This is a genomic window from Trinickia symbiotica, from assembly GCF_003028655.1.
Taxonomy (GTDB): Bacteria; Pseudomonadota; Gammaproteobacteria; order Burkholderiales; family Burkholderiaceae; genus Trinickia; species Trinickia symbiotica_A.
This window is the reverse complement of record NZ_PYUC01000018.1, coordinates 1-57,671: the sequence shown is the minus strand read 5'-3', so window position 1 is coordinate 57,671 and position 57,671 is coordinate 1. Positions and strand designations below refer to the sequence as shown.

Sequence of the window (57,671 nt, the reverse complement as noted above, 5' to 3'; positions counted from 1 at the left end):
GCGCTGCGCGAAACGCTGGATGCGCTCGGCGCCAGCGCGGCGTGGGCCGCGCTCGAGAGCGAGCCGCTCGTCGATTGGCCTCGCGCCGTTACGCTGCGCCTTAAGATTTTGAGGGCGCTGTTCGACCGCTTCAGGGCTCACGATTGCAACCAACGCAGCCCCCTGGCAGCGCAATTCGATGCCTTTTGCGCGCAGGGCGGCCGAGCGCTCGAAGACCACGCGCGTTTCGAGGCGCTCGACGCGCGCCAGCGAGCCGAGCACGGACAAACGCATTGGCGCCGATGGCCGGCTGAATTGACCGACCCGCGACGAGCCGAAGTCGACGCGTTTGCGCGTGAACACAGACAGGAAATCGACTTCCATCTGTTCATGCAATGGCTTGCGGCGGCAGGCCTCTCGGAGGCTCAGCGGGCCGCGCGCGATGCCGGCATGGCGATCGGGCTCGTCGCCGATCTCGCGGTCGGTTGCGACGGAGCCGGCAGCCACGCCTGGTCGTACCGCGACGACATGCTGGAGGGCGTCTCCGTCGGCGCCCCGCCCGACCTCTTCAATCAAGCCGGACAAGCGTGGGGTTTGACGACGTTCTCGCCACGCGCGATGCGCAACCAGGGCTTCACGGCATTTATCGATATGCTCCGTGCCACGTTCGCGCATGCGGGCGGATTGCGCATCGATCACGTACTCGGTCTGCGGCGTCTGTGGCTCGTTCCCGAAGGCGCGTCCCCGGCCGATGGGGCTTACCTCAGCTACCCCATCGACGATTTGCTGCGACTTATCGCGCTCGAATCGTGGAGGCATCGAGCGATCGTGATCGGCGAAGACCTCGGCACCGTGCCGGCGGGCCTGCGCGATCGCCTCGCGGAGCATGGTCTGCTCGGGATGCGCGTTCTTTGGTTCGAGCGCAACGAGGAGGACGGCGGATTCCGCGCGCCCGAGCAATGGGGAGCGAGTTCGGTTGCAATGACGACGACGCACGATCTGCCGACCGTTGCCGGCTGGTGGGAAGGACACGACATCGAGTGGCGCAGCCGCATAGGCCAGACCGCGGCGCGCCCTGACGGCAAAGACCCCGTCGCCGTAGCGCAAGCCGAGCGTGCGACGGACCGCGAGGCGCTCTGGCATGCGTTGCAGCAGGCCGGCATTGCCGCGCGCGATGTCGGCGCGCCGCCGCTCGAAGAGCCGCCCGTGGACGAAGCGCTCGCGTTCGTCGCGTCCACGCCGACGCCGCTCGCCCTGTACCCGCTCGAAGATCTGCTCGGACTCGCCGAGCAGCCGAATCTGCCCGGCTCGATCGACGAGCATCCGAACTGGCGCCGCCGCGTGGGCGCCCCTGTCGACGCACTGTTCGCCGACGCCGCGTTCGCCGATCGCCTGCTCGCGATTGCGCGCGTCCGGGCGAGCGCGGCGGGCGGCCCCGCGGCGCCCGAGCCGCCCCGCGCATCATGACGCTGCCGCGCTCCACGCTCAGGTTGCAGCTGCATCGCGGCTTCACGTTCGACGATGCTGCCGCGCATGTCGACTACTTCTCGGCGCTCGGCGTGAGCCATCTCTATCTGTCGCCGATCACGACTGCCGTGCCCGGCTCGATGCACGGCTACGACACGATCGACTACGGCAGCGTGAACCCCGAACTCGGCGGCGAGCTCGCATTGAAGCGGCTCGCCGCTGAATTGCGCGCGCGGCAGATGGGCATCGTCGCCGACATCGTGCCGAATCACATGGGCATCGCGGGCAGCCATAACGCGTGGTGGCTCGACATCCTCGAATGGGGCAGGCACAGCGCGCATGCGCGTTACTTCGACATCGACTGGCATTCGCCCGACCCCGCGTTGCGCGGCAAAGTGCTCGCGCCTTGTCTCGGTGCGCAGTACGGCGAGGAGTTGATGGCCGGTCGCATCACGCTGTCGTTCGACACCGAGCGGACGCGCATCGTCGCGCGCTACGCCGAGCACCTGTTTCCGATCTGTCCCGTCGATTACGCGACAATCTTGCGGACCGCTATCGATGGAAAGGCGCTCAGGGATGACGCTAAACGCGCCGAGCCCGGCAAGGCTCGGCCGACGCCGGAGCAAGACCGCGAACGCGAAGCGCTGAAGGTGTTGGCCGCGCATTTCGACGGACTCACGGCGCAGCCCGACGAACGGCCGCGCGCGCAAGACGCGCTGGAAGCGTTGCGCGCGTTCGTCGACGCGCACGGCCGCGCCGCCATCGACAACGCGCTCGCCGCCTATTCGCCCGATACGCCCGCCTCGCGCGAGCGCCTCCATCGGCTGCTCGAGAGGCAGTACTTTCGCCTGGCCTGGTGGCGCACCGCCGGCGACGAGGTGAATTGGCGGCGCTTTTTCGACATCTCGACGCTCGCGGCCGTGCGGGCCGAACGCACCGAAGTGTTCGAGGCCACGCACGCGCTGATGCTGCGGCTTTTCGCGGAAGGCGTGATCGACGGCGTGCGCATCGACCATATCGATGGCCTGCTCGATCCGCGCGAGTACTGTCAACGCCTGCGCGAGCGGCTCGCCGAACGTGAAACGCAGCGTCCGCCCCAGCTAGACGGCACACGCGCCTATGTCGTCGTCGAAAAGATTCTTGCGCGCGGCGAGGCGTTGCCCGCCGATTGGCCGGTCGATGGCACGACGGGTTACGACTTCATGAACGACGTCGGCGCCCTGCTGCACGATCCCGAGGGCGAGGCCGCGCTGACGGCCACATGGAACGAGTTGGCCGCGAGCGAAACGACCTTCGCCGAGGAAGTACTCGCCGCGCGCCGGCAGGTGCTCGCCGAAAACCTCCCGGCCGAGCTCGACAGAGCGACCCGCGCCCTGCACCGGCTGGCGCGCGAGCAACCGGCCACGCGCGACTTCACGTTCCTTGCGATTCGTCGCGCGCTGACCGAGCTGGCCGTTCATTTCCCGGTGTATCGGTTCTACCCGGTCAACGGTCTCCGTATGGAGGCCGATGAGCGCTACTTCCGCAAGTCTTGCGAAGACGCACGCGCGGAATTGCCGGCGGCCTATCACGGCGTACTGGCTCAACTCGACGAATGGCTCGGCGGCCCCGGGCCGCAAGCGCAAGCGCAGGCACCGGCAGGCACAGGCACGAGTGCCGAAGCGGCGAGCGGAGCGGATGCCGCGAGAACGTCGACCCCGAATCGCGAACGGCGCACCGCATGCGCGCTCTTTGCGCAGCTGACTGCGCCGCTTGCCGCGAAGGCCGTCGAGGACACCGCGTTCTATCGATATGGCCGGCTGCTTTCGCGCAACGAAGTCGGGGCCGATCCGGGCGACTTCTCGCTTTCAGTTGACGCCTTTCATGAAACCAATCTCGAGCGCCAGCGACGCTTTCCGCACGCGCTCGTCGCAACGGCCACGCACGATCACAAGCGCGGCGAAGACGTTCGTGCGCGGCTCGCGGTGTTGAGCGAAATCGCAAACGAATGGAGCGCCACCCTGCGTGCCTGGTCGACATTGAATGCGCCGCATCGTCGCGAAGCGCCAGCGGCACTGGCACGGGCGGCCGCGGAGCCGCCGACGGGCGACGTAGCCTACCGCCTCTCGCACGGATGGGCTCCCGGGGCCGCGGCCGAGGCGATGCTCTATCAAACGCTCGTCGGTTGCTGGCCGTACGATCTCGATCCATCCGACGCCGCGGGCGTCGAAGCGTTCGCCGAGCGCGTCGCACAGTGGCAGTTGAAAGCGCTGCGAGAAGCGAAGCTGCGGACGAGTTGGTATGCGCCCGACTTGGAATATGAAGCGGCATCGCGCGACTTTCTCTTCGACATACTCGCGCCCCAACGGCGCGACGGCTTCCTGCGCGAGCTCTCGCTTTTCGTTGCTCGCGTGAGCCGCGCGGGCGCCGTCAATAGTCTGTTGCAAACGATGCTGCGCATCGCGTCGCCCGGGGTGCCCGATCTTTTTCAAGGCACCGAGCTTTGGGACTTCAGCCTCGTCGATCCCGACAATCGCCGGCCTGTCGATTTCGCGCTGCGTCGAGCGATGCTCGTCGATACGCCGCCGAGCGAACAGCTTTCGAACTGGCGCGACGGGCGCGTGAAGCTTGGCGTCGTCCATCGCGCGTTGACGCTGCGTGCCGTATCGCCGGCGCTTTTTCTCGAGGGGTCCTACATTCCGCTTGCCGTGCAGGGAACGCATGCACGCCACGTAGTCGCGTTTGCGCGCCGGCACGGGGATGCGTACGCCATCGCCATCGCCACGCGGTTTGCCTCCAGGCTCCTCGCGCCTGAAAGCGACGTCCCGCTCGTCGATCCAGCGGTGTGGCAGGACACACGCGTCGAGCTGCCGCAGGCGCTCGCCTCGCGTGCCCTGTTCGATTGGTTAAGCCCCGGCGCGCCAAAAGTCGATGACGACGGACAACTTTTCGTGCAAGACGTATTGACCGCGTTGCCCGTCGCGCTACTCGTCGAGGAGGGTGTGCCGGGGCGGTGAAGTTGTGAGCTGTCCGCTTCGGCCCGCCCTCGAACATCAAACGGCCATGAGCGGTACGCGTAGAGAAAGCGTCGACGGTTGCCCGTCGAGCGTCTCGCCTTGCTCGAACATCCCGCCATGTGCCGACGCTACGCGCTGCGGCAGCGCAAGAACCCAGGCGATGCGTCCTGCTTCGCGCGCAAGCATCGCCTGCTTACGGGAGAAAGCGTCGAACGCGTGCGGCAGCTCGGCATCGCTCAACGCGGCGAAACTCGTCGTATAGGCGACGTCCACACGCCACGAACCGGACTCGACACTGCTCGCGAGCGCCACCGAGCCGCCAGGCGCGCTGGCTTCGACGGCAAATGCCAGCATCACCCATATCGCCTGCGAAAGCCGCTCGCGGTCGCCATCGCACTGCTCGGAATCGAGCTGCGAATCGAGCTTGATGGTGACCCCGCGCGCATCGGCCAGCGCGCGCCGGACATCGTCGAGCGAGCGGTCGAGAGCCTGCCTCATGGCGAACGGCGCACGCGTGAGCGGCAGCGCTTTCGTCTCGGCGCGCGTGCTGTCGACGGCTTCCTCCAGCAGCTTCACTTGTTGATCGACGCCCGACCGGATGCCTGCGAGCGCGCGTTGCGCCGCGGCGTCGTTCGGGTCTAGCTTGCGTTCGAGCACATACGCCCAGCTATGGATGGCGTTAAGAGGACTCCGCAGATCATGGGATACGATCGACAGCACGTGGTCGCGCATAAAAAGCGCCGTCTCGGCGCGCATACGCGCAAAGCGTTCGTCGGATGTGGCAGCGGCAACGGCACTGAAAGACGTCGACACGATCGGCCCCTCGTATGAAGCGCTCGACGGCCCATTGATCGCCGCGCCGCGGGGGCACGGCATTTGCTCCTCCCTCGCGGCGATGGGCAGGACCGGGTAGCACGTTGATGAGAGTGACATTATAGGCACCGATGCCAACGGTGAGCGCCTACAATGGCGCTTTTAACCGTGATTCGAGGAGTTCTCCCATGTCGATCGTGACAACCGCTTCCGGCCTCAAATATGAAGACCTGACCGAGGGCGCCGGCGCCGAAGCCACCGCCGGCCGCACCGTCAGCGTCCACTACACGGGCTGGCTCACCGACGGGCAGAAGTTCGATTCGAGCAAGGACCGCAACGATCCTTTCGCGTTCGTGCTCGGCGGTGGCATGGTCATCAAGGGCTGGGACGAAGGCGTGCAGGGCATGAAAGTGGGCGGCGTGCGGCGGCTCACCATCCCGCCTCAGCTCGGGTACGGTGCGCGCGGCGCGGGCGGCGTCATTCCGCCGAATGCGACGCTCGTGTTCGAAGTCGAATTGCTCGAAGCGTGATTGGGCACGCGGGGCCGGAATGCGAGCCGCGCGAGAGGGCGTAACGTGAAGGACTGAGAGACGCATGAGCGAGCAGGCGATCCGTGCGCCCAGCGTGACGCTGCGCTGCTTCGAGGAAGCGAGCGCGGCTGACGAGCACGATTTCCATCAAGTCGTGCTCGGGCTCGACGGCGCGATGGAGATGGCCGTGGACGGTGTTGCGCAGCGCATCGACAAGCGCTATGGGTGGCTGATACCGGCGGGTTCGCGACACGAATACGCGGGAATCGGCGAGAACCGACAAGTCGTGCTCAATTTGTCGCCCGCCTCACTCGCGATACCCGAGCGGCTCTTTGCTCGCCCGCTCGTGGTCACCCTCGATGACGCGTTCGCCCGACTCGTCGTGGACGTCGCAACGGGGGGCGCGCCGACGGCCAAACCCGCATCGTCGTTGGGGGCGTCGCACACCCGACGATTCGCGTGGGATACCGCAACGCGTCTCGCTGCCGCACTCGCCACGGCAATCGGCATCGAACCACCCGCGGTCGGGCTCGATTTTCCTCGTATCGATAAGTGGCTGCGCACGAATTTGTCCGAGCCGTTGCGGGTGCCCGATCTTGCCGCGCATTGCGGATTCGGCACGCGGCGCTTCCATCAGTTGTTCGAAGAAGCGTTTGGCACGACACCGCATCGCTATTTGCAGCGCCTGCGGCTCGACACGGCCCTCGCGTTGCTGCGCGATCCTCGCAACACGCTGACTGATGTCGCGCTGGCCGTCGGCTTTGGCGATCAGAGCGCGTTCACGCATGCGTTCACTCGGCGATTCGGGCTTGCACCCGGGCAGTGGCGGGCGATGCGCGCTCATTGAGCGCGCATGCGTCGCTGTGCGCTCCTTTCTTGAGACCGAGGCTAATCGGGGCCGGTTGACACAGCGTCGTCAGCGGTCCAAATCAGCGGTTCAATCCTCGAGCGAGGTCCGCACAGATATCGTCCGCATTCTCGAGCCCCACCGCCACGCGCAGCAGCGCTTCGGTAATGCCAGCCTGCGCGCGCGCTTCGGGAGTGATGCGGCTGTGCGTCGTCGTTGCCGGATGCGTAATCGTCGTACGCGTATCGCCGACATTGGCCGTGATCGAGCAGAGCTTCGTGTTGTCGATCACACGCCAAGCATTTTCGCGTTGTTGCTCGGGTGTCTCGCCGACCACCTCGAACGCCAGCACCGAACCGCCCGAGCGTTGCTGCCGCTTTGCCAACTCATACTGCGGATGCGATTCGAGCCCGGGATAAAAAACGCGCTTCACCGTGGGATGTGCCTCGAGCCACCGGGCGACGGTCAACGAGGAGGCGGAATGGCGCTCCGCACGCAGTGCAAGCGTCTCCATCCCTTTGAGCAGGATCCAGGCGTTGAACGCGGACATCGTCGGCCCAGCGGTGCGGACGAACGGGAAGACTTTCTCCATGATGAACTGGCGCGTACCGACGAGCGCGCCACCGAGCACCCGGCCCTGCCCATCGATGAGCTTCGTGGCCGAATGCATGACGACGTCGGCGCCGAGCTTCAACGGTTGCTGAACCGCGGGACTGCAAAACGTGTTATCGACCACGTAAATCGCGCCCGCCGCTTTCGCGATCTTGCCGACGGCTTCGATATCGCAAAGCTCCGTCATCGGATTCGAAGGCGTTTCGACGAAGAACATCTTCGTTTCAGGCCGTACGGCGGCTTTCCATGCATCGAGGTCGACGGGGTCGACGTACGTCGTTGTAATCCCGAAGCGCGAGAAAATTTGCGAGAACATGCCGAGCGTCGAGCCGAAAAGCGCGCGCGAACTGACGATATGGTCACCCGCCTGCATCGCGGCCATGACGACGGAGAGAATCGCGCTCATGCCCGAGGCCGTCGCGATGCAAGCCTCGCCGCCTTCGAGCGCGGCGAGGCGCTCCTGGAACATCGTGACCGTCGGGTTCGTGAAGCGGGAATACGTGTAGTAGTCCTCGGAATGCTTGAAGCGCTCGGCGGCTTCGGCGGCGCTTGTAAAGCAAAAACTCGAGGTTAGAAATAGCGCTTCCGAGTGCTCGTTGAAGTCTGTCCGCACCGTGCCGGCGCGCACGGCGAGGGTGTCGAAGTTGAAAGAGTCGTCCATGTTCTCGATGCCTGCGAGGTCCGTGTGGTTCGGAGAGCGAAGTGTCTTGCCGTCCGACAGGAAACCCGAAATCGCTCAACACGCCGATTTTGACACAGACCGCGCTTGGATCGTGCCGCTAAAGGTACGCCCGCTCCCGTACCCACTTCGTCACGATCCATTTTTCGCCGGCAATGACGGGGGCGCCCCCGTGCAACGTCGTCGGATCGACCTGCCGCGAACCGTTCGCATACCGGAAATAGACGGCGCAGCCGCGGCGCGGCGCCACCGATAGTCCGACTTCGGGAAAGATCGTTTCCCCGCCGGCTTCGACGTCATTCAGATAAACGATGAGCGTGGCGACACGCTGCCCGCCGTGAGCAAGGTGGACGTTGCTGCCTGCTTGCCCCGGCGGGAAATAATCGAAATGAGGACGATATTCGTCGCCGATGCCGTATCGGAGAACCTGAAGGCCTTCGCCGTTCTCGACGGGCCAATTCATCAAGCTGGCGAACCGCTGTTCGATTCGCGAGATAAAGGCGTCCTCCCCACGCTGAAAGTAGATTCCCTTGCTCGACCGATTGGGGATGACGTCGAAGGTGCCGGTCGTAGGGTTGACCGTTGTCGAAGGTCGCAGGCGATCGCGCGAGCGCACAATCAATTCTTCGCATTCGTCATCAGCGAGCAAATCTGCGAACGTGATCAGCTGCGGTCGCTTGCAACGCAACAGCACTTTGACGTCGCGATCGCTCGCGCGGATAACGTTGCCGCTTGCAACGGGCGATGGGTCGTATTGATACTCGGCCGAAACCGGCTCCGCGATCAATGAGTCGGTATGATCGTCGCGACCGTGGACGTCCACGAGCCGATGCACCGCCGCATTCGCCGCATCGGGATCGAAGCCCGCCTGCATCATGGCCTCGATCATCGATTCCGGCGTGCAGCCGCGATTCTTGTTGAGCGTCAGCCAATTTTGCCAAGTCTCGTCCAAAACGGCCATCTTTCCTCCTTTGCCAATCGCCATGCTCACAGCGCCATCTGCGTTGTGTTGTGCAGCCAGTATGGCAAATGCCGTATCGATTCGCGTTTCGCTTATCGGCTAGCTTCGAGCTCGAATGATGCCAGAAAACGACGCCCGCTTGCCTATCAGTTCTGATAGGCAATTAGCGTCGTCGGCTCCGATAGAGTCATCAATGCGAACTAACGCCCAATGGACGAAATAGATGCTGCACGGGACAGTAGATGATGAGTGGCGGCGTTGGATTGCCGAGAACTTGACGCTCGGCGGCTCGGAAGAGTCGATCGTCAGCGAGATGGTTTCGAATGGCGTCGCTTCCGACGACGCACGACGCGAAGTCAGGGCGGCGTTAACACATCCCTATGTGCAAGGGAGCACGCGTTTGCGCGAGCGCTTGAAAAAGCGCGACTGGATTCTCGGCGTGTACCGTAGGCTATCGGTGATGTGCGGGGAGACCGCCGATATAGAGCGGCGGGACGGGCTCGATCGGGAGGAGTTTTTCGAGCGCTTTTACTATGCGAATCGTCCCGTGATCATTGCCGGCATGTTGGACGAATGGCCTGCGCTCACGCGATGGAGCTGCACAATTTTCCGCGAGCGTTGGGGCGAGCGGGAGGTGGAAGTGCAATTCGGTCGGGAAAGCGATCCCGACTTCGAGATCAACAAAGGCCTATTGACGAAGAAGATGCGCTTCGGCGATTACGTCGATCTCGTCGAGCGGTCGTCGCCCACCAACGATTTCTATATGACGGCGAGCAATCATTCGCTTAACCGCCGAGCGCTCGCCGAGCTTTGGGATGACCTCAAGCCGCTGCCGCCCTACCTGGATCCAAGGTCGCCCGACGATGGCTTTCTTTGGTTCGGCCCTGCGGGAACGATCACGCCGTTCCATCATGACTTGACGAACAATTTGCTAGCGCAGGTTGTAGGCCGCAAGCGCATTCTGCTCGTGCCGCTTCACGATACGCCTTTCATGTATAACCATCTGCACTGCTTTTCAGCGGTTGACGGCAAACGGCCGAACCTCGAGGTGACGCCGGCGTTCGCCGATGCTCGATTGATGCAATGCACGCTCGAGCCGGGTGAGCTGCTGTTTCTGCCCATCGGCTGGTGGCACTATGTCGCGGCGATCGATGTTTCGATAACCATGGCCTTTACAAACTTTGCCGCACCCAACGATTTCTTTGTCGACTACAGAACGTTCGGAGGTGTTTGAATCCGTCGTCGGCCTTCGCACGGAGTACGCGTTTCGCGTGTTGGCTCTATCGGTTCGCTAAACAATCAGCATACTGTCGCCGAACATATCGAACTCATAGCCGCCCGCGACAATCATCTCGGCATAGCTTTTCATCACCAGGTCGTAGCCCGCGAAGGCCGCCGTCAGCACCAAATGCGTCGAACGAGGCCGATGGAGGTTGGTCAGCAGCGCATCGACAATTTTGAATTCGAAGCCGGGGTAAACGTATAGATCGGTCCAGCCGGTCTGCGGCCGAACGGCGGCGTCTCGCGCCATGCTGAGCCCTAGCGTCTCCAACGTTCTGAGCACCGTAGTGCCGACCGCGACGATGCGCCGTTTTTCGGTCAACGCTCGATCGAGCTGTGCCGCGGCTACTGGCTCCACAGTGAAAAACTCGGGTCTTACTTTATGATCCTCGACCTCCTGCTCGGCGATCCGGCGCACCGAAAGAAGCTCCGTTGCGCCGACGTGCAGCGTGATGTGCGCGATCTCGACGCCCTTCCCGGTCAAGCGATCCAGCAGTGCTTCAGAAAAGTGAAGGCCAGCCGACGGAATTTGCAGCGAGCCTGGGGATTTCGCATAGACTGAACGATACGCTTCCGGCGACGAGCGCCAGCTTGATGAAGCAGTATTCGCGCGTTGCGCCGCAGGTCCTGCCGGATCGGTAGAGCCGCCATAGCGCTGCCCGTGCTGCTCCAACGTAAGCGCCAATCGGTCCGCAGGTTCGAACGCAACGCTCCATAGTCCACGCGGCAATGGGCTAAGCACCCTGCAGCGAAGCTGGTCGTCTTCCGCAGCAATCAACGAGAGCCCCGGTACGGGAATGTCAACGGGCCTGAATGCCGCGATACTCGTGCGCCCGGGCTCATGACCACATATGATCACCCACGCGGTGCCTTCGCCGTGCCGAAATAGAAGCATGTTCGGCACTACGTAGCTGTCGTTTAGGACGAGCAGGTCGCCGGCGCGAAGATAGTCGCAAATGGATGAGAAGTTTACATGCGCGATTGCATTCGAAGTCCTGTCGAGCACGATCATCCGTCCGCTGTCACGATGCCTTCCGCGCAACTCGTTGGGTGCGTGCGGTATCAGACCAGGCTCGAGCTTGAAATCGAAGTCCTTCGCTTTCACAGGGACAGGGCAATGATGGAAGTAATCGTCTTATAGTCAGTATGGCTTCGTGTACTCATGGAAGGTGCTTGGATTGCTGGGCGTATGCCTGCGCTTTACCCGTGTCCTCCCCCTCAGGGGGATAAGTGACAATGACGCGGCATGATTCCTGAATGCCCTTCCCATCGGGGTCGAGGTCGTACGGGTGATAGAAGACCTTGAACCCGACTGTTCCGTCTTGGCCGGTAAGCCCGACGTGCAGCAACAGCTGCAGCGGCTTCAGCGCCACTCCCTGCAGTGGCCAATCACAGTAAATGCCGCACGGCATGTTCGCGACGGGACTGCCGTCCGCAGCCTTCAAAGTGGCGGTTAGCGTGTAGCTATAGTCTTCGTCAAACGATGGGTCCGAAGGCGATAAAGATAGGCAGTAGGTTGGCGTTGGCGTTGGCGTTGGCGTTGGCGTCGGCGTCGGCGTTGGCGTTGGCGTTGGCGTTGGCGTCGGCGTCGGCGTCGGCGTTGTTGACGGCCCAAAATGAAAAGTCTGCGAGGGTGCTGAAACAGATTCGTTGCCGTAAAGCCAAGCCGCCAAGGTCACGCTGCCGCTCTGCGTGCTAGCGAACGGCACGTCGCAGAGGCCGAATACGTCTGTCTTGGCCGTCGTCTGGTGTGGAACGGGGGAATCCACGAAAAACGCGCCATCATTGCCCGACAATTGGAAAACAATGTTGACGCCGTATGAGAGCTCTTCCGGAACCGTCGCCACTGCGGCTCGCAGCCGCGCTAGGTCGGCCGTATCTGCAGTCCCATCGGCAGGCTGATTGTCGCCTCGCACCATGATGGTCAACCGCATCTGCATCTGATCAGCGCTGCTCATACACCCTCCGAACGTCTGCGCTGCGTGATAGCGCGCAAATGGGAGCGAGCCATTGCGGCCCAGGCGCGGACATCATTGCATGAACAGGTAAGCGCCACCCCCTACGAATTATCAGGTTCGAAATGCACCGCGAAGGCCGGAGACATCACTCACAAACTGACGCAACGGGCTTTCACCACAGACAATTTTTGAGATAAATCCCGTTGGCGATGCCGCTCAGAAGCGGAACAATCGTCATCGAGGCCTTGCTACGCCGGCCGCCAACTTTGCAATCGCCAACCCTGGCCCGTGTTTGCTCAAAGCCAATCCCTGATACGACATACCGGCTGGGTAACCCTCTTCGAGACCGGTGCAATGAGTTACTCACTTCGATATCCGCCTAGCGTCATGCCAGCGCGACAAAGCTATCGATGCCGCAATTGCTCATGGCATGGATCAAAGTCCCACTATTTGGCGCAACATTACCTTGGCGTGCGTGCTCCTCCATTTCGCACGCAATCGGTTTGAATGACGGGCCGCCACTATAAGAATTGCTAGGTTAGCTCTGGCAAAGAACGGATATCGTTGCATTCAGATATGCGACAAACAGTAGCGGCCAGAAATCAGAGCGGGTGAATAGCGTCCCCCAGGGAACGCCGATTAGTAACGATCGACAAGAGTTCTCGATTGCACCCGCTTTTTTGCCAGGCAGATCCGTACATTGATCGCTGGTGTTTGACATTCTCGCTCCTTGCTACTAAAGGTCGCATCCCCTCGTTATGGAACCTGGGACGCTACGCCCGACTGGTCGCCGCTTGCAGACGGGCAAATCGAATTTGCTAATGATTCGCGATTAAGGAGTTGGCTCTCGAGAATGATGTTGCCTACGGACATTAACTAATGAACGGTTGGATCACCACGGTCTTTAAGCGCCACGGCGCGCGAGGCCGCCAAACCCCGAGCCGGCATTTTGCCGCATGGATGATGGTGCTCACGATGCTGACATTGAACTCGCTTGCGCCTCGCAACGCGAGCGCTCAAGCTCGGGCGCTCGATGTAAGCGCGCACTCCGCGGCTTTCGGCCAACTCTCGGCCAACAGCAATACGTCATGCGCGCCGCTTCCTCTTTCGCTCACTTGTGGGCCTATGCAGACCGCCATCAAAGTGGCCCAATCGTCGGCCGGCTGCCGCGCCGCGGATACCAGCGCTACCGGCACGTCATGCGCACGGCCAAAGTATTCGGCCTCCGAATCCGCTGATACGCGAGTTCATCTCAACCTTCCCGACCTTGGCAAAGATAGTGCGGCCAGCAGTCCAACACAGGACAAGGAAAAGAAAAACGCCATCGTCGCTCCTCTTTTGCAGCAGCTCACGCAGGTGGGTCAAATGGCAGGCTCGGGCCAAAACCTGGGTGACGTCGCGGCGGGCCTCATCACCAGCCGCGCGAACCAATACGCGTTTGGCGGCCTTCAGCAATGGCTGTCGCAATTCGGTACAGCCAGCGTATCGATGAACGTCGACAACCACGGCCGCTTCAACGAAGGTTCGACCAACCTGCTGCTGCCGCTTTACGACAATAAGGGAAGCGCGCTTCTCTTCACGCAGCTGGGCTATCAGCGTTGGGATGGCCGCAATACGATCAACTTGGGGCTTGGGGCTCGGCACTTCACCAAGAAGTCGATGTACGGCATCAACGCGTTTTTTGATGACGATGTGACTGGCCATAACCAGCGTCTTGGTGCGGGTATCGAATACGGTACCGGCTATCTTCGCCTCTCGGCCAATGGCTACCTTGGGCTGACCGGGTGGCACCAGTCAATCGACTACGCCGATTACGACGAGCGCCCGGCAAACGGCTTCGATCTGACATCGCAGATGTATCTGCCTTCGCTGCCGCAATTGGGCGTCAAGCTCAAATACGAACAGTATTTCGGAAACGCGGTCGATCTCCTCGGCACCGGAGATCGCGAAAAGAATCCATCCGCCGTTACGGCTGGGCTCGACTACACGCCCGTGCCGGCCATCACTGTCGGTGCAGCTTACCGCAGGAGCACGGGTGGCCTGAGCGACATGCTGTTCAACGTTCAGCTCAATTACCGCATGGGCGTACCGTTGCACGAGCAGTTCGACCCGCACTCCGTCGCATCGATGCGCACGCTCGCCGGCAGCCGCTACGATCTCGTCCAACGCAACAACCGGATCGTGCTCGACTATCGCAAACGCATCGTCATTCGCCTCACACTCGGGCCAGCCCTTAGCGGCTACCCAGGCGCGGTTGTGCCAATTCCCGTCAATGTAACGTCCACGTATGGATTGCAGTCCATCCAGTGGACCGCACCCGAGCTCATTGCCAATGGCGGCGCGATTACCGGGCAGAACGGCGCCTACACGCTAACGTTCCCTGCCTATCAAAACAGCGGCACGAACACCTACAACGTTAGTGCGGTGGCAACGGATCGACAGGGAAACATGTCGGCGCCGGCACAGATTCAGGTGATCGTGCAATCACCCACGCAAGCGAGCGCTAATACAACCAGTGTGGAGCTCTCGCCCGACCGGATCTATGCCGACGGACACAGCACATCACAGCTGACGATCACCGTACTCGACGCCAGCGGTAACGGCATTTCCGGACTGGCGCAGGACATCGACTTGCATTCCTCGTTCGTCGCATCACTGGGACCACCGTCTAGCGCCTCGAACCATGCGCAGACGGATCAGCAGCCGATGCCACCCACGATCGGCAGTCTTAGCGCAGAGGGCAACGGCGTTTATGTGGCGACAATCACCGCGGGGACGGCGCTGGGAGCACTCACGTTCAACCCTGTTCTCAAGAATGAGAACATCAAGCTCAAGAGTGCAACACTGCAACTCGTCGCGCCCAATACGTCGGTGAACGCCGAGATTACCGGCGCGATTATCGTCACCCCGCAAGCCATTCAACCAGCCGACGGACAATCCGCCTATACCTATACGGCTCACGTCATCGACGCCAACAGCGGCCAACCGCTGCCGAACTTCCCGCTCGTCGGATTGCGTTGGCAAGTCACCCCTATGCCGTCGTCGCTTCTAGATCCGGGCTGGCTCAGCCTCACACCCGGCAGCAGCACGACGGACAACAACGGAAACATCACGGCGACGCTCTCTAGCAAGATTGCCAGTACACAGTTCACTGTGAGTGCGCAACTTGGATCAGCGACGCCGGACAATGCTCCGCCAGTCACCTTCTCGATCGTCGCACACGTCGCGTCGGTAATGATTTTGAATCCCGCGTCGGGCATCACTGAGATGACGACGCTCAACAATGCGCTGAACGTGCCGGTATCGATCCACGCTCCGCTACCGATCAATGCGCCGGCACAAAGCGGGTTTGAGTTCATTGCCCGTATCGTCGACGCACGGGGCTTACCGGTACCGAACCAATCTCTCAGCTCGCTGAACTTCCAATGGATTCCCAGCCGCATGCGTGACGGGGTAAATGACCTCTATGTCGAGCAGGCGAGCACCGACGGTTCCGGCCAGGCCATTGCCTACTTCGGCTCCGTTAAGCAGACTGGAACGACGGGTGTGTTCACACTGTCGGCCCAACTAGGCGGCCAACCCGCGGTCTCGCCCGCGCTGCCACGCCTCGTCGCCTTTTCCGACATTCCCGCTCAATCGCAAATAGTCGAGTACGTAAGCGCGTCAGGCAACGTGACGCCAACAAGGGTCCCCCAGTCGCAGGCGAACATCTTTGTCAAAGACGTGACCTATCTACGTCTCGACTCGACGATGTTCAACACTCAGGCCGGTGATACCTTCGTGAGCGGCTCCAGCTCAGCGCCAAACGTCGTCAGCGTTGATTCGTCGGGACTGATGAACGCGCTCAAGCCAGGTTCCACAATGGTGACGGAGCTCTTCGCTCATAACGGATTTCGCTTTGCGCGCTCCGTAGCGTTGACGGTCAACACGGTTCTCTTGGTGCCGCAGTTGCGCGGCGCACCTGTTGCCATCACATCGCCCGCCGCGGGGGAGAACCTCAACACGTGTGAAACATGGGGACCAGTATATGGCGTATCCGGTATCGCGAGCGTCACGGCTAACGACGCCAATACGCTGATAGCCTTATTACCGCAGTCAGTCCTCGCAGGCATGAAGTTTTGGGGAAATTCCACCCCAACGAACAACCGTTTCTTCGTAACCGACACAAGCGCGCAATTTGGTTACTCGTCCCTCAGTATTCCGGGAGCCGGCGGCCTCCAGCGGAATGACATGAGGGACGGCACTTTGGTGTGCGAGTCCAGATGAGTTACTGACCTTTTGATTGCCTGGACGCAATGACGCACGGGTAATCGTGTAGCCGGAGCCGACATCACGACTCCAAATCGACGCGACGTACAAAAGGAGAAATTCATGGCAATCCAAGGTGTTTCGATCGTTCCGAAGTATAGCTATTCCATGTCCGGCTCGAACCTCGTGCTGACGCCCGACACCTCGTACGTGACGTACAAGGTCACCGTTACCGTGAACGATGCGAGTGAGCGGAATACAAGCGGCCACCTGGATATCAGTGGCATCGCCGCCGGACTAACCTGTGTCGAAGGCAATAAGATAAAGTTGATCGCGAACGACATGGCGCCTTGGGCGGACGTGCGTTTCAAGGTCGCCGCCGCCTCGGCTACAAAAATTGACTTCAAGGTAACGCCAACACTCGACGACGGGCAGACGTTTGCGGCGACGCAGCCTCCTCGCGCTCCGATCAACATCACGTGGCTGGGCGCAGGCGTTTTATACCCGACGTTGGCGACAGCCTCCCAACCTGACGACATCCCAGCGCTTGATACAAACGACCCAACGGCGAATGCTAAAGTCACAGTCAAAGTAACCGACTCGTCACAGGCTCCTATCGCAAACCTTTCCCTGCTGATCGGGCCGTCTGGCCAGCAAGACATCACCAGGTACCAGTACCTGGACGTCAACACGAGCGCCCCCCTGACGTTCGGTTCGAACACTATCCCGAGCACCGGCTCTCCTGCTCTCTTGGTCACAACCGATGCGAGCGGGCAGGCAGGCTTCACGATGTCAATTCCGCCCGGGGACGATTCATTGGCAGCGCTAGCGCAATTCATTTCCTGGGGCGTACAACTGCAAGGCGGCGAAGATGCGACCTACTTTCCGTCAACCGACGCTATCTTTATTGGGCCGCTTACGTCGGAAGATGCTCCCACCGTACCGATGCCGTTCATCTACGATGCGCAAGGGAGCCTCCAGTTCGATCCGAAGGGCAACAACGAATGTACATTGCAAATGACGGCTGAGTGGGACAATCCTAGCAATTCCGACAATATTCTAGTCATCGTAGGTGATGACGATAGTCCCCCCCGTCCTCGTCAACTGCTGACGGTGGGTCAGTGTAATTACGGGGGCGACCAGCCTGGGCCCAACTCCACTCTCATGTATTTGCTCGATGTAAATCGACTAATTGAAGGATACTGCCCGCTTCGCTTCCTGGTTTTTAAAACTGGCTTGTCCGATGTCGCGTACTCTCACGCCAACCTCTACACGATCACGAAGCTTCCTCCGGTGAAGCCCCTTGGCAATGTCAATCGCGTTTTGCCGATTCCTCGACTTTTTTGCAAGGCAGTGGGCAACAACGCACAGCCGGTCCTGGGCGACGAACTGAAACAAGGCGCAAAAATTAACTGGAACGATATCAACCGCGGCGGCATCTACGTCTACATACCCTACGCGGCAACCAACGGAAGCACCGGCATGAACGGTGCAGCGAACGTGAAGATCTATCGAAACGGCATATACCAAGGCGGAGCTGACGTGGTTAGCTTACCGAAGCTGTACCCTCCCGTGCAAGTGGGCGACAATGTGGTGTCCCCCGATGGAACAGCGTACGGCCTAGGCCACGGCTTATTGATGCTCATCCCGATCGATGACTTGCGCAACTGGAATGCTCCAACGGATGGAATGCCGCGTCCATTCGAAGTCGAGTACTGGGATGACAGCAAGAGTAGAAACTACTCAGTGGTTTGGTCAGGGGTTATCGACACGGTTCCGGTCAAGAAATAAAGCGCTGTGGCATTCGTGCCGTTGAGTGTCTCGCGTGGTGGGCAAGCTGCCCACCACGCACACAAACGATGAGCGCAACGACTTCATTGAGGCCGAACAATGGGCGATCTGCCCCGCCCGTTCCTACCGTTGCAACACGGCCGGCGCCCCCAAAGCTCTACGGGCATCGCACGGCGCGGCAACATTTATTTCAATTACAACCTGCTATCGGGATGCAACTATCATCGGATCGTCGTCCCACTGGTCAACATGCCGGCGGACTTCGATGCCAAAGTCCCTGTCCTGTTCTTCAATCGTCTCGGGATCGAGTCTCATGTGATTGACCAATTTCAAGCGCAAGGGGCAAGGGTCGTCATCGATCTCGACGACGACATTGCTCTGCCCGAAGGGCACGTGCTTCATGAAATGTTCAAGAGGAATCGATGCTCGGAGCGACTGATCGAGAACATCCGTCGTGCCGACATCGTGACCGTGACGAATTCGCATCTCGCGAGCAAGGTCAAGCAATACCACAAGAACATCGTCGTCGTACCCAACGCGCTGCCCTTTGACCAAGGTCAGTTCGCTGAGACGAGCCCCGGATTGGGACGCAAAATCATCTATGCCGGCGGCTTTACCCACGAATCAGATCTGCGCATCATTCACGATGCGGTGCCACGCCGCGAACTTATCATCGCGGGAGACACGGGAACGAACGGGGAGGACATTGCATCGACCACATGGCGGCGCATCCGAGAAACCTTTGACTTCGCCGAGTTCCGGCCCATGTTGAGCGTTGAAGAGTACATGCGCCACTACGACGGCAGAAGCATCGCGTTCGCTCCATTGGCCGATACACCCTTTAACCGCTGTAAATCGAATCTCAAAGCGCTCGAGGCCGGTGCAAAAGGGCTGGCATTCGTTGCCTCACGAGTATATCCGTACCACAACGAGGTCGACAAGCACGTTGTCTTGTATGCGTCGACAAACGCCGAATGGAGGCGCCTCTTCATGAAGCTGATCGCCGACCCGACGTTCCGCGCGGAACAGGGCAGGGCCCTCGCCGAACACGTGCGTCGGCACTACCATATCGATCGTGCCAACGAGCTCAGACGGCAAGTGTTCGAGTCACTCTGTCGTGTATGAACGATTTCTTCGGCGACCCGTGATGACCCAGGGGTGCCTTTTTCTCCACGATGGAAATGCTTTGAACGTTATTTGAAATGTTGTTTCGGGCGTTCCATCCTTTAGGTCCAAATTTACATTGATCGTCTCATCAACCTTGTCAACAATCTGGAAGGTCGCTGTCCCGTCAACCAGGAGCGGGACTTCCGCGTTCTGAGCATGAGCCTTTTTTTGTCCGAGCACGTAGGCGCCGCCGTCCAAGGTCACGTGCACGTTTTTCGCGTGCCTGCTCGGATCGACTTTGACGTACACGGAACAATAGCTCGTATCGGGGCCGAACGACGGATCGTCCGCGGCTGCACCGGTCGTATAGCCGTAGGTAAGCGCAGGATTCTGGTCGTTTTTTGCGTCGCGAAACAGCAGGGGAGGAATCAACGTTGCGTGCTGGGACAGCGTCAATTCCGCCTTATGGTCGCCGTTTGGCACAACTCCGAAGCTGCCCATGCCCTGCTCGTCCAAGGAAAACGAATAATTCACCTCCCCCGATTCCGCAATTCGCGCGGCGCTGGGAGTGACAAGCGACGCATAGACACTCATTCCTGGTCGCCCAAACAAGCGGACCTGGTTCGTGCCTTGGGTGCCTGGAATTTGAACGGGCGCGCCATTCGAAACAATGACGTCGAGCGAGTCGATGTCGGCAAACGAGAGTTCGAGGGACGCTGGCCGAGAGTCGCCACCGCCGTCTTCGTCGCTGCTTGGATACACGTGGTAGTACGCCGTCCCAGTTCCTTCCGGACCCAGGCAAAGCACGTACTCCTGAGGAATCAAACCCCCCACCTGCGCCGCGCCTTCGCGCACCTGTACTTCGAAGGAGTATTGAGAAGCCGGCACAGGGTTGCCGTCGCCGTTGGTGCCGGACCAGTTGAACTCGACGACATCGCCGTTGTTGATTGAAGGATAGGCTGCCGCGATCACAACGCCCCTTTCCACTGCGATGCCCGTGAATGTCGCGGGCCCATTTGGGAACTCGGGAAATGTCGGTGCTGGATAAGCGGGAGCCGATGCACCGATAATTCGTATGTCGGCTTTTTGCGAATAGGTCGGTCCATTGCCTACGAAATCTTCCACCGTGTAATAAACCTTGTACGAGCCGTTTGGAATCTGCCCTTTATGAAACCGCACGGGAAACACTGGCCACCCTGCCTGATCTTCGTCCTCCACAACGTTAGCCGTCCAGATGTTTTCGTCGAAATAGACGATATAAGTGTCATACGGCCGCGGGCCAGTGCCATCGGCTTCCGTATCCCAGGGCGGCACATATACCAGCACGTAGTCCCCGGTGATCAGGCTGATGTCGATCACGCCCGGCGTGCCGCCATTGTCGTCTTGCGTTAATATCGGTTTGTCGAGCAGGCCTTCATCGCCTTCGTCCTTGTTCACAGCTGGGCTCCTAAAATCAGTTGAAGGTCGGGACTGCAACGAAGTCCATATAGACAGTTGCAAAATCCTGAGCCAGCGCCGAAATCTGGATTTTCAAGTTTTGTTGGGGTTGCGCGCTGAGGATGTAAGCCGTTGCCGTTCCGTCATCAGCGAGTGTGATTTTATGCGTCTGCTTGTGGCCCCCGAAGCCATCGATCCACGCATCGGTCGAATTTTCAATTTCAACCAAAACATAACGTTGGCTTTGATCTAAAGGGAACTTTTTCATATCCACCCCCACATAGACCGAAGCATGTGTTTTACCATCAGCAGGAGTTCCCGAGACACATCCGTATCCCAGGATTATCGTATTCTGCGCCGCCCGAGCATACGGCTTAAACTGCATCGGCAATGCACCCGTATTATCATACGGATTGGCAGCATTTGAGATCGTCACGAAGGCCGCATCTAGATTAATTCCAGCCGACGAGTGAGGATCATCGGAGTCCACATATATCCCAAACGTCGCATAACCGTTGATATCGAGTTGCCCTGCGGCGTGCGTGGGATCAGCGGGGTTCATAGCCTCTTGAATTTTCACTCCGAGTGTCGAATCGGCATTGATCCTCATACCCGCCTTGCCGAAAACTGCCACAGTGTTACATGGCAAAAGAGAAGGATACTTTTTATCCCGCGATGGTGCACCGCTCTGCGCCACGACGTGAAGATCCGTCGAAGTGCGCGTCGCTCTTTCTTTCGCTGACATTATCCGTACTCCTAATCAGTTTATCGTTTCCTTACCTGACAATCACGCAAGTGATCCGACGCAACCCAGTCGATCGCCTACCCGCCCTTTACAAACGCCTCATGACACACTCGACCCAGGAAGCGTTATCAGCCCCAAGGTGAACGATTTGCGCTTTTCCATCGATTACTCGTGAAATGCCGAAATTTTCTGATCGATTCGAAATCATCAAATCAAAATCGTCCAGCCCAAAGCACGTTGCGCCCCCGATGCGGCCCGCGCTCATACTTAACGGTCGGTTGATTCAGCGGAGGTTGGTGAAAGACCGCGAACTTCGCGTGCCAACATGACGGTATTCCGTAACCCCGAATCAGTTGGTGAACAAACGTTGCATTGTCCGAATACACTCTTGTCAAATGGGTGAGCGTGTCACGCAAATACCTGTCGGCGTATCCACCCGGCCTCCCGTCCGAGCCGTAATCGCTGCAAAATAGGCACGCGAAAAGTCGTGTGATATGGCTCAATGCACCACCTTTGGTGGCGATGGCATCCCAACATGCAGCACTGTTGACGTTGATTAACGCCTTCGGCCGCATCGCATAGACCAGCGACACCACGACCTGGACCCGCTCAGCATGCGTGAGCGATGGCTCGAAGTGCGAGAAACAGAGCACCCGTACGCCGGAAGGCAGCCAATCCAGGGCCTGCGTGACATCACAATCCGGCAAAACCAGGAGAGTCGAGCCAGCGCCGTATGTTTCGATCGCCGCCCTGACGATGTTGACGACGGTCACATCGGCTTCGCCACGAACGAGCCACGGTGCAAACACGATATAGTCGAACGCGTGAGGCAGCGCATCGAATATGGCTTGCCATGCCCGAAGACCTGATCCCCCAAGGCCGCTTCTGACAACAGTCAAAAACTCCGGCTCGCACAGACGCGCGTTCAACAGAACGTCTTGCTCGATCGTCTGTGCTTCCGCAACCATGCGTTTGGCAGCTTCAAAAATGCGCGGCTCCGGGGTGGCGGAGCGCCCCTGCGTGCGGCCGATTTTCAGGTAGTGGACGAGTGGATGCAGTCCGCTTTTGACGACATCGCCATATCGGCCCACGTACCAGTTCGGATCAAATAGCCGGTGCGCGCGCCGTAGCTCGAAACCGCCGCGGTGCACGTAGTGCGCAAGAGGGTCCGATAATTCAGGGATATCCGGATTTAGTTTTCTATAGATGTCCGAATCGAAGTACCCCGATTGCTCTATGACATTCTGACTCTCTTCGTCTGTCACAGTCCGTCACCTCTTCGGAACAATTGCATCTGATTCGGGTTGCAATCGTGACGAGAGCCGGTAATACGCGACCTTGTCCCGGTAAAGTGCCGCTTTCCAACTGGCCAAGGTCATTCGTGTCCAGAGGTCCCCATCACGCATTTGGCCGTATAGGTATATTGGCTCAGCAGAAGCCATCGGATACCTAACAAATGAGAGAGGAGACGCCGAGCCACGGAAGTGGTAGTGCCGCCCTCGTTACTATCTTCATGCCATTCGAGCGCGATTGCTTTCGATAGCCTTGATCAGTGAGTCGATTGCACCGCGCGGATCGGATATTCCGACGCGAATGCGGCCAGTCGGCCAGCGACTTCGCCGAGTAGCGCGGCGTCACGGCGCCATATGAGGCGTTGACTAGCTCGCAGTCGAACCATGACATCATCGCGTCTCGGGTGCGCAGGCTTGTCGGTGCTGCTTTGACCGTTGAATATCTCGCGGATCCGATCGGCTCCGCTTGCGGCACGCCGTGCCGCTCATCGAGGGGCGCGCGCGTCACGCCACACAAGAACGATCGAATCGTCGACGACCAACACGTTCTGCCTCTGAACTCGCTCGCCATCGCGTCAACCTTTTGTGCCTCCCGGTGTGCTGGATTCCCGGTGCCAGGCGCGAACTGGGCCTCTCTCACAATGTAGATAAGGATAGGAATCGAATACCCATCCCCGATTGGCTCGTCTCGGATACCATGGGTACCGCATCGAGCATAGGCACGTAGCTCAACGAGGATGCCGTAATAACGACAAGCCCGCTTGGCATAAGCCGAAGCGGGCTGGGAAAAAAAGACAGCGCCTGATTACGCGCGCTCGGTTGCGCTGCTAAAAGCTGCCAACTACTCCACCGACAACTGCAGGTGCAGCTGAGACCGCGTCACCGTACTATCGGTGACATCGCCGGCCGAATCACGATCAGCTTGAGAAGCCGGCGCCGTACGTGCGCGTTCGATGACGTCGAGATATTCAGTCGTCACGTCGCCCGTGATGTAATCGCCATCGAAGCAAGACGCCTCGAACCGCGACAGCGAAGGATTGATATCGCGAACCGCCTGCTTCAGCGCATCGACGTCCTGATACACAAGGTAATCGGCGCCGATGATCTTCGCGACCTCATCATCCGTCCTCCCATGCGCGACCAGCTCCCCGCGCGTCGGCATATCGATGCCATAGACGTTCGGAAACTTCACCGGCGGCGCAGCCGAAGCAAAGATCACCTTGTTCGCGCCCGCATCGCGCGCCATCTGCACGATCTCGTGCGAAGTCGTACCGCGCACGATCGAATCGTCGACGATCAGTACGTTCTTACCCTTGAACTCGATCGCCATCGCGTTGAGCTTCTGGCGCACTGACTTCTTGCGCACGGCCTGCCCCGGCATGATGAACGTGCGACCGACATAGCGGTTCTTGAAGAAGCCTTCCCGGTATTCGACGCCCAACTTCGCCGCCACCTGCATCGCGGCGGGCCGCGACGAATCAGGAATCGGCATCACGACGTCGATCTTCACGTCGGGCAACTCACGCTTGATCTTCTCGGCGAGATAATCGCCCATGCGCAGCCGCACGTTGTAGACGGGCACGCCGTCGAGCACCGAATCGGGGCGCGCGAGATAGACGTACTCGAAGATGCAGGGGTTCAGGCTCGGCTTCTCCGCGCATTGCTGGCTATGCAGGTGGCCGTCGTTGTCGATGAAGATCGCCTCGCCCGGCGCGACGTCGCGCACGAACTCGAAACCGATGCCTTCCACGGCCACCGATTCGGACGCCACGATCCACTCCACCCCCTCGTTCGTTTCCTGCTTGCCGATACAAAGCGGCCGGATGCCGAACGGATCGCGAAAAGCCAGCAGGCCGTGGCCCGCAATCAGCGAAACGATCGCGTAGGAGCCGCGCACTCGCCGATGAACACCGGCCACCGCCTTGAACACGGTCTCGGGATCGAGTTGGAGGCCCGAAGTCGCAAGCTGCATCTCGTGCGCGAGCACGTTCAGCAATACTTCGGTGTCCGAATCGGTGTTCACATGACGGCGGTCGATACGGAACATTTCGTCCTTCAACTGCCGCCAATTCGTCAGATTGCCGTTATGCGCGAGGATGATGCCGAACGGCGCGTTCACGTAAAACGGCTGCGCTTCCTCTTCGCTCGTCGCCGAGCCGGCCGTCGGGTAGCGCACCTGGCCGATGCCGACGGTGCCGGGCAGGCTGCGCATGTTGCGCGTGCGGAACACGTCGCGCACCATGCCGTTCGCCTTGTACATATGAAATGTGCTGCCGTTCGCCGTGGCGATGCCGGCTGCATCCTGACCCCGATGCTGCAACAGCAGGAGGCTGTCGTAGATCAGCTGGTTGACCGGGGAGTGGGAGACTACGCCTACGATGCCGCACATGGCAGGTCCTTCAAGAATACGAAATCAGGTTGGCGGCGCCGCGGAGCCCTGAGGCCCGGGGCCCGCCCGTCACCGCCTCAGATCCGCACGTACTCGGCGAGCGCCTGAGGCAAGAACGGTTTCAGCTTGTGCACGCCGTCCACGGCATAAGGCCGCAGCAGCGCGTCGCGCCAGAATTCCTTTGTCGGCAGCTCGGTCAGCCCCGCCAGCGCGACGAGCACGAGCACCATCGCCACGCCGCGCGCAAAGCCGAACATCAGGCCGAGGGACCGATCGACGCCATTCAGCCCGCTAGCAGCCACGACGCGCGTGACGAGCGCGCCGAGCACGCCCGCGACGATCACCACGCCGACCATGACCGCGGCGAAAGCCAGCAGCCACTGCGTCAACGCACCGCCGGGCCAGTCAGCTGGAATATAGGGCACCAAACGGTCGACGTAACGGCACGCCACAAAAAAAGCCGCGATCCAGCCGATCAGGCCGAAAATCTCCGACAGCAACCCGCGCCAGGCTCCGCGCAGCGCCGAAAGCAAGATGACGGCCAGTGCGGCGTAGTCGAACGCGGTCAGCATGCTCACGCGTTACTGCGCCGCATTGGCCGTGAGCCCCGCCTCGCGCACTTTGGCGATGGCGGCCGAGGCCGCGGCGCGGTCGGGGAACGGACCTGCGCGCAACAGCGCGCGCGTGGATCCGTCGGCTTGCTTGCGGTTTTCGATGTATGCCGGAACGCCTGCCGCCTTGAGCTTGCTTTCCCAGCGGCGCGCGCTCGCGTCATCGGAGAAGACACCGAGCTGAACGGCAAAACGCGCGCCCGGCGGTGCCGCCGGCGTGCCCGAATCGGCATTTGCCGCGCTCGGCGCGGGCATCGGAGTGGGCTTCGCGGTCTGCGCTTGTGTCTGAGCCTGCGGTTTTGCGACCGGCGCCACGGGCGCCTGCTGCGCGGACTGCCCGGCTCGGGCAGTGGGCTGCGGCGGCGTTGCGGGCTTGGCCGATTGCGTTGATTTGGTCGATTGCGCCTGGGCCGTGGAGTGCGCTGACTGTTCCGCCTTCGATTGAGTCGATGCCTGGGCTTCCGATGCCTTGCCCGCATCGGCGCCCGGCGGCGTCACGCCTGCCGCGGCCTGTGCGCCCGTATCCGAATCGGGCGCGACGCCCGCCTGCGTGTCGGCCTGGTCGTCCGCCGCGCGGCGCGGCACGCTGACGGGCCGATTTGGAATATCGATGGCGATGTCGTCGGTTACGGGCTTCGGATGCGAATCGAGCACCATCGGCAACACGACCACCGCTGCAATCACGAGCGCGATCGCGCCAACCAGCCGGCGGCGCGCGCGCTGCTTTTCGGGCAGCGTCGGATCGAGCAGCATCGCATCGGCGTCGTAACCGGTATTGCCCGCGGCGCTCTCGCCGCTGCGCTCCGTGCGGCGACGACGCGGCTCGCCGCGCGCGGAGGATTTGGCATTGCCGCCGCGCCGGCGCGGCGCGTCGTCTTTATTGCCGAACGAGAAAAATCCCATGAATCGCTGAATTCCTGGCGCGCCTCGGAACCGTCAATGTTGCCGCGACTTGCGGTAGGCCATCACGCCGCCCACCGTATAGAAACTGCCGAAAACCAAGATTCTATCATCGTCTGTCGCTCGGCTCATGGCATCCTGGAAGGCATCGGCGGGGGTCGCGAAGCGCCTCACGCTGCTGTCCGGCCCATTCGTGACGCCGGCGCGCCGCAATTCGGCCTCGAGCAGCTCCGCTGAAGCCGCGCGCCCGATCGGCAAATCCGTCACACACCAGTGATCGATTTCGCCCTTCAACAGTCCGACGATACCCTCGATATCCTTGTCGCGCATGGCGCCGAAGACGGCGTACGTGTACCGGTAAAAGCCCATGCTGCCGAGATTCTGGGCAAGGACCGCGGCCGCATGCGGATTGTGGGCCACGTCGAGAATGATCGCCGGCCGGCCCGGCAGCACCTGGAACCGCCCGGGCAATTCGACATTGGCAAGACCCAGACGCACGTCCTGCGCCGAAACCGGCAGTCGCTCGCGCAGTGCTTCGAGCGCCGCAAGCGCCGCGGACGTATTGATGAGCTGGTTCGCGCCGCGCAGCGCCGGATAAGCGAGCGACGACCGCCGCAGACCACGCCCGACGTAGCTCCATTGTTGCCGCTCGCTGCCGGCCTGGCCTTCGTAGCGGAAATCCCGTCCGAAGAGCCACAGATCGGCGCCGATCGCGTTAGCGTGGTCGACGAGCGTGTGCGGGGCGGCGGGATCGGCGCAAATCGCCGGCTTCCCCGCCCGAAAAATCCCGGCCTTCTCGAGCGCGATCTTTTCGCGCGTGTCGCCAAGGTACTCGGTATGGTCGAGATCGATGCTCGTCACGATCGCACACTCGGTATCGATCACGTTCACCGCATCGAGCCGCCCGCCCAAGCCGACTTCGAGAATGATCGCGTCGAGCCCGCGCGACGCGAAGAGGTGAAGGATCGCCAGCGTCGTGAACTCGAAATAAGTCAGCGAAACCGGCTCGGTCAGGCTTCGGCGCGCGGCTTCGACGGCTTCGAAATGCGGGAGCAGCTCGGCATCGGTGGCGCTCTGCCCGTCGATGCGCGCGCGCTCGTTGAACTCGAGCAGGTGCGGCGAGGTATGGCAGCCGACGTGGTAGCCGCCGGCGAGCAGGATCGATTCGAGGATCGCGCAGGTCGAGCCCTTGCCGTTCGTGCCGCCGACGGTGATGACCGGACATGAAAGCGTCAACCGCAGCGCATCCTTCACCTTGCCGATGCGGGTGAGCCCCATGTCGATGCCGACTGGGTGTGCCGACTCGAGATGCGCGAGCCAGGCGTCGAGCGTCGAAAAAGTAGTCACAACGTCGTCGATTTACGCCACTGCGTCGGCCGGCTGCCGTGTCATCAGCGCGATGAGCCTGGCGAGCTCTTCGCGCAGCTTGCGGCGATCGACGATCATGTCGATCGCACCCTTTTGCAGCAGGAATTCGGCGCGCTGGAAGCCCTCGGGCAGCTTCTCACGCACGGTCTGCTCGATCACGCGCGGTCCGGCGAAGCCGATCAGCGCCTTCGGCTCGGCGATGACGACATCGCCGAGGAATGCGAAGCTCGCCGAGACACCGCCCATCGTCGGATCGGTCAGCACCGAAATGAACGGCAGCTTCGCATCGGAGAGCTTCGTCAGCAACGCCGTGGTCTTCGCCATCTGCATCAGCGAAAGCAGGCTTTCCTGCATGCGCGCCCCGCCCGAAGCCGTGACGCAGATAAAAGGCACCTGTTGCTCGAGCGCATTCGTCGCGCCGCGCACGAAGCGCTCGCCGACGACTGAGCCCATCGAGCCGCCCATGAACGAGAATTCGAAGCAGGCCACGACGACGGGCAGCGTATGAATCGCGCCTCCCATGACGACCATGGCGTCGGTTTCTCCCGTGTCGTCCATCGCATCCTTGATGCGATCGGGATATTTGCGGCTGTCCTTGAACTTGAGCGCGTCGACGGGCACGATCTCCTGGCCGATCTCGTAGCGTCCTTCGGCGTCGAGCAGCGCATCGAGCCGCGCGCGTGCGCCGATCCGCATGTGGTGGCTGCATTTCGGGCAGACATGCAGATTCGCCTCGACGTCGTTGCGGTAGAGCACCGCCTCGCACGACGGACACTTGACCCACAGCCCCTCGGGGATCCCCTTGCGGCTTTTCGGATCGGTCTGCTTGATTTTCGGCGGCAGCAGCTTATCGAGCCAGCTCATCGTCATTCCTTTTAATTGGTCTTGGAAGTCACGCCCCGTCCAGCGCGCGCCGCACTTCGGCGATAAATTCCGTCAGCGTCGTTACGGCCGCTTCGGGCGGCGTTTCTTCCAGCAGTTGCACGATACGGCTGCCGATCACCACGGCATCGGCCACTTCGGCCACCGCGCGCGCCGTTCGCGCGTCGCGAATACCGAAACCGACGCCCACCGGCAGGGGCACATGCGACTTGATGGCCGGGATTTTACTCGCGATGCTGGAAACGTCCAGATGCGCCGCGCCCGTCACCCCTTTGAGCGACACATAGTAGACGTAACCGCTCGCCACCTGGCCGACGGCCGCGATGCGCGCATCGGTCGACGTCGGCGCGAGCAGGAAGATCGGATCGACGCCGGCCGCGCGCATGCGCTCGGCGAAATCGGCCGATTCCTCAGGCGGATAGTCGACGACGAGCACGCCGTCGACACCCGCGTCCACCGCGGCGGCCGCGAAGGCGTCGATGCCCATGCATTCGATTGGGTTCGCATAGCCCATCAGCACGACGGGCGTCTTGTCATCGCGCTCGCGAAAGCGCTTGACGTCCGCCAGCACCTGGCGCAACGAGACGCCGCGCGCGAGCGCCCGCTCGGACGATCGCTGAATCACCGGACCGTCGGCCATCGGATCGGAAAACGGCACGCCGAGTTCGATGACGTCGGCGCCGCCCGCGGCGAGCGCGTGCATGAAGTCGACCGTTTTCAACGGGTCCGGATCGCCGGCCGTGATGAACGGAATCAACCCTTTCCTCTGTTGCGCGGCGAGCGCCGCAAAAGTCTTTTCGATACGGGACATGATTTTTTCTCTTAAATCGGGTTGCATCGGCCGAGCCTTCGGTCGTCGGGCGCTTTGCATCGAGCCCGCGTCCAGTTCAGGCGACGGCACTCGCGCCGGAGCGCTCGCCGCAGGCCGCGGCCACGCGCTCGCGCGCAATCGCGCAATAGCTTTCGTTGATCTCGTAGCCGACGAACGCGCGCCCGTGACGCGCGCATGCGACAGCCGTCGTACCGCTGCCCATGAACGGATCGAGCACGCGGCCGCCCGGCGGGCAGCTCGAGAGCACCATCCGTTCGACGATCTCGAGCGGCTTTTGCGTCGGGTGGTCGACGCGCTCGGCATGTTGCCGATGCAAGCGCGAAACCGACCAGACGTCCTTCGGGTTATAGCCGAGCTCGAGCCACCTGCTGCCCTCGAAGAGCTTGCGCGAGCGCGCCTTCTTCGTTGCGGCGTCGTACGGGATGCGCACCGGATCGAGATCGAAGTAGTAATCCTTCGAAACCGCGAAGAAGCCGATGTTGTCGTGCACCGACGTGAAGCGGCGCGTCGTGCCGCCCATGCTCGGCACGCGTCGGTCCCAGATGATTTCGTTCACCATCTTCAGCTTCGTCTTCAGGAACGAGAAGATCTCGGGCGCGTACTGCCACGTGCAGAAAACATAGAGCGACCCGCTTTGCTTCAACTTCGGAATTGCCAGCTCGAGCCATTGGCGCGTCCATGACAAAAACGCATCGCCTGCCAGCATGTCCGAATCGTTGCCGTAGTCCTTGCCGAGCCCATAGGGCGGGTCGGCAACGATCAGGTCGATCGAGGCATCGGCGACGTTCGCGGCATCGGCCAGAAAATCGCGATGACGTAGATCGATGCGGGCAGGCACTGCCGCGACCGGCGCGGGCGCACTGCCCGCGGCCGGCTGCGGTTCGTCGAAGTCGTCGAGGACGTCGCGCATCGCGGCGAGGCTCAGAAGTGAATACCCGAACGCTCGGCGACGGTATGCATGTCTTTGTCGCCACGCCCCGAGAGGTTCACGAGCAGATGCTTGTCGCGTCCGAGCGTCGGCGCGAGCTTTGCCGCATACGCCAGCGCATGGCTCGACTCGAGGGCGGGAATGATGCCCTCGATGCGACAGCAATCGTGAAAAGCCTTCAGCGCCTCTTCGTCCGTGATCGTCACGTACTGAGCGCGCCCGCTATCCTTGAGCCACGCGTGCTCGGGGCCGACGCCCGGATAGTCGAGCCCTGCCGAAACCGAATGCGTCTCGATGATCTGCCCGTTCTCGTCTTGCAGAAGGTACGTCCGGTTGCCGTGCAGCACGCCAGGGCGGCCGCCTGTCAGCGACGCCGCGTGACGCCCCGTCTCGAGCCCGTCCCCGGCCGCCTCGACGCCGACGAGCTTGACCGCCTCTTCATCGATGTACGGATAGAAGATACCCATCGCGTTCGATCCACCGCCGACGCAGGCAATGACGACATCGGGCTGACGCCCCGTCATCTCGGGCATCTGCACGCGGCACTCGTCGCCGATCACGCGTTGGAAGTCGCGCACCATCATCGGATACGGGTGCGGCCCCGCCACGGTGCCAATGATGTAAAACGTGCTTTCGACGTTGGTCACCCAGTCGCGCATCGCTTCGTTGAGCGCATCCTTGAGCGTGCGCGAGCCGGACTCTACCGGTACCACGGTCGCGCCGAGCAGCTTCATCCGGTAGACGTTGGCCGCCTGCCGGCGCACGTCCTCGGCGCCCATGTAGACGACGCACTCCATGCCGAAGCGGGCGGCGATCGTCGCCGTCGCGACGCCGTGCTGGCCCGCGCCAGTTTCGGCGATCACGCGCGGCTTGCCCATGCGCTTGGCGAGCAGCGCCTGACCGATGACGTTGTTGACCTTGTGCGCGCCCGTGTGATTGAGGTCTTCGCGCTTCAGATAGACTTGCGCGCCGCCGAGCAGCTCGCTCCAACGCTGCGCGTGATAGATCGGCGACGGCCGGCCGACGAAGTGCTTCAGCTCGCGCTCGTATTCGGCGACGAACGCCGGATCCACGCGGAACTTCTCATAGGCGAGGCGCAGTTCGTCGAGGGCATGGACGAGCGTTTCCGCCACGAACGTGCCGCCGTAGGGGCCGAAATGGCCTCTTTGATCGGGAAGGTTGTACATATTCGTCACTCCGATGAGCGGCGGCGCCGGCGCTCTGCCGGGAGATCCATGCCGCGCCGCCTTCGATTCATCCGGCGTCCGCGTCGCGCACCGCGCGTACGAACGCCGCCATCCGGGCGGGATCCTTCACGCCCTTGGCGCCCGGCACTTCGATGCCGCTCGAGACATCGACAGCGAACGGGCGCACGCGACGAATCGCGTCACCGACGTTTTGCGCGTTCAAGCCACCACTCAAAACGGCCCGACGCCCGAGCTCTTCGGGGATAAGTGACCAATCGAAAATCTTCCCGCCGCCGCCGTACCCTTCGACGTGCGTATCGAAGAGCAGGCCGCCGGCCGCTGAATAATTAAGCGCCGATTCTACCAAATCGGCGCGCTTCGTATCCGCCCCGACGCGCAGCGCCCGCAGCCACGGCAGGCCGGCGAGGTTGGCGAGCGCCTCGCATTGCGCGGGCGTCTCGTCGCCGTGGAACTGCAGCATCACGAGCGGCACGTTGCTCGTCACCTCGCTCATCCATTCGGGCGATGCGTTGACGAAAAGGCCGACCGCGGAAACGAACGGCGGCAGCCGCTTCACGAGATCGATGGCTTCCGCCACGCCGACGAAGCGCGGGCTTTGCGGATAGAAGACGAGGCCGATCGCATCGGCGCCGAGCTCGACGGCCAGCTCGACATCGGATTCGCGCGAAAGGCCGCATAGCTTGACGCGCGTGCGGTGTGGGACGTCGCCGGCGAACGGCGACGATGAGGGTGTCGATGCGGGGGCGGTTGCGTTCATGGTCTCGTCTTCGCGGGCTTCAGATTACCTTGCTTTCGATGGGATTGCGTCAGCATCAATCGCTCCAAACAACGCTCCACGGCACGCTGCCGAGATTCGCGGCCGGCACGCCGAACGCTTCCGGGTAGCCGACGTGCGCGAGATAGAGCCCCTCGGGCATGAACGTCGGCGCGGCGCGATCCCGGTCGCGGCTGGCCAGGACTTCGGCAAGCCACGACACGGGGTAGCGCCCTCTGCCCACCGCGACGAGGCATCCCATCAGGTTGCGCACCATATGATGCAGGAACGCATTGGCCCGGAAGCGGAAATGGATCAGGTCGCCGGCACGGCGGATATCGATCTGATACAGGTGCTTGACGGGTGTCTTCGCCTGACATTCGGATGAGCGGAACGCCGAAAAGTCGTGCTCGCCGATGAGGCAGGCCGCCGCCGCGCGCATCGCATCGATGTCTAGCGGCGTATGGACCCAGCCGGCGCGGCCCGCAAGCATCGGCGAGCGGACCGGGTGCACGTGCAGCGCGTAGTAGTAGGTCCGCTCGAATGCCGAAAACCGCGCATGAAACGTCTCCGGCATCGGCTTCGCCCACTGCACCGCCACCTCGGGCGGCAGGAACGCATTCGTTCCGCGCACCCACGAAAAATCGGCGCGCTCGAGCTCGGTGTCGAAATGCACGACTTGGCCGAGCCCGTGCACGCCTGTGTCGGTGCGTCCGGCCACGATCGTGTGGATCGGCGTGCATGCGAAATCGGCGAGCGCGCGCTCGAGCACATCCTGCACCGTCTTGCCGTGCGGCTGCGATTGCCAGCCGCAGAACGCCGTGCCGTCGTATTGGATGCCTAAGGCGATGCGCATCGGGCGGCCGTCTTTGTCGTTCAGGACAGCGGAGCGAGCGTGGCGAGCAGCGCATGCGCCTCGGCACGCGTGCCCGCGTCGTTCGACTCGATCACTTCGTGAATCAGCGTCCGCGCGCCGCCCACGTCGCCGAGCGCGATGTACTCGTGCGCCAGCTCGAGCTTGTTGCGGGCGATCTTCGCGATCTCCTCGGCCGAGAACATCGGCTGCGCGGGCGTGGCCACCGTCGTCGGCGAGCCCTGCCCGTCACCGGGCAAATCGAGGTCGAACGCCAGGTTCAGCCCGCCGAAGCGGGCGGCGCCGAGGCCCGCCACGGCCGGCGGCGGAGGCATCGGCTCGCCTTCGGGCTCGCCGTGAGGCTCGCTTGGCTCATGTACCTCGTGCGCCTCGTGTGCATTCTGCCCATCGTGTATGCGGTTCGCGTCGGGCACCTCGTATGCGGGAGCGGCGGCGCGGTGCTCGCCGGAATCGGAGGCTCGAGCCGTCTCGATCTCGCTATCGCCGAAGTGCGACTGTTCCTCGGGGACCGCGCTGTGCAAGAACTCGTCGCGCTCGAGCTCCTCGTCAGCCGAATCTGCCGCACCGTCGTCAGCTGCCGCGTCCGGCGCCGATGCAACGTCGTGTAAGCGAGACGAATCGTGGCCTTCAGCGCGAGGCGGCAACGCCATATCGAGATCGTTCAGCGCATCGACGGCCTCCGCAGGCAGTAGCGTGTGCGGCGGTTCGGATTCGCTGACATTTGCGACCGGCGGATTATCCGCCTCGGCTTGTGCGGCGTGCTCCGTCGCGCCGTGCCCGTCGGGCGTCACCCCTGCCGCCTCGGCCTCTGCCGCGGCGTCGGCGGTTGATGCATCGACGGTTGATGCGTCGTCCGGAACGGCCTCGGCACTCGCCTCGTGCGTTTCTTCGAGTAAAGGCGACCCCTGCTCATCGCGCTGCGCAATGGCTTCGCTTGCATGCGCAGCGGGCTGCTCGGCCTCCGCCGCCGGCGAGGTTGCGCTGACCTCGTCTGGCGCCGGCGAGTGAGACGCCTGCTCTTGCGAGCTCGAAGTATCGCGCAGGGCTTCCTCGGCGAGGGGTGACTCTGCGTCGTGATCGGCGGACTGACGTTGCTCGGCGGCGGCCGAATGCTCGGGCAAGGCGCCTTCCTCGCGCTCTTCGAGCACTGCCGGCGCAGCCGCTTCCCGCCCCTCGTCCGACGGCGCGAACAACGGGTTGTCGGGGTCGAGCTGGCGCCCGAGCGAGGCGATATGCAACCAATTGGGACCTTGACCGCCCGATAGATGCCAGATTCGCTGCGCAATTTCGTCGAAGCCCTTGATGTTGCGACGCTCGGCGTAATGGCCGGCGAGCCCCATCAGCGCGCGTTTGCTCGTCGGTGTCCGCGCAAGAGCGGCGAGGTACTCGGCTTCGACGGGATCCTGGCTCGACGTATCGGCCACGAAGGGCTTCGCGGCGTCGCTCCCTTGCGGCGACGCCGCGCCGCCGGCGGCGGCCACTTCGGCCGATGCTGCGGCGCGCGCCGCTCGGCGCTTACGGCCACCGATCGAAAAGCCGACGGCGAGCACGAGCAACGCCGCGACAACGGCCGAAGCCACGGCTGCGACGACCGGAATCGAAGCGTGAGGGACGCGGATGCCGTAGTCGCCGATGCCGATGAATTGCTCGCCAGCGGCCGACCCGCGAGCATTCGGGACATGAACGGCCGCGGGCGGCATGCCCGCCTGCGGCGCCGAGCCGCCTTGCGGCGCGCCTGTTGCCCCGCTCACCGCATTCTCGCTGCTCGCCGATGATTCATGCGATTGCTTCGAAGCAAACCCATGCCGCTGCAGGTCCATCAGCACGCGGTTCTTCAGCGCGAGCAACTGCTGCAAGCTCGAAAAACGCGGATGCGGCGTGCTGGCGGCCGATGCAGCCGAGACTGGCGCGGCGGCTGCACCTGTGGCGGATGACGCAGCTCCGGGCGTCGGCGCAACAGCGGTGCTGCCTGTTGCACTTGCCGGCGCCGGCGCCGGCGGGGCGACCGCGGGCGATTCCCCAGTTCCGCTTGCTGGGGCCTGTGCGGAAGTAGCGGGCGCCGACTGGATTGTGCCGGTCCAGGCGTGCCCCGTTATGCCACTTGCCGCCAGCGGCGCACTTGCCGAAGCAGCCTTCCCTTGCGCATGCGGTGTGGATTGCGCGGCGCTGCTGGCCGGCGCGGCAGTCGTCGCCGCGGCTGTAGTGGAAGCCGGCGCCAGGCTTGCACCCACGGATTGGCCTGCCGATGCCCCCGCGGCTTTCTGAGCTGCGATCGCTGACGCGCCGGCGGCCACGCCCGCGGACGCCGGATGCGAGGCGGTAGCCGCGGCCGTGCCAGGCGCCCCGGCACTCGCGCCTGCCGCCGAAGACGCCGATGCGCCGCCCGCAACGGGCGCGCCCGACGCATCGAGCGGCGGCACGTTGAGGACGGCGCCGAGCTTCATGAGGCTCGGATCGCCGCGCATGAACGCGGACGGATTGGCGTCGAAAATCGCTTTCGCGGCGCGTGCGAGGATGGCTTTGTCGTGCGATTGCGTCGCGGCGATGGCGACATCGTTGAGAGATTGTCCGGGCTTGACCGTGTATTGCGTCGCTGCGGAGGCGGTGGCGGTGGCGGTGGCAGCAGATGCAGCGCTCGCCGCATCGTCGGCGCGCGCGGCCGACGAGCCGATCGCGCCCAAGAGCGCGCATACCGCGACAGTCGAACGGGCAACAACACGCACGGCCCGCAGGCGGAGCGTCGAACGTACCGTCATGAATGCATTCCGCGCCACGAAGCGCGGCCTTGATTGGCGTTGTGGGAAGACAAGATTCGGTTCGGAGCGGCAACGAAAAAGGCGCCGCGGTACGGCGCCTTTGCGGCTTTACGCGCCAGTCAGCGCGTAGTTTACGCGAGGACGGCCGGCAAGGCCACGCCATCGCCTCACTTGTCGAGCAGGATGCGCAGCATGCGGCGCAGCGGCTCGGCGGCGCCCCACAGCAATTGATCGCCGACGGTAAAGGCGGACAGATACTCGCCGCCCATCGCGAGCTTGCGCAACCGGCCGACCGGCACCGTGAGCGTGCCCGTCACGACGGCCGGCGACAAATCACGCATCGAGGCTTCGCGCTCGTTCGGCACGACCTTCACCCAATCGTTGCCCGAGGCGAGAATCGCGTTGACTTCGTCGAGCGGCACGTCCTTCGTGAGCTTGATCGTGAGCGCCTGCGAGTGGCAGCGCATCGCGCCGATCCGCACGCAGAGGCCATCGACGGGAATCGAGCCCGGCGCGCCCATGGCCGGCTTGCCGAGGATCTTGTTCGTCTCGGCGCCGCCCTTCCATTCCTCCTTCGACATGCCGTTGCCGAGGTCCTTGTCGATCCAGGGGATCAACGAGCCCGCGAGCGGCACGCCGAAGTGCTCGGTCGGCATCGCATCGCCATTCATGGCGGCGAGCACGCGGCGGTCGATATCGAGAATCGCCGAGGAAGGATCCTTGAGTTCGTCCTTCACGGCGCCGTTGAGCGTGCCCATCTGCGCGAGCAGTTCGCGCATATTTTGCGCGCCGGCACCCGAGGCAGCCTGATAGGTCATCGCCGTCATCCATTCGATGAGGCTCTCGCGGAAGAGCCCGCCGAGCGCCATCAGCATCAAGCTGACCGTGCAGTTGCCGCCGATGAAGTTCTTCGTGCCCCTGACGAGCGCGTCCTTGATCACGTTCAGGTTGACCGGATCGAGCACGATGACCGCATCGTCCTTCATCCGCAGCGACGAAGCTGCATCGATCCAATAGCCGTTCCAGCCCGCCGCGCGCAGCTTCGGGAACACTTCATTCGTGTAGTCGCCACCCTGGCAGGTGATGATGACGTCGCACTTCTTCAGATCGTCGATGCTGGCGGCATCTTTGAGCTGGGTCTCGTTCTTGGCGAACGACGGGGCGGCGCCGCCCGCATTGCTCGTGCTGAAGAACACCGGTTCGATCAGGTCGAAGTCGCCCTCCTGCTGCATCCGCTGCATCAGGACGCTGCCGACCATGCCGCGCCAACCTACGAGACCTACATTCATGATTTACCCTTCGAGTGGACGCTTCCCCGCAACCTTGCCCGGCGTGACCGCGCGGGGAAGACGGGCGGGCACGGCGGACGATCAGCGCTTCGTCGTGATCGTTTTGGGGGTAATCGATTTGATCGAAATAATGCCGGCCGCGCCGATGGCACCGGCAATGGCGAACCCGCCCGCACGGACAGTCATGCCGTGCAGGTTTGCAATCGAGGAGATTTGTGGGATTCGCGCCATCGCGACAGTCTACACGAAAATGCCGATTTTTGCGTCGATTTCACGCTAAATCGGCATTAGATTCCGATCATACGGCGGCACCCGAGCCTGTTTCGACTCGCGTCGGCTCCTACAGCGCAGCGAGCACGGCGTCGCCCATTTCGACGGTGCCGACTTGCTTGCCGCCCGGCGTCGCGATATCGGCCGTGCGGTAGCCCGCTTCGAGCACTTTTTGCACCGCTTTCTCGATCCGATCGGCCTGCTCGGCCTTATTGAGCGAGTAACGCAGCATCATCGCGGCGGAGAGAATCGTCGCGAGCGGATTCGCGATGCCCTTGCCGGCGATGTCGGGCGCGGAGCCGTGCGACGGTTCGTAGAGGCCCTTGTTATTCTTGTCGAGCGAGGCCGACGGCAACATGCCGATCGAACCCGTCAACATGGCAGCCTCATCGGAGAGAATGTCGCCGAACATATTGCCCGTCACGATCACGTCGAACGATTTTGGCGCCTTGACGAGTTGCATGGCCGCATTGTCGACGTACATGTGTGAGAGCTCGACGTCGGCGTACTCGTTCGCCACGTCGATCATCACCTCTTTCCAGAGCTGCGACGTTTCGAGCACATTCGCCTTGTCGACCGACGTCAACCGCTTGCCGCGCTTTTGCGCCGCCTGGAAGGCGACGTGCGCGATACGGCGCACTTCAGGCTCCGAATAGCGCATCGTATCGAAGCCTTCGCGCGCGCCTTCGAAGGCGCCGTCCGGCGCCTGGCGGATCCCGCGCGGCGAGCCGAAGTAGATATCGCCGTTCAGCTCGCGCACGATCAGAATGTCGAGCCCCGCAACGATCTCGGGCTTCAGCGACGACGCGCCCGTCAACTGCGGATAGCAGATCGCCGGACGGAAGTTCGCGAAGAGCTGCAGATGCTTGCGCAGGCCAAGAATGGCCTGCTCGGGGCGCAGCGCGCGCTCGAGCGAGTCGTACTTCCAGTCGCCGACGGCGCCGAACAGGATAGCGTCCGCTTCCTTCGCCAGCGCGAGCGTCGAATCGGGCAGCGGGTGCCCCTTCGCTTCATAACCGGCACCGCCGACGGGCGCCTCCTCGAGCTCGAACTTCTCGCCGAGCGCGTTGAGTACCTTTACCGCTTCCTTGACGATTTCGGGGCCGATGCCGTCGCCGGGCAGAACTGCGATCTTCATGCGTAATTCCTGTATTGCGTTGTTCGTTGAGCTTCTTTAATCGATCTCGAACCGGGCGGCAGAAGCAGCGCAAGCAACCGGCCGCTTCGATCCGGGCCGCGGGCATCGATCGACAAGCCCGCCGAGAATGCGCGTCAGCGGACGATCCGATGGCCGAGCCACGGCTGCTTCGCGATCCGCTCCGCTTCGAAGGCGCGAATCTTGTCCGCGTGCCGAAGCGTCAGGCCGATGTCGTCGAAGCCGTTCAGCAAGCAGTACTTGCGGAATGCGTCCACTTCGAACGGGTATTCGCGACCATCAGGAGTCCGAACGACTTGCGCGGCGAGATCGATCGTCAACTGATAGCCGTTGAAGGCATACGTCTCGTTGAACAGATGATCGACCTGCTGCTCCGAAAGAACGATCGGCAGCAAGCCGTTCTTGAAGCAGTTGTTATAGAAGATGTCGGCGAAGCTCGGCGCGATCAACGCGCGAAAGCCATACTGCTGCAGCGCCCACGGCGCATGCTCGCGCGAGCTCCCGCAGCCGAAGTTCTTGCGCGCAAGCAGCACCGAAGCGCCTTGGTAGCGCGGCTGATTGAGCACGAAGTCGGGATTGAGCGGGCGACGCGAATTGTCCTGGCCCGGCTCGCCATGATCGAGGTAGCGCCACTCGTCGAAGAGATTGGGGCCGAAGCCCGAGCGCTTGATCGATTTCAAAAACTGCTTCGGAATGATCGCGTCCGTATCGACGTTCTCGCGATCGAGCGGCGCGGCAACGCCGGTATGCACGATGAATTTTTCCATGATCCGTCATCCAGATGGATATCGCCTCGGTTATGCAAGGCACGGCCAGCCCGGGCGTTGCCGGACCGGCGCGAGAATAAGCAACGTCAAATCGGGAAGGTCATAGGGCGTGCTGAACGGTGCGGGCCGAATCGTGGATGTCCTGGCCGAAGCCCGCCACGGTATTGCAGCCCGCCATCGACATCAACGCTGCCAGCAGCAGAATCAGCGCCGCGCCGCGACCGAAAACACGAGCCTTCATCTGTCACCCCAGCCTGCGAATGTCGACGAAATGCCCTTCGATCGCCGCTGCGGCCGCCATCGCCGGGCTCACGAGATGCGTGCGCCCGCCCGCGCCCTGGCGGCCTTCGAAGTTGCGGTTCGACGTCGATGCGCAGCGCTCGCCGGGCTCGAGCCGATCCGCGTTCATCGCGAGGCACATCGAGCACCCCGGTTCGCGCCATTCGAAGCCCGCCTCCGCGAAGACCTTGTCGAGTCCTTCGCGTTCGGCCTGTGCCTTGACGAGCCCGGAGCCCGGCACGACCAGCGCGAGCCGGATGTTCGACGCGACGCGGCGCCCGAGCTTCTTCACGACGTAGGCCGCCGCGCGCAGATCTTCGATGCGCGCGTTCGTGCAGGAACCGATGAATATCTTGTCGAGCTTGATCGACTCGATAGGCGTATTCGGCTCGAGCGCCATGTATTGCAGCGCGCGCTCCATCGCGCCGCGCTTGACTGCGTCTTTCTCACGCTCGGGATCGGGCACCCGGCCATCGACCGATGTCACCATTTCCGGCGAGGTGCCCCAGGTGACCTGCGGCACAATCTCCGCCGCGTTGAGCTCGACCACGCGATCGAAATGCGCATCCGGATCGGACGTGAACGTCTTCCAGTATTCGACCGCCTGATCCCACTCGACACCCTGCGGCGAGTACGGACGCCCCTTCAGGTACTCGATCGTCGAATCGTCGACGGCGACCATGCCGGCGCGCGCGCCCGCTTCGATCGCCATGTTGCAGACGGTCATGCGGCCTTCCATCGAGAGCGCGCGGATCGTCGAGCCGCCGAACTCGATGGCGTAGCCCGTACCGCCGGCCGTGCCAATCTTGCCGATGATCGCGAGCACGATGTCCTTCGCCGTGCAGCCGCGCGGCAGCGGGCCCTCGACCTTCACGAGCATATTCTTGCTCTTCTTTTGCAAGAGCGTTTGCGTGGCCAGCACGTGCTCGACCTCGGATGTGCCGATGCCGTGCGCGAGCGCGCCGAAGGCGCCGTGCGTCGAGGTGTGCGAATCGCCGCAGACGATCGTCATGCCCGGCAGCGTCGCGCCTTGCTCGGGGCCGATGATGTGGACGATGCCCTGGCGCATGTCGTTCATCTTGAACTGCGTGATGCCATAGGCGTCGCAGTTCGCGTCGAGCGTGTCGACCTGCAGCTTCGAAATCGGATCGGCGATGCCGTGGCTGCGATCCGTCGTCGGCACGTTATGGTCCGAGACGGCGAGGTTGGCGCTGACACGCCAAAGCGGCCGCTCGTTGAGCTTCAGGCCTTCGAACGCCTGTGGGCTCGTGACTTCGTGCAGGAGATGGCGATCGATGTAGAGCAACGTGGTGCCGTCGTCTTCCGTGTGGACGACGTGCGAATCCCACAGCTTGTCGTAGAGGGTCTTTGGCATGGCTATGCGGGGTGGTTATACGACGGTTCGACTGTGGTCGATTATGCCACCGTATCCGGCTCCGCGCATCTCCGACGCGAAAAAACCCTGAAAAAACAGTGGCTTGAGTAGTAGTTTCACTACCTGGATATGGCATTGGACGACGCAGGGCTCGGGCTCTTCAGGCCTCCTACCGCCGCTTCTATTGATGTTCCAATTCGAGGTACACCCGCTGCACGTTTTGCGGATGCACCGTCGAATACAGCTTCCACGTGCGGAAATGGGGCGTCTCCGCACGCTCTCTCGCGCTGACGAGACCCCTGCCCGACGCATACTCGCGGCGTACCGACGCATCGAGCTCGCGCAAATATTCACCCGTCGCACCGATGCGCTCCGGGCCGACGACGGGACCGAAGCCCGGCACGACCTTCGTAACCTCGAGCGCGCCGAGTCGATCGAGCGCCGCGATCCAGCCGGGGATCGACTCATTGCGAAGCTCGGGAATGCGTCCGATGCTGACGAGCGCACCCGCGAACAACACGCCCGTCCGCTCGTCGCGCACGGCAAGATCGCCGGGCGTCGCGGCAACACCGAAGTTGAGCAGTTCGATCGCACGGCCTCCAGCTTCGATACGCGTCGTGCCGTCGATCGTGCGATCCGGCACGGTCACACGCGAGCCGCTCATCTCGTCTTCGCCCAGCGTGCGACGCAGGTTCGCGAGGCAGATCGAGCAGCGCTCACGGATCAATTCGGCGGTGCGCCGATGCGCGAGGATCGGCACCCCCGCGTCCCGGAACGCCGACGCGCCAAAGACGAACTCGGGCGCCTGATGCGTGAGGATGACAAGCTCGATCGGCAGCGGTGTCACGCGATGAATCGCTTCAATCATCGCGCGACCAAAGCGATAGGACGAGCCTGTGTCGATGACAACGACGCCGCTCGTTCCAACGAGAAACCCGCTGTTGGCGACGATGCCATGATTGCGCGGCGCTACGGCATCGCCATTGCCGAGCATGGCGTAGACGCCGGGCGCGACTTGAAGCGGCCTCGGAATGTCCTGCTCCGTCGCTACCGCAGGTAACGCGGCAATGCCCGCCGCATTCTCGAGTGCCGGCGCGGTGGCGGATGCAACGCGGTCAATCGCGATCGGCGCCTGAGCCACCCCAAGAGGGGACGCAAGCAGCAGAAACGCCGCGAGCAACGCAAGCATCGCTCGCGTCGCCCACTCGCCGGCGAGTGAGGCCCTCGCGCCATATTTGCCAAGCGCGGATCGAGATCGAGCCGGGCGCGTTTGCGGGCCTTCGTCCATGCTCGCCGATCACTTCGGCGCGGGCGCCTGCGATATCGTCGCCCCTTGCCCGGGGACGCTGATCGCACTTTCGAAAAGGTGGTTCTGCGAATCCTCCACGGTCGCCTTGAGCTCACCGCTGCCGTGCGGCATGAAGTAGAACCGGAAGTTCGGATTCTCGCTGATGGTGAAGTTGACGTTGGCCGTCATCACCGGCTTGCCAGCGTAGGTCACCTCGACCTTGCGAACGAAGTACGCCGATGCATACCTCCGCGTGATCTGGTTCATCGCCATGCCGGTGCGGTTCGGATGGCTGATCATCAATTGCGCGAGCTGCGGTCCGCCCAACTGCGCTTGGCCTACCGTGGCGAGGCGCATCTTCCCCGCGTTAGCGGCCGCCGCTTCGTCGTCTTTGCCGGCCGGCGCGGAGCAGCCGCCCGACGCCTTGATGAAGCGCACCGCGCTGTAGAGGCGGCCGTCGTTCGTTTCCGCGATGACGCGCATGAACGTGTAGTCCTCGACCCGAACGCGCGTTTCGATGCTCGCGCGCCCCGAGTCGGGCGTGAACTCGAACCAACCCGCGTACGGCTCGGGATTCTGATCGATAAAGAGATAGATCTTGCGGATGTAGTGCGTCGGCGTTTGCGGAAACTGTGCGGTGATCGATATGGGCACGATGGCCGCATCGGCGGCTCGCGCGGGCGCATCCAACTTGATGACGGCGTCGCCTTGCGCTTCGATCGGTCGTTTCTGGAAGAGGCCGGCGCGGAAATCGAGCCAGCGCTCGACCTTGTTCGGATCGTCGTCCGGGGAAGCCATCGCCGCTCGGGCCAGGTTCGCCCCGCAGAGCACGCCGACGAGCGCGATAGCGACCGATGTCGCCATACGAATCGTCTGGAGTTTCATCCATTTGAGGTCATTCATGACCCTTCCCTCCATCGAGTGACATCCGCGCGCATCGTCCGACGCTACGGCTCCCACTCGATCTCAGCATAGGCCGCCGTCACGTTACGGCGCTGGTAGACGTCGAAGAGCCGCCATCGGCTGCGTTCGTCGAGACCGATTGTGTCCACCGCCTGCTGCATCGTTTTCCCGGCGCGAATGGCCGCACGTACATCATGCGCCAGTCGAGTCAGGTAGGCATTCTCTCTATCGAGCGTCCGCGGCCACGGCACGTGAAGCGGGCCGTGGCCCGGCACCGCACGCCGCACGCCCGGCAGCGCCCGGATCGTCGCGAGGTCATCGATCCAGCCGAGCACGCTGCCGTCGATGACCGGCAGGCAACCGGCGAACAGGAGGTCGGCAAGCCACAACGTACCCGTCTTTATATCGTAGACCGTCAGGTCGTTGTTCGTATGGGCCGTTTTCCAAGTGTGCAACGTCAAGACGCGCGAACCGAGGTCCAGATCGAGCGTGCCGTGAACGAGCAACGTCGGAGGAATGACGCGGCTGCCGGCGGCAACGTCGCCGAGCTCTCTCGTCAGCACACGGAGGTAACTCTCGGAATGCGAAAGCTCCGCCTCCGGCAGTTTGGCGCTGCCGACGAATTGCGGATGATCGTCGACGAACGCCGCATTGCCGAAGATGTGATCGGGATGCATATGCGTATTGATCACATAGCAAATCGGCAACGGCGTAACGGCGCGAATCGCGGCACGCAAGGCGCGCCCTTCGGCGAGCGTGCCGCCCGTATCGATCACTGCGACGCATCGCGCACCGATCACGAAGCCGACGTTTGCAATGTCGCCGCCGTTCTGACGCGTCGCAACGTCGTCGTGGCCGCGATGGGCGAAGAGCCCCGGCGCGATCTCGGTCACGCTCAACGGCTGCGCGCGAGCCGCGGATGAGCCGATGGATGTGGCAGGCTGCGCGGCGCTCAACGCGGCACACCACAGCAGCCCCGCGGCAAGTAAGCCCTTGCTCGAACAAACAGTCACGCAGCGTGGCGGGATCGACATCGGCACGTCCAGGCAACGGAGGAGGAAGTCGGATTCCAGTCAGCTTGAGCGTTTCGTCTCGCCAAGGCAAGCCAGACTCGCTCCGAGGCGGTTTCGCCACTATGTGGGAATTCACCTAGCAAAAGCGACAGGTTTCAAAGCGCTTTGAGGCGACCTATCGTATGACCAATCAACGCACGTAGCAGACGGCTCGATTGGCAGAGTCCGTCGAGGTGCGCGAGGACGCCAGCCATGACAGAAATCGAGCGGCACCCACGTTGCGCAGTTGTCGGCGGTGGCATTTCGGGCATCGCCGCCGCGCATTTTCTGCGCTTGCGCCACTTCGATGTCGAAATCATCGAGAAGGACGACTCGCTGGGCGGCCGCGTCGGATCGGCGCGGCTAGGCAATCGAACCATCGATCTCGGCGGCAAGAACATCGGGCACAAGTACGCCGTGTTTCGGGCGTTCGCCGCATCTCTCGGCCATTGCGATTACGAACCGTTCGGCATCAACACCTCGCGCGTGCGGCAAGGCCGTATCGTCACGCTCGATAGCTCGCGCCGCTGGCGCTCCACCATCGATTTTTTGCGGGATTGTCCGAAGGCCGACGTTCTCCGGTTCGCCCACCTGTGCGCGCGCGTCCTGCTTCGAGATCGAAACCGATACCTCGGCTCCCCATTCTTCAATTCGCTCGCGCGGCGCCTCGACGATGCTCCGCTCGGCCAGCGGTTCAGCCCACATTTCCGCAATGCGGTGCTGCGCCCCATGTCGGTTCGAATGAACGGCGCGGAGCCCGACGAAGTCTACGCCGGCAATATCGGCACGAATCTCGGGATGTGGCTCGACAGCTACGATCAGCTTCGCGGCGGCATGGCGGGGCTGCTGAGCGATTTCGCGCGAACGATACCGGTGCGGCTCTCCGCGCGCGTCGATGCGCTGATCGTCCGCAACGGTCGGATCGCGGGCCTGTGCGTGACGGATTCCGACGGCAAAACGCTCACCCGCCACTACGACACCGTCGTGCTCGCCACGCCGGCCACCGTGTCAGCGCGTCTGATTCGCGACGCGTTACCGAAGACCGCCGCCCTGCTCGATGAGGTGCGTTATTTTCCCGTCGCGGTACTCGTCGCCGAGTACCAGCGCGAAATTTTCTCGGAGACGGTGCGCGGATTGACGTTCGGGCCCGAAGAGCCGCTCAGCAACGCCGGCGCCTACGGCATCGACGATCGCAATATCGTGCGCTATACGTTCAGCGGTCGCGCAGCGCGGCCGCTGATCGAGCAAGGGGTGCCCGCCGAAGCCCTGCTCGATACCGCTGAAAGCATTCTCAATCGTCACATCGGCGTCAGGCGCAATGAACGGCGCGCATTCGTCGCCCGCACCTTCGACCCGGGTCTGGCCGCCTATGCGCCGCATCACGAACGCGTGCTCGAAGCAATCGATGCGGTGCCGCGCTCGATCGAAGGTCTGCACCTCACGGGAGATTATCTGCGCGGCGCATCGATCGAAGCGTGCCTGCGCGCGGCCCGCGAAACCACCGCTCGGATCGTCGACGCCAAGGCCCACCGTCAGCGTCGATCCGCGTCGCCGAGCCGGCACCCCCTTGAAGACGTCGCCTCTCATTAGAACGTACACGTCGGCGTCGTCTCGCCCCCATCCTCAGACGAAGTAAGAGGAACGACCATGAGCAGTCTCGAACGATCGCTCGAATTCGGAAGTGAATTCGACGCGGCCAACCGCAAGCACATTCATCGCAAACTCGTGCACAAAGCCGACCTGGCACATGTCTTCGTCGAGCACATCGAGGCCTTGCCGCGAACCGACGACGGCTTCGACCGCTTCCTGGCACCGCTCGTCATCGACAGCCGTCATCCGTTCTTCTTCGAGCACCCGCTCGACCATGTGCCCGGGCTCATGCTGATCGAAGGCACGCGCCAAGTCGGGACCGCGATTTCGCATCTTTTCTATGACGTGTCGTTCAACCTCAGCTTTATATTGAATTGGCTCGAAGTGCGCTTCACGAACTTCGCGGAGCTGACGAGCCCCGTTGTCGTTCAAATGACGATCACCGAAAAGGCCTACCGGCATCGGCGCCTCAACGGGCTCGCCTGCAAAAGTCAATGGCTGCAGGACGGACGATCGCTCGGAACGATGGATGCCGAGTGGAGCTTTTCATCGCCGGCCGTCCTTTCGCGCTTGCGTCATAGCGCGGTTCACCCCTCGTTCACGCCCTTGGCCGACGACCAACAGACGGGAGAGTTGACGCCATGACCACGACGACCGCCACTCGGCTGCTGCGATACCGCGAGGACCGGTATCCGCTCGCGCTCGTCGTTGCGACGAGCGCCGCTCAATGGCTTTGCTATTTCAAAGTGCATGCGATCGGCCCGGCACTCGCCTGCGCCGCGCTGCTCCTATTGCCGCAAATCGCGGTATCGACCGTCGTGCACAATCAGTCTCATGTCGGCATGTTCAAGCGGCGCTCGATGAACCGCATCGTCGAGCTGCTGATGTTCCTTCAAACGGGCATGTACACGACGAAATTCGCGCTTCATCATAATCACGGCCATCATCAGCATTACCGCAATCCCAAGCTCGATCCGTCCACGTGGGTGAAGTCGGACGGTGCGGCGATGTGGCGGCTGGCCTATATCGCCCGCTACTTCTTCACCTACGACTATCACGTCGTCCGGATCGGGCTGAAGCACCGTCATCTTTTACTTCAATGCGCGTTGCAAGTGGTGTCGACCTACGCCGTCCTCGCGGCACTCATCTATGCCAAACCCGCTTCAGCAGCCATCTTTTTTATCGCGCCAATCGTCATCGTCTGGTTGAACTTCATTCATCTCACCTACGACGATCATATCGACCTCTTCTCCGACGACCCCTACGCCGCATCGCATACGAAGACGAACCGTTGGCTGAATCTCGTATTCTTCAACAACGGGTACCACCTCGCCCATCACCTGCGGCCGGGGCTTCATTGGACCAAGCTGCCGGATTTCCATCGGCAGATCGCGGCGCGCATCAAGGCACCGCCGTCCGACACGCCGCTGAACAAGGTATTTCGATGAACGCGCCCCTGGCAGTGGATGCGGACAAACGCGCGGCACGGCGAGCAATCGTGATCGGCGCAGGCATGGCGGGCTTGCTGGCCGCCCGCGTGCTTGCCGATCACTTCGATTCGGTCCATATCGTCGAGCGCGACGAGCTGCCCAACGAGCCCTCGAGCCGCAAAGGCGTGCCGCAAGCGCGCTACGTGCATCAGCTGCTGATGCGCGGCAGGCTGATCCTCGAACAGTTCTTTCCTGGCATCGAGAACGAGCTCGTCGGCTTCGGCGCGGTGCCGCTCGACTGGTATACCGACGTGCACTGGTTCGGGCCCGCCGGCTGGATGGCGCGCACCGAGCGCGGGTTCGCCACGTGGTCGACGAGCCGCGACCTGCTCGAGTTCGTCGTGCGCCGCCGCGTGCTGTCGAACAACCGAATCACGTTGCATACGTCGTGCGAAGTGGTCGGACTCGAGAAAGCGGCGGCACCGGGAGCGGCCGCTTCCCTGCGCGTTCGCTGGCACACACCCGAGCCGCCCGCTTCGAGCCTCACCCGAATCGATGCGGCACTCATCGTCGATGCCAGCGGACGATCTTCGCATATGCCCGTCTGGCTGCCGGATCTCGGCTGCGACACGCCGCAAGAGACCGTCGTCAATGCATTCGTCGGCTATGCAAGCCGCATTTATCGCATTCCGTCGAAGCACGCGGATTCGGGTTGGAAAGCGCTCGTCGTTCACAGCCGACCGCCGCTCTGCCTGCGCAGCGGCACGATCTTTCCCATCGAAGGCAAGCGCTGGATCGTCACGTTGACAGGCGCCTCGATGGACTACCCGCCCGCCGACGATGCCGGCTTTCTGGCGTTCGCGCACAGCCTCCGCTCGCAGGCGCTCTACGAATCGATCGTTGCCGCCGAGCCGCTCAGCGCCGTGCATCACTATCGGCGCATGGAAAACCGGCTGCGCCACTACGAGCGCGTCGCACCCTGGCCCGAAGGAATTGCCGTCGTCGGCGATGCGGTCTGTGGATTCAACCCCGTCTATGGTCAAGGCATGACCATCGCGGCGATCGACGCGCAATTGCTCGACAGGCATCTGAGGGAGGCTGCGGGCAAGCACGCGATCGGGCATGCCTTTCAACGCGACGTAGCCGCCGCGCGCCGCGCCGCGTGGACGCTTTCGACCGGCGTCGATTACCGATACGAGAAGACGCAGGGACCGAAGCGCGCCTGGCACACGCGTGTCATGCAGCGCTACATGGACCACGTCGTCGCGCTCGCCGCCGAACGCGGCGACGTTTACCGACGGCTGCTCCACGTCATGCATATGCTCGCGCCGCCGTTTTCTCTGCTCGCGCCGGACATTGCCACGCGCATCGCGCTTCGGTCCATGCTCGGAACGACGTCCCGATAAACAATGCGCCCCGACGGTTTTACCCGCCGGGGCGCAATGTGCTTCAATCCGTCGCCGCCACCACCGAAGCACGCGGCGGCTAGGAACCGACAATGCCGATCAGCGCTGCGAGATCGGCTTCGCCTCGCGAGCCGTGTGGCCGACGAAGAGCTGACGCGGGCGACCGATCTTCTGCTCGTCGTCAGCGATCATCTCGTTCCACTGCGCGATCCAGCCGACCGTGCGCGCCATCGCGAAGATGCAGGTGAACATCGACGTCGGAATGCCGAGCGCGCGTTGCACGATGCCCGAATAGAAGTCGACGTTCGGGTAGAGCTTGCGCGACACGAAGTATTCGTCTTCGAGCGCGATCTTCTCGAGCTGCATCGCGAGCGCGAAGAGCGGATCGTCGTGCAGGCCGAGTTCCTCGAGCACTTCGTGGCACGTTTCGCGCATGAGCTTCGCGCGCGGATCGTAGTTCTTGTAAACGCGGTGCCCGAAGCCCATCAGCTTCACGCCTGAGTTCTTGTCCTTGACCTGCTTGATGAACGAGTTGATGTTGTCGGGCGAGCCGATCTGCTCGAGCATGTTGAGCGCCGCTTCGTTCGCGCCGCCATGCGCAGGGCCCCACAGACACGCGATGCCGGCCGCGATACAGGCAAACGGATTGGCACCCGACGAGCCGGCGAGACGCACGGTCGAGGTCGACGCGTTCTGCTCATGATCGGCGTGCAGGATCAGGATGCGATCGAGCGCGCGCACGAGCACGTCGTTGACGTGATACTCCTCGCATGGGTTCGAGAACATCATCCGCATGAAGTTCGCGGTGTAAGAAAGGTCGTTCTTCGGATAGACGAACGGCTGGCCGATGCTGTACTTGTAGGCCATCGCCACGAGCGTCGGCAGCTTCGCGATCATGCGAATCGCCGAGATGTCGCGGTGACGCGGATCGGTGATGTCGAGCGAATCGTGGTAGAACGCCGACAGCGCGCCAACCGTGCCGACGAGCGTCGCCATCGGGTGCGAATCGCGACGGAAGCCGCGGAAGAAGTACTGCATCTGCTCGTGCACCATCGTGTGACGCGTGACGGTGTCCACGAACTCCTTCTTCTGCGCCTCGTTCGGCAGGTCGCCCTTCAGCAGCAAATAGCAGGTCTCGGGGAAATCCGCGACGTTGGCGAGTTCGTCGATCGGATAGCCGCGGTAGAGCAGCTCGCCCTTGTCACCGTCGATGTAGGTGATCGCGGAATTGCACGACGCGGTCGACATGAAGCCGGGGTCGTACGTGAATTTGCCCGTCTGCCCGTAGAGCTTGCGGATGTCGATCACGTCCGGGCCCATCGTGCCCTTGTAGATCGGCAGTTCGACGCTCGGCGAGTTGTCGCTGAAGGACAGCGTGGCTTTAACATCTGACGGAGTCATAGCATCCTCAATCGAAGTTGGAACGGGTTTCCGTGTCATGCGCGCGCGGCGCCCGAGATGCGCCGCTCAAACGGCGCGCAACAGCCCCAGCACCCGGACAATGGCCGGGTCGGAAAGCTCGCCTTCCGGTTCCTTGCGAGCGAGAAGCAAGTCCATCAGGTCGTTATCGCTCAGCTCGAAGAGGCGCGTGAGCGCCCCCACGTCGTCATCGCTGAGGCTATCCTCGTAACGGCTGAAAAAACGCTCGAAGATGAGGTCGTTTTCCAGCAAGCCGCGCCGCGCGCGCCAGCGCAGACGCGCGCGGCGCAGCGGGTCGGACTGATGCGAGGTTTCCATACGTCTAAAACGTCAAACGGTACGGCGTACCATCAGTTCCTTGATCTTGCCGATCGCCTTCGTCGGATTGAGCCCCTTCGGGCACACGTCGACGCAGTTCATGATCGTATGGCAACGGAAGAGACGATACGGGTCTTCAAGGTTGTCGAGACGCTCGCCCGTCGCGGTATCGCGGCTGTCCGCGATGAAGCGATAGGCCTGCAACAGCCCGGCCGGTCCGACGAACTTGTCCGGGTTCCACCAGAAGCTCGGGCACGACGTCGAGCAGCTTGCACACAAGATACACTCATAAAGCCCGTCGAGTTCGTCGCGCTCTTCGGGCGACTGCAGACGCTCCTTCTCGGGCGGCGGCACATCGTTGATCAGGTACGGCTTGATCGAGTGGTACTGATTGAAGAACTGCGTGAAATCGCAGATCAAGTCGCGCACGACGGGCAGGCCCGGCAACGGACGCAGCACGATCTTCTGCGGCAGCTCATTCAGATTCGTCAGACAAGCCAAGCCGTTCTTGCCGTTGATGTTCATCGCGTCCGAGCCGCAGACGCCTTCGCGGCACGAGCGGCGGAACGACAGCGTCTCGTCGATCGATTTCAGCTTGACGAGCGCATCGAGCAGCATACGCTCGTGTTCGATTTCGAGCTCGTAAGTCTGCATGCGCGGCGCCGCGTCCTTGTCCGGGTCGTAGCGGTAGATTTCGAAAATGCGTTTTGCCATTTCTGCTGTCCTTGGAATGCCGTCCGTCTCAGAAAGTACGCGCCTTCGGCGGCACCGATTCGACCGTCAGCGGCTTCATGTGCACCGGCTTGTAATCGAGGCGATCCCCCTCGCTGAACCAAAGCGTGTGACGCAGCCAGTTCTCGTCGTCGCGGTGTTCATAGTCGCTTTGCGCGTGCGCGCCGCGGCTTTCCTTGCGCGCTTCGGCCGAGACTATCGTCGCGCGCGCCACCTCGATCAGGTTGGCGAGCTCGAGCGCCTCGACGCGAGCCGTGTTGAACACCTTCGACTTGTCCTTCAGATGGACATGCTCGACGCGCTCGCTGAGCTCCTTCACCTTCGTGACGCCTTCGGCGAGCAGCTTCGACGTGCGGAATACACCGGCGTGCGACTGCATCGTGGAGCGGATATCGCCTGCGATAGCCTGCGTGTACTCGCCCGAGCTCGAGCTGTCGAGCTTCGCCAAGCGCGCGAGCGAGAAATCGGCCGCATCGGCCGGCAGCGGCTTGTGCTCCTTGATTTCCTTCACGTGCTTGACGATATGGTTGCCGGCCGCGCGGCCGAAGACCACGAGGTCGAGCAGCGAGTTCGTGCCGAGGCGGTTCGCGCCGTGCACCGAGACGCACGAGCACTCGCCCACGGCGTAAAAGCCGTTGACGGGCTCTTCGTGATCGCGCGACGTCCCGACGACCTGGCCGTGCATGTTCGTCGGAATGCCGCCCATCTGATAGTGGATGGTCGGCACGACGGGGATCGGCTCCTTGACGCAGTCGACGTTGGCGAACTTCAGCGCGATCTCGCGGATCGACGGCAGACGCTTCATGATCGTCTCGGCGCCGATATGCGAGAGGTCGAGCAGCACGTGGTCCTTGTTCGGACCCACGCCGCGGCCTTCCTTGATTTCCTGGTCCATCGAGCGCGAGACGAAGTCGCGCGGCGCGAGGTCCTTCAGCGTCGGCGCATAGCGCTCCATGAAGCGCTCGCCGTTCGCGTTGCGCAAAATGCCGCCTTCGCCGCGCACGCCTTCGGTGATCAGCACGCCCGCACCGGCCACGCCCGTCGGGTGGAACTGCCAGAACTCCATGTCCTGCAGCGCGATGCCCGCGCGCGCCGCCATGCCGAGGCCGTCACCGGTGTTGATGAACGCGTTCGTCGATGCGGCGAAGATGCGGCCGGCGCCGCCCGTGGCGAAGAGCGTCGTCTTGCCTTCGAGGATGTAGACGTCGCCCGTCTCCATTTCGAGCGCCGTGACGCCGAGGACGTCGCCGTCCGCGTCGCGGATCAGGTCGAGCGCCATCCACTCGACGAAGAATTGCGTCTTCGCCGCGACGTTCTGCTGGTAGAGCGTGTGCAACAGCGCATGACCGGTACGGTCAGCCGCCGCGCAGGCTCGCTGCACGGGCTTTTCGCCGTAGTTCGCGGTGTGGCCGCCGAACGGACGCTGATAGATCGTACCGTCGGCATTGCGGTCGAACGGCATGCCGAAGTGCTCGAGCTCGTACACGGCGTTCGGCGCCTCGCGGCACATGAATTCGATCGCGTCTTGATCGCCCAGCCAGTCGGAACCCTTGATCGTGTCGTAGAAGTGGTAGTGCCAGTTGTCTTCGCTCATGTTGCCGAGCGAAGCGCCGATCCCGCCTTGCGCCGCGACCGTGTGCGAGCGCGTCGGGAACACTTTTGAGAGCACGCAGACCGACAGGCCCGCGCGCGCGAGTTGCAACGAAGCACGCATTCCCGAGCCGCCCGCGCCGACGATGACCACGTCGAAGCGGCGACGCGGCAGAGAATTCTTGATTGCAGCCATTCTTTTACACTCTCCAGAGAATCTGTGCGGCGTAGCCCGCGCACGCGAGCAGCCAGGCGATCGTCAGCGCTTGCAGGAAGAGGCGCACACCGACGGGCTTCACATAGTCCATCCAGATATCGCGCACACCGACCCACGCGTGATAGAAGAGCGACAGCAGCGTGACGAACGTCGCGAGCTTCATCCATTGCGTGGCGAAGATCGACGCCCAGCCTTCGTAGGAGAATGCCTGCGCGCCGAAGAACCAGACGAGCAGGATGACCGTGTAGATCGCCATGATGGTGGCGGTGACACGTTGCGCGAGCCAGTCGCGCAAGCCGTAATGCGCGCCGACGACGAGACGCTTCGGGCCGATTCGATTGTTGGCTGCCATGTTGTCAGAAAGCTCCGAACAGTTTGAGCGCGAAAGCGATCGTCAGCACCGAGGACACGACGAAGACGACGAGCGACGTTTGCCGGCCGCCTTCCTTGGTCACCGAGTGGTGCAAGTCCATGAGGAGGTGGCGGATGCCGGCGCAAAAGTGGAAGAGGAAAGCCCACGCGAGCACGAGCGTGATGAGCTTGACGACGATGTTGGAGAGGAACGCCTTGAAGACTTCGAAGCTCAATTCGGAAGTGAGGCTTCGATCGAAGAGGTAGAGCAGGAACGGAAGAAAGAGAAAGAGCAGCGCGCCGCTGACTCGGTGGAGGATGGACACCTTCGCCGCCAGCGGTAGGCGATAAGTCATCGTGATGTCACCCAATCCGATGTTCCGGAACTCCGGCCTCGGCTTTCTTACGGCTTCTGCCATGCTAGACCCCTACTGTGTAGTCAACTAACCCGCGATTTTAGCGCCATTTCATACCGCAGCGCAGCGAACGAAGTGCAAAGACCGTTGCGCAGGCGGCAAAAGAAACGCTTCTGTCATATTCCGGCGCGGCGCTCGCGGACGCCTCCGCGCCGGCTTTCAGCTCAAATCGTTCTGATAGTAGTACCCGGTTGTGACATACCAACCGCGGCGCACTTCGACGGGCCGATCGCCGTACGTGTACGACACGCGGTCCACCGACAACAACGGAAATCCGTCGGGCACGCCGAGCAATTCGGCGACGGCCGGCTCGGCCGCTACCGCCCGGATCTTCTCGGACGCGCGAATCATGCGGGTGCCGAACTCGGCTTCGAACATCGCGTACATCGGCCCCTTGTACTCCGAGAGCCGCTCGAACGTCAGGCCTCGGAATATCGCGCCCGGCAGCCAGATCTCATCGAAGACGGTCGTGACGCCGTCGAACTGCAAGAGCCGCTTGATCTGCACGACCGGGTCGGCCGGCTTCAGCTCGAGCTGGCGCGCGATCTCGGCCGGCGCCCGCAACCGCTTGCATTCGAGCAGCTTGCTGACGTGCGGATGCTCGATTCCGTCATCGGCCAGCAATCTGAGGAAGCGAAACTGGGCGCGATCCTCGTTGTGCGTCGCAACGAACGTGCCTTTGCCCTGACGGCGCACGAGCAAGTTCTCGGCGGCAAGCTCGTCGATCGCCTTTCTGACCGTGCCCTGGCTGACTTTGTAGCGCGCGGCGAGCTCAAGCTCGCTTGGTATGATCTCGCCCGGCTTCCACTCGCCCGACACGAGGCTTTGCGTGATGAGCCCCTTGATCTGCTGGTAAAGCGGGCTGAACGTCGGCGAAGGCGCGCTTCCAGCCGTCCCGTCGCCGGTCGGGCCGTTCGGATTCGCGTTGCTCGCCTGGTTCGCATTCATGGCGCGCATTTCAACACAAACGCGGCTCGCGCGTCCAGATTTTCGCGGCCGATTCCTGTGTCTTATATAAGACATAAGATACGGTTGACTTTGAAGGGACGCAATCCTACACTCCGTCGCGAGCAACGGTTCCGGGCCGGCCTGGCACCCGCGGGCGCGCGTGATTCGCACGGTTTATGCAGTGCTCGCGAAGCCATGCCAGCCGGGTCCTCGCGGCAGTCCGCCGGAGGTCGCCTCCGGTCCCGCTTCGGCCCCCACGTTTCGCGTAACGCGCATAAAATGGCGTTTCCCCTAGCGTAAGACTGCACCAAACGCATCAACGCATCGTCCTGGAGAGTTCTCAATGGCTAAGCCCGCAAAGCGCGTTGCCGTCACCGGCGCCGCAGGTCAAATCGGTTACTCGCTGCTCTTTCGCATCGCCAACGGCGATCTGCTCGGCAAAGACCAGCCCGTCATCCTGCAACTGCTCGATCTGCCGCAAGCGCAAGCCGCCGTCAAAGGCGTCGTGATGGAGCTGGAAGACTGCGCATTCCCGCTTCTTTCCGGCGTCGTCGTCACGGACGATCCGAAAGTCGCCTTCAAGGATGTCGACTACGCCCTGCTCGTGGGCGCTCGCCCGCGCTCGAAGGGCATGGAGCGCAAGGATCTGCTGTCGGCCAACGCCGAAATCTTCACGGTGCAAGGCCGCGCCCTCAATGAAGTGGCAAGCCGCGACGTGAGGGTGCTCGTCGTCGGCAACCCGGCGAACACGAACGCCTATATCGCGATGAAGTCGGCACCCGATCTGCCGAAGAAGAATTTCACGGCGATGCTGCGCCTCGACCACAACCGCGCGCTCTCGCAGCTCGCGGCCAAGTCGGGCAAGCCCGTCGCCGCGATCGAGAAGCTCGCCGTCTGGGGCAACCACTCGCCGACGATGTACCCGGACTTCCGCTTCGCCACGGTCGAAGGCCAGTCGCTCACGAAGCTCATCAACGACGACGAGTGGAATCGCAACGTCTTCATTCCGACGGTCGGCAAGCGCGGCGCGGCGATCATCGAGGCGCGCGGCCTCTCGTCGGCAGCCTCGGCGGCCAATGCGGCGATCGATCACGTGCGCGACTGGGTGCTCGGCACGAACGGCAAGTGGGTCACGATGGGCATCCCGTCGGACGGTTCGTACGGCATCCCCGAAGATATCGTCTACGGCGTGCCGGTGACTTGCGAGAACGGCGAGTACAAGCGCGTGACGGGACTCGAAATCGACGCTTTCTCGCGCGAGAAAATGGACTTCACGCTGCAAGAGCTGCTCGAGGAGCGTGACGGCGTGCAGCATCTGCTCGGCTGATGCATCGTATGCCGGCCGCCGTCGCATCGCGCTAGCGCGGCGGGCAGGCCGGCATGCCCGTCGACGCCGAACATGCGCGCCCTCACTCCCGCCGAAGTTCTGTTTGACGGCGAAGCCCCGCCCACCGTGCTGCCCGTTTGCGATCATTACGCGGGCAGCGAGAAGCTAATATTGAAGTCGCTCGCGCTGCAGGCGCAGCTCGGGCCCGTCTTCGACGTCACCCTCGATTGCGAAGACGGCGCGCAGGTCGGCCGCGAGCAAGAGCATGCGGAGCTCGTCGCCTCGATGATCGGCGGCGAGCACGATCGGTTCGGTCGCGTCGGCGTGCGCATCCACGGCTTCGACCATCCGCACTGGCGCGACGACGTCCGCCTGATTCTGCGCGCCGCGAAGCGCGCACCCGCCTACATCACGCTGCCGAAGATCCGCCGCACGGCCGATGCGGCCGAAATGTGCGCATTCGTCGAAGGCATGCGGCGCGAGCTGGGTATCGCTAAGCCGATTCCCGTGCAATTGCTGATCGAGACGCACGGCGCGCTCGCCAATGTGTTCCAGCTCGCGGCGCTGCCGACGGTCGAATCGCTTTCCTTCGGCCTCATGGATTTCGTTTCGGCGCACGACGGCGCGATTCCCGATACGGCGATGCGCTCGCCGGACCAGTTCGATCATCCGCTCGTGCGGCGGGCCAAGCTCGAGATCGCGGCGGCCTGCCATGCGCATGGGCGTGTTCCTTCGCATAACGTGAGCACCGAGGTGAGGGACATGGGCGTTGTCGCGAACGACGCCGCCCGCGCACGCGACGAATTCGGCTATACGAGGATGTGGAGCATCCATCCCGCTCAGGTGCCCGTCATCGTCGCCGCCTTCGCCCCACGCGACGACGCGATCGCGACGGCTTCCGATATCCTGCTCGCCGCTCAAAGCGCGCAGTGGGGTCCGATACGCCACGGCGACACGCTGCACGATCGCGCGAGCTATCGCTATTACTGGTCCGTGCTGCGCAGGGCGCGCGCCACAGGCAAGGCGCTGCCGCCCGAGACGGCGCCGCTTTTCGAGCTGGGCTCGTCCGAGTAGCCAAGTAAGAGGAGAAGGTCAACGGCCATGAGTGAAGCCGATAACACGACACCAAGCCCGTCAGGCTTCAAACCGAAGAAATCCGTCGCGCTTTCGGGCGTGACGGCCGGCAACACGGCGCTCTGCACGGTCGGGCGCACGGGCAACGATCTGCACTATCGCGGCTACGACATCCTCGATATCGCCACCACCTGCGAGTTCGAGGAGATTGCCTATCTGCTCGTGCACG

At 62.6% G+C, this 57,671-nt stretch carries 49 protein-coding genes (1 of these 49 running past the window's edge); 15 read left to right on the top strand and 34 right to left on the bottom strand.

The window, feature by feature from the left end; genetic code table 11:
• Together malQ and treY are read left to right on the top strand one after the other, a co-directional pair.
• Positions 1 to 1,446, top strand: partial view of a 4-alpha-glucanotransferase gene (gene malQ, locus C9I57_RS27785; RefSeq protein ID WP_258187854.1) — the 3' portion only. Its footprint begins 792 nt before the window's first position; 1,446 of the gene's 2,238 nt are visible here — the last part of the coding sequence; its start codon lies beyond the left edge, outside the window; it ends in the stop codon at positions 1,444 to 1,446.
• The gene (treY, locus tag C9I57_RS27780; RefSeq protein WP_107153787.1) at positions 1,443 to 4,442 is read left to right on the top strand and encodes a malto-oligosyltrehalose synthase; all 3,000 of its coding nucleotides are present in this window, start codon (positions 1,443 to 1,445) and stop codon (positions 4,440 to 4,442) included. Before malQ ends, treY begins: the two co-directional genes overlap by 4 nt.
• Positions 4,443 to 4,478: 36 nt before the next feature.
• Here the strand turns inward: treY and C9I57_RS27775 are convergent, their stop codons facing one another.
• Positions 4,479 to 5,318: a sensor histidine kinase gene (locus C9I57_RS27775; RefSeq protein ID WP_107153786.1), complete on the bottom strand. Its 840-nt coding sequence runs from the start codon at positions 5,316 to 5,318 to the stop codon at positions 4,479 to 4,481.
• A gap of 125 nt (positions 5,319 to 5,443) precedes the next feature.
• Between C9I57_RS27775 and C9I57_RS27770 the strand changes: the two genes are divergently transcribed.
• Both C9I57_RS27770 and C9I57_RS27765 read left to right on the top strand, forming a co-directional pair.
• Positions 5,444 to 5,785 (top strand): FKBP-type peptidyl-prolyl cis-trans isomerase, encoded by a 342-nt coding sequence (locus tag C9I57_RS27770; RefSeq protein WP_018439781.1) that lies wholly within the window; start codon positions 5,444 to 5,446, stop codon positions 5,783 to 5,785.
• Between the two features lie 64 nt (positions 5,786 to 5,849).
• A complete protein-coding gene (locus C9I57_RS27765; protein ID WP_107153785.1) occupies positions 5,850 to 6,632 on the top strand; it encodes an AraC family transcriptional regulator in 783 nt (260 codons plus the stop codon).
• 82 nt (positions 6,633 to 6,714) lie between these two features.
• On the opposite strand, the gene C9I57_RS27760 is transcribed toward C9I57_RS27765, so the two are convergent.
• Both C9I57_RS27760 and C9I57_RS27755 read right to left on the bottom strand, forming a co-directional pair.
• Positions 6,715 to 7,905, bottom strand: coding sequence for an O-succinylhomoserine sulfhydrylase (locus C9I57_RS27760; RefSeq protein ID WP_107153784.1), 1,191 nt, complete (start codon positions 7,903 to 7,905; stop codon positions 6,715 to 6,717).
• 118 nt (positions 7,906 to 8,023) lie between these two features.
• Positions 8,024 to 8,884, bottom strand: coding sequence for a 2OG-Fe(II) oxygenase (locus C9I57_RS27755; protein WP_107153840.1), 861 nt, complete (start codon positions 8,882 to 8,884; stop codon positions 8,024 to 8,026).
• Positions 8,885 to 9,107: 223 nt separating this feature from the next.
• Between C9I57_RS27755 and C9I57_RS27750 the strand changes: the two genes are divergently transcribed.
• Positions 9,108 to 10,118 (top strand): cupin-like domain-containing protein, encoded by a 1,011-nt coding sequence (locus tag C9I57_RS27750; protein ID WP_107153783.1) that lies wholly within the window; start codon positions 9,108 to 9,110, stop codon positions 10,116 to 10,118.
• 57 nt (positions 10,119 to 10,175) lie between these two features.
• On the opposite strand, the gene C9I57_RS27745 is transcribed toward C9I57_RS27750, so the two are convergent.
• A complete protein-coding gene (locus C9I57_RS27745) occupies positions 10,176 to 11,270 on the bottom strand; it encodes an S-adenosylmethionine:tRNA ribosyltransferase-isomerase (protein WP_107153782.1) in 1,095 nt (364 codons plus the stop codon).
• 55 nt (positions 11,271 to 11,325) lie between these two features.
• Positions 11,326 to 12,123 carry a hypothetical protein gene (locus C9I57_RS32880; protein ID WP_181321972.1) on the bottom strand — a complete coding sequence of 266 codons (798 nt, stop codon included), beginning with the start codon at positions 12,121 to 12,123 and terminating at the stop codon, positions 11,326 to 11,328.
• 879 nt (positions 12,124 to 13,002) lie between these two features.
• Here C9I57_RS32880 and C9I57_RS27730 point away from each other — a divergent pair.
• The 3 genes from C9I57_RS27730 (at position 13,003) to C9I57_RS27720 (ending at position 19,287) form a co-directional block, all read left to right on the top strand.
• Entirely contained in the window at positions 13,003 to 16,389 is a 3,387-nt protein-coding gene (locus C9I57_RS27730; protein WP_107153779.1) for an inverse autotransporter beta domain-containing protein, read from the top strand.
• Between the two features lie 105 nt (positions 16,390 to 16,494).
• Positions 16,495 to 18,162 carry a hypothetical protein gene (locus tag C9I57_RS27725; RefSeq protein WP_107153778.1) on the top strand — a complete coding sequence of 556 codons (1,668 nt, stop codon included), beginning with the start codon at positions 16,495 to 16,497 and terminating at the stop codon, positions 18,160 to 18,162.
• A 99-nt stretch (positions 18,163 to 18,261) separates the two neighbouring features.
• A complete protein-coding gene (locus tag C9I57_RS27720; protein WP_107153777.1) occupies positions 18,262 to 19,287 on the top strand; it encodes a glycosyltransferase in 1,026 nt (341 codons plus the stop codon).
• Here the strand turns inward: C9I57_RS27720 and C9I57_RS27715 are convergent.
• The 22 genes from C9I57_RS27715 to C9I57_RS27610 form a co-directional block, all read right to left on the bottom strand.
• Positions 19,270 to 20,706 (bottom strand): hypothetical protein, encoded by a 1,437-nt coding sequence (locus C9I57_RS27715; RefSeq protein ID WP_107153776.1) that lies wholly within the window; start codon positions 20,704 to 20,706, stop codon positions 19,270 to 19,272. The two genes, C9I57_RS27720 and C9I57_RS27715, sit on opposite strands and share 18 nt — an antisense overlap.
• A gap of 16 nt (positions 20,707 to 20,722) precedes the next feature.
• Positions 20,723 to 21,451 carry a hypothetical protein gene (locus C9I57_RS27710; RefSeq protein WP_146166276.1) on the bottom strand — a complete coding sequence of 243 codons (729 nt, stop codon included), beginning with the start codon at positions 21,449 to 21,451 and terminating at the stop codon, positions 20,723 to 20,725.
• A 212-nt stretch (positions 21,452 to 21,663) separates the two neighbouring features.
• Complete coding sequence (locus C9I57_RS27705; RefSeq protein WP_146166275.1) at positions 21,664 to 22,716, bottom strand: hypothetical protein; 1,053 nt, start codon at positions 22,714 to 22,716, stop codon at positions 21,664 to 21,666.
• 868 nt (positions 22,717 to 23,584) lie between these two features.
• The gene (gene purF / locus C9I57_RS27695; RefSeq protein WP_107153772.1) at positions 23,585 to 25,132 is read right to left on the bottom strand and encodes an amidophosphoribosyltransferase; all 1,548 of its coding nucleotides are present in this window, start codon (positions 25,130 to 25,132) and stop codon (positions 23,585 to 23,587) included.
• Between the two features lie 77 nt (positions 25,133 to 25,209).
• Complete coding sequence (locus C9I57_RS27690) at positions 25,210 to 25,704, bottom strand: CvpA family protein (RefSeq protein ID WP_018439799.1); 495 nt, start codon at positions 25,702 to 25,704, stop codon at positions 25,210 to 25,212.
• A gap of 9 nt (positions 25,705 to 25,713) precedes the next feature.
• On the bottom strand, positions 25,714 to 26,646 hold the full coding sequence (locus C9I57_RS27685; protein WP_107153771.1) for an SPOR domain-containing protein: 933 nt from the start codon (positions 26,644 to 26,646) through the stop codon (positions 25,714 to 25,716).
• Positions 26,647 to 26,679: 33 nt separating this feature from the next.
• On the bottom strand, positions 26,680 to 27,990 hold the full coding sequence (gene folC, locus C9I57_RS27680; protein WP_107153770.1) for a bifunctional tetrahydrofolate synthase/dihydrofolate synthase: 1,311 nt from the start codon (positions 27,988 to 27,990) through the stop codon (positions 26,680 to 26,682).
• A 12-nt stretch (positions 27,991 to 28,002) separates the two neighbouring features.
• On the bottom strand, positions 28,003 to 28,875 hold the full coding sequence (gene accD / locus C9I57_RS27675) for an acetyl-CoA carboxylase, carboxyltransferase subunit beta (protein ID WP_107153769.1): 873 nt from the start codon (positions 28,873 to 28,875) through the stop codon (positions 28,003 to 28,005).
• A 28-nt stretch (positions 28,876 to 28,903) separates the two neighbouring features.
• Positions 28,904 to 29,704 (bottom strand): tryptophan synthase subunit alpha, encoded by an 801-nt coding sequence (gene trpA / locus C9I57_RS27670; protein WP_107153839.1) that lies wholly within the window; start codon positions 29,702 to 29,704, stop codon positions 28,904 to 28,906.
• 76 nt (positions 29,705 to 29,780) lie between these two features.
• On the bottom strand, positions 29,781 to 30,635 hold the full coding sequence (locus C9I57_RS27665; RefSeq protein WP_107153768.1) for a DNA-methyltransferase: 855 nt from the start codon (positions 30,633 to 30,635) through the stop codon (positions 29,781 to 29,783).
• An 11-nt stretch (positions 30,636 to 30,646) separates the two neighbouring features.
• Positions 30,647 to 31,840: a tryptophan synthase subunit beta gene (gene trpB / locus C9I57_RS27660; RefSeq protein WP_107153767.1), complete on the bottom strand. Its 1,194-nt coding sequence runs from the start codon at positions 31,838 to 31,840 to the stop codon at positions 30,647 to 30,649.
• Positions 31,841 to 31,907: 67 nt separating this feature from the next.
• Entirely contained in the window at positions 31,908 to 32,618 is a 711-nt protein-coding gene (locus C9I57_RS27655; protein ID WP_107153766.1) for a phosphoribosylanthranilate isomerase, read from the bottom strand.
• 55 nt (positions 32,619 to 32,673) lie between these two features.
• Positions 32,674 to 33,471, bottom strand: coding sequence for a tRNA pseudouridine(38-40) synthase TruA (truA, locus tag C9I57_RS27650; protein WP_107153765.1), 798 nt, complete (start codon positions 33,469 to 33,471; stop codon positions 32,674 to 32,676).
• Positions 33,472 to 33,491: 20 nt separating this feature from the next.
• Positions 33,492 to 36,245, bottom strand: coding sequence for a FimV/HubP family polar landmark protein (locus tag C9I57_RS27645; RefSeq protein WP_107153764.1), 2,754 nt, complete (start codon positions 36,243 to 36,245; stop codon positions 33,492 to 33,494).
• 167 nt (positions 36,246 to 36,412) lie between these two features.
• Positions 36,413 to 37,534, bottom strand: coding sequence for an aspartate-semialdehyde dehydrogenase (gene asd / locus C9I57_RS27640; RefSeq protein WP_107153763.1), 1,122 nt, complete (start codon positions 37,532 to 37,534; stop codon positions 36,413 to 36,415).
• A 340-nt stretch (positions 37,535 to 37,874) separates the two neighbouring features.
• On the bottom strand, positions 37,875 to 38,942 hold the full coding sequence (gene leuB / locus C9I57_RS27635) for a 3-isopropylmalate dehydrogenase (RefSeq protein WP_107153762.1): 1,068 nt from the start codon (positions 38,940 to 38,942) through the stop codon (positions 37,875 to 37,877).
• 134 nt (positions 38,943 to 39,076) lie between these two features.
• Positions 39,077 to 39,727 carry a 3-isopropylmalate dehydratase small subunit gene (leuD, locus tag C9I57_RS27630; RefSeq protein ID WP_107153761.1) on the bottom strand — a complete coding sequence of 217 codons (651 nt, stop codon included), beginning with the start codon at positions 39,725 to 39,727 and terminating at the stop codon, positions 39,077 to 39,079.
• A gap of 100 nt (positions 39,728 to 39,827) precedes the next feature.
• Positions 39,828 to 39,968 (bottom strand): hypothetical protein, encoded by a 141-nt coding sequence (locus C9I57_RS32875; protein WP_018439813.1) that lies wholly within the window; start codon positions 39,966 to 39,968, stop codon positions 39,828 to 39,830.
• Between the two features lie 3 nt (positions 39,969 to 39,971).
• Complete coding sequence (leuC, locus tag C9I57_RS27625; protein WP_107153760.1) at positions 39,972 to 41,381, bottom strand: 3-isopropylmalate dehydratase large subunit; 1,410 nt, start codon at positions 41,379 to 41,381, stop codon at positions 39,972 to 39,974.
• A gap of 181 nt (positions 41,382 to 41,562) precedes the next feature.
• Positions 41,563 to 42,570, bottom strand: coding sequence for an MBL fold metallo-hydrolase (locus tag C9I57_RS27620; protein WP_258187853.1), 1,008 nt, complete (start codon positions 42,568 to 42,570; stop codon positions 41,563 to 41,565).
• A 108-nt stretch (positions 42,571 to 42,678) separates the two neighbouring features.
• On the bottom strand, positions 42,679 to 43,572 hold the full coding sequence (locus C9I57_RS27615; protein WP_181321971.1) for a quinoprotein dehydrogenase-associated SoxYZ-like carrier: 894 nt from the start codon (positions 43,570 to 43,572) through the stop codon (positions 42,679 to 42,681).
• Positions 43,573 to 43,616: 44 nt separating this feature from the next.
• Positions 43,617 to 44,606, bottom strand: coding sequence for a quinoprotein relay system zinc metallohydrolase 2 (locus C9I57_RS27610; protein WP_107153758.1), 990 nt, complete (start codon positions 44,604 to 44,606; stop codon positions 43,617 to 43,619).
• Positions 44,607 to 44,837: 231 nt separating this feature from the next.
• Between C9I57_RS27610 and C9I57_RS27605 the strand changes: the two genes are divergently transcribed.
• Genes C9I57_RS27605 through C9I57_RS27590 form a run of 4 tightly spaced genes read left to right on the top strand, consistent with a single transcriptional unit; the run spans position 44,838 to position 49,050 of the window.
• On the top strand, positions 44,838 to 46,214 hold the full coding sequence (locus C9I57_RS27605) for a protoporphyrinogen/coproporphyrinogen oxidase (RefSeq protein ID WP_107153757.1): 1,377 nt from the start codon (positions 44,838 to 44,840) through the stop codon (positions 46,212 to 46,214).
• 57 nt (positions 46,215 to 46,271) lie between these two features.
• The gene (locus C9I57_RS27600) at positions 46,272 to 46,859 is read left to right on the top strand and encodes an AfsA-related hotdog domain-containing protein (protein ID WP_107153756.1); all 588 of its coding nucleotides are present in this window, start codon (positions 46,272 to 46,274) and stop codon (positions 46,857 to 46,859) included.
• Positions 46,856 to 47,662 (top strand): fatty acid desaturase, encoded by an 807-nt coding sequence (locus C9I57_RS27595; RefSeq protein WP_258187852.1) that lies wholly within the window; start codon positions 46,856 to 46,858, stop codon positions 47,660 to 47,662. Before C9I57_RS27600 ends, C9I57_RS27595 begins: the two co-directional genes overlap by 4 nt.
• Entirely contained in the window at positions 47,659 to 49,050 is a 1,392-nt protein-coding gene (locus C9I57_RS27590) for an FAD-dependent oxidoreductase (RefSeq protein WP_107153755.1), read from the top strand. The genes C9I57_RS27595 and C9I57_RS27590 overlap by 4 nt, the downstream gene beginning before the upstream one ends.
• Positions 49,051 to 49,149: 99 nt before the next feature.
• Here the strand turns inward: C9I57_RS27590 and gltA are convergent, their stop codons facing one another.
• The 7 genes from gltA to C9I57_RS27555 all read right to left on the bottom strand — a co-directional run bounded on the left by gltA (position 49,150) and on the right by C9I57_RS27555 (position 55,050).
• Positions 49,150 to 50,451 carry a citrate synthase gene (gene gltA, locus C9I57_RS27585; RefSeq protein WP_107153754.1) on the bottom strand — a complete coding sequence of 434 codons (1,302 nt, stop codon included), beginning with the start codon at positions 50,449 to 50,451 and terminating at the stop codon, positions 49,150 to 49,152.
• 66 nt (positions 50,452 to 50,517) lie between these two features.
• On the bottom strand, positions 50,518 to 50,787 hold the full coding sequence (locus C9I57_RS27580) for an FAD assembly factor SdhE (protein ID WP_018439827.1): 270 nt from the start codon (positions 50,785 to 50,787) through the stop codon (positions 50,518 to 50,520).
• Positions 50,788 to 50,799: 12 nt separating this feature from the next.
• Positions 50,800 to 51,501 carry a succinate dehydrogenase iron-sulfur subunit gene (locus tag C9I57_RS27575; RefSeq protein ID WP_107153753.1) on the bottom strand — a complete coding sequence of 234 codons (702 nt, stop codon included), beginning with the start codon at positions 51,499 to 51,501 and terminating at the stop codon, positions 50,800 to 50,802.
• Positions 51,502 to 51,529: 28 nt separating this feature from the next.
• A complete protein-coding gene (sdhA, locus tag C9I57_RS27570) occupies positions 51,530 to 53,305 on the bottom strand; it encodes a succinate dehydrogenase flavoprotein subunit (RefSeq protein ID WP_107153752.1) in 1,776 nt (591 codons plus the stop codon).
• A 4-nt stretch (positions 53,306 to 53,309) separates the two neighbouring features.
• Positions 53,310 to 53,678: a succinate dehydrogenase, hydrophobic membrane anchor protein gene (gene sdhD / locus C9I57_RS27565; RefSeq protein ID WP_107153751.1), complete on the bottom strand. Its 369-nt coding sequence runs from the start codon at positions 53,676 to 53,678 to the stop codon at positions 53,310 to 53,312.
• A 4-nt stretch (positions 53,679 to 53,682) separates the two neighbouring features.
• Complete coding sequence (gene sdhC, locus C9I57_RS27560) at positions 53,683 to 54,096, bottom strand: succinate dehydrogenase, cytochrome b556 subunit (RefSeq protein WP_018439831.1); 414 nt, start codon at positions 54,094 to 54,096, stop codon at positions 53,683 to 53,685.
• 156 nt (positions 54,097 to 54,252) lie between these two features.
• Positions 54,253 to 55,050, bottom strand: coding sequence for a GntR family transcriptional regulator (locus C9I57_RS27555; RefSeq protein WP_107153750.1), 798 nt, complete (start codon positions 55,048 to 55,050; stop codon positions 54,253 to 54,255).
• Between the two features lie 334 nt (positions 55,051 to 55,384).
• Here C9I57_RS27555 and C9I57_RS27550 point away from each other — a divergent pair, with 334 nt between their 5' ends.
• The 3 genes from C9I57_RS27550 to C9I57_RS27540 form a co-directional block, all read left to right on the top strand.
• Complete coding sequence (locus C9I57_RS27550; protein ID WP_107153749.1) at positions 55,385 to 56,368, top strand: malate dehydrogenase; 984 nt, start codon at positions 55,385 to 55,387, stop codon at positions 56,366 to 56,368.
• Between the two features lie 72 nt (positions 56,369 to 56,440).
• On the top strand, positions 56,441 to 57,442 hold the full coding sequence (locus tag C9I57_RS27545; protein WP_107153748.1) for an HpcH/HpaI aldolase/citrate lyase family protein: 1,002 nt from the start codon (positions 56,441 to 56,443) through the stop codon (positions 57,440 to 57,442).
• 27 nt (positions 57,443 to 57,469) lie between these two features.
• Positions 57,470 to 57,671: citrate/2-methylcitrate synthase (locus C9I57_RS27540; protein ID WP_308836378.1), on the top strand; the 202-nt coding region annotated here is incomplete at its 3' end.

What these genes read in the sequence shown, in the direction of transcription:
- treY (WP_107153787.1), top strand. Translation starts at nt 1,443, where the DNA reads ATGACGCTGCCGCGCTCCACGCTCAGGTTGCAGCTGCATCGCGGCTTC.
- C9I57_RS27775 (WP_107153786.1), bottom strand. Translation starts at nt 5,318, where the DNA reads ATGCCGTGCCCCCGCGGCGCGGCGATCAATGGGCCGTCGAGCGCTTCA.
- C9I57_RS27770 (WP_018439781.1), top strand. Translation starts at nt 5,444, where the DNA reads ATGTCGATCGTGACAACCGCTTCCGGCCTCAAATATGAAGACCTGACC.
- C9I57_RS27765 (WP_107153785.1), top strand. Translation starts at nt 5,850, where the DNA reads ATGAGCGAGCAGGCGATCCGTGCGCCCAGCGTGACGCTGCGCTGCTTC.
- C9I57_RS27760 (WP_107153784.1), bottom strand. Translation starts at nt 7,905, where the DNA reads ATGGACGACTCTTTCAACTTCGACACCCTCGCCGTGCGCGCCGGCACG.
- C9I57_RS27755 (WP_107153840.1), bottom strand. Translation starts at nt 8,884, where the DNA reads ATGGCCGTTTTGGACGAGACTTGGCAAAATTGGCTGACGCTCAACAAG.
- C9I57_RS27750 (WP_107153783.1), top strand. Translation starts at nt 9,108, where the DNA reads ATGCTGCACGGGACAGTAGATGATGAGTGGCGGCGTTGGATTGCCGAG.
- C9I57_RS32880 (WP_181321972.1), bottom strand. Translation starts at nt 12,123, where the DNA reads ATGAGCAGCGCTGATCAGATGCAGATGCGGTTGACCATCATGGTGCGA.
- C9I57_RS27730 (WP_107153779.1), top strand. Translation starts at nt 13,003, where the DNA reads ATGAACGGTTGGATCACCACGGTCTTTAAGCGCCACGGCGCGCGAGGC.
- C9I57_RS27725 (WP_107153778.1), top strand. Translation starts at nt 16,495, where the DNA reads ATGGCAATCCAAGGTGTTTCGATCGTTCCGAAGTATAGCTATTCCATG.
- C9I57_RS27720 (WP_107153777.1), top strand. Translation starts at nt 18,262, where the DNA reads ATGGGCGATCTGCCCCGCCCGTTCCTACCGTTGCAACACGGCCGGCGC.
- C9I57_RS27710 (WP_146166276.1), bottom strand. Translation starts at nt 21,451, where the DNA reads ATGTCAGCGAAAGAAAGAGCGACGCGCACTTCGACGGATCTTCACGTC.
- purF (WP_107153772.1), bottom strand. Translation starts at nt 25,132, where the DNA reads ATGTGCGGCATCGTAGGCGTAGTCTCCCACTCCCCGGTCAACCAGCTG.
- C9I57_RS27690 (WP_018439799.1), bottom strand. Translation starts at nt 25,704, where the DNA reads ATGCTGACCGCGTTCGACTACGCCGCACTGGCCGTCATCTTGCTTTCG.
- C9I57_RS27685 (WP_107153771.1), bottom strand. Translation starts at nt 26,646, where the DNA reads ATGGGATTTTTCTCGTTCGGCAATAAAGACGACGCGCCGCGCCGGCGC.
- accD (WP_107153769.1), bottom strand. Translation starts at nt 28,875, where the DNA reads ATGAGCTGGCTCGATAAGCTGCTGCCGCCGAAAATCAAGCAGACCGAT.
- trpA (WP_107153839.1), bottom strand. Translation starts at nt 29,704, where the DNA reads ATGTCCCGTATCGAAAAGACTTTTGCGGCGCTCGCCGCGCAACAGAGG.
- C9I57_RS27665 (WP_107153768.1), bottom strand. Translation starts at nt 30,635, where the DNA reads ATGCGCGACGTCCTCGACGACTTCGACGAACCGCAGCCGGCCGCGGGC.
- trpB (WP_107153767.1), bottom strand. Translation starts at nt 31,840, where the DNA reads ATGTACAACCTTCCCGATCAAAGAGGCCATTTCGGCCCCTACGGCGGC.
- C9I57_RS27655 (WP_107153766.1), bottom strand. Translation starts at nt 32,618, where the DNA reads ATGAACGCAACCGCCCCCGCATCGACACCCTCATCGTCGCCGTTCGCC.
- truA (WP_107153765.1), bottom strand. Translation starts at nt 33,471, where the DNA reads ATGCGCATCGCCTTAGGCATCCAATACGACGGCACGGCGTTCTGCGGC.
- C9I57_RS27645 (WP_107153764.1), bottom strand. Translation starts at nt 36,245, where the DNA reads ATGACGGTACGTTCGACGCTCCGCCTGCGGGCCGTGCGTGTTGTTGCC.
- asd (WP_107153763.1), bottom strand. Translation starts at nt 37,534, where the DNA reads ATGAATGTAGGTCTCGTAGGTTGGCGCGGCATGGTCGGCAGCGTCCTG.
- leuB (WP_107153762.1), bottom strand. Translation starts at nt 38,942, where the DNA reads ATGAAGATCGCAGTTCTGCCCGGCGACGGCATCGGCCCCGAAATCGTC.
- leuD (WP_107153761.1), bottom strand. Translation starts at nt 39,727, where the DNA reads ATGGAAAAATTCATCGTGCATACCGGCGTTGCCGCGCCGCTCGATCGC.
- C9I57_RS32875 (WP_018439813.1), bottom strand. Translation starts at nt 39,968, where the DNA reads ATGAAGGCTCGTGTTTTCGGTCGCGGCGCGGCGCTGATTCTGCTGCTG.
- leuC (WP_107153760.1), bottom strand. Translation starts at nt 41,381, where the DNA reads ATGCCAAAGACCCTCTACGACAAGCTGTGGGATTCGCACGTCGTCCAC.
- C9I57_RS27620 (WP_258187853.1), bottom strand. Translation starts at nt 42,570, where the DNA reads ATGCTTGCGTTGCTCGCGGCGTTTCTGCTGCTTGCGTCCCCTCTTGGG.
- C9I57_RS27615 (WP_181321971.1), bottom strand. Translation starts at nt 43,572, where the DNA reads ATGAATGACCTCAAATGGATGAAACTCCAGACGATTCGTATGGCGACA.
- C9I57_RS27610 (WP_107153758.1), bottom strand. Translation starts at nt 44,606, where the DNA reads ATGTCGATCCCGCCACGCTGCGTGACTGTTTGTTCGAGCAAGGGCTTA.
- C9I57_RS27605 (WP_107153757.1), top strand. Translation starts at nt 44,838, where the DNA reads ATGACAGAAATCGAGCGGCACCCACGTTGCGCAGTTGTCGGCGGTGGC.
- C9I57_RS27600 (WP_107153756.1), top strand. Translation starts at nt 46,272, where the DNA reads ATGAGCAGTCTCGAACGATCGCTCGAATTCGGAAGTGAATTCGACGCG.
- C9I57_RS27595 (WP_258187852.1), top strand. Translation starts at nt 46,856, where the DNA reads ATGACCACGACGACCGCCACTCGGCTGCTGCGATACCGCGAGGACCGG.
- C9I57_RS27590 (WP_107153755.1), top strand. Translation starts at nt 47,659, where the DNA reads ATGAACGCGCCCCTGGCAGTGGATGCGGACAAACGCGCGGCACGGCGA.
- gltA (WP_107153754.1), bottom strand. Translation starts at nt 50,451, where the DNA reads ATGACTCCGTCAGATGTTAAAGCCACGCTGTCCTTCAGCGACAACTCG.
- C9I57_RS27580 (WP_018439827.1), bottom strand. Translation starts at nt 50,787, where the DNA reads ATGGAAACCTCGCATCAGTCCGACCCGCTGCGCCGCGCGCGTCTGCGC.
- C9I57_RS27575 (WP_107153753.1), bottom strand. Translation starts at nt 51,501, where the DNA reads ATGGCAAAACGCATTTTCGAAATCTACCGCTACGACCCGGACAAGGAC.
- sdhA (WP_107153752.1), bottom strand. Translation starts at nt 53,305, where the DNA reads ATGGCTGCAATCAAGAATTCTCTGCCGCGTCGCCGCTTCGACGTGGTC.
- sdhD (WP_107153751.1), bottom strand. Translation starts at nt 53,678, where the DNA reads ATGGCAGCCAACAATCGAATCGGCCCGAAGCGTCTCGTCGTCGGCGCG.
- sdhC (WP_018439831.1), bottom strand. Translation starts at nt 54,096, where the DNA reads ATGGCAGAAGCCGTAAGAAAGCCGAGGCCGGAGTTCCGGAACATCGGA.
- C9I57_RS27555 (WP_107153750.1), bottom strand. Translation starts at nt 55,050, where the DNA reads ATGCGCGCCATGAATGCGAACCAGGCGAGCAACGCGAATCCGAACGGC.
- C9I57_RS27550 (WP_107153749.1), top strand. Translation starts at nt 55,385, where the DNA reads ATGGCTAAGCCCGCAAAGCGCGTTGCCGTCACCGGCGCCGCAGGTCAA.
- C9I57_RS27545 (WP_107153748.1), top strand. Translation starts at nt 56,441, where the DNA reads ATGCGCGCCCTCACTCCCGCCGAAGTTCTGTTTGACGGCGAAGCCCCG.